Origin of the sequence: Synechocystis salina LEGE 00031, from assembly GCF_015207985.1 — a bacterium.
Lineage (GTDB): Bacteria > Cyanobacteriota > Cyanobacteriia > Cyanobacteriales > Microcystaceae > Synechocystis > Synechocystis salina.
This window is the reverse complement of the sequence record NZ_JADEVV010000028.1, coordinates 1-53,187: the sequence shown is the minus strand read 5'-3', so window position 1 is coordinate 53,187 and position 53,187 is coordinate 1. Positions and strand designations below refer to the sequence as shown.

At 49.1% G+C, this 53,187-nt stretch carries 52 protein-coding genes and 2 tRNA genes; 19 read left to right on the top strand and 35 right to left on the bottom strand.

The features are described from left to right. The coding region (locus IQ217_RS11060; protein WP_420826683.1) for an alanine dehydrogenase at window positions 1–493 on the bottom strand (493 nt) is incomplete at its 3' end. A 154-nt stretch (window positions 494–647) separates the two neighbouring features. On the opposite strand from IQ217_RS11060, the gene IQ217_RS11055 reads away from it, so the two are divergent. Continuing rightward, entirely contained in the window at window positions 648–1,373 is a 726-nt protein-coding gene (locus tag IQ217_RS11055; protein WP_194019984.1) for a pyridoxine 5'-phosphate synthase, read from the top strand. A gap of 92 nt (window positions 1,374–1,465) precedes the next feature. Continuing rightward, window positions 1,466–1,786, top strand: coding sequence for an MgPME-cyclase complex family protein (locus IQ217_RS11050; RefSeq protein ID WP_194016245.1), 321 nt, complete (start codon window positions 1,466–1,468; stop codon window positions 1,784–1,786). 20 nt (window positions 1,787–1,806) lie between these two features. On the opposite strand, the gene IQ217_RS11045 is transcribed toward IQ217_RS11050, so the two are convergent. From IQ217_RS11045 to IQ217_RS11035, 3 genes are all read right to left on the bottom strand, one after another. Then, complete coding sequence (locus IQ217_RS11045) at window positions 1,807–3,201, bottom strand: transglutaminase domain-containing protein (RefSeq protein ID WP_228024003.1); 1,395 nt, start codon at window positions 3,199–3,201, stop codon at window positions 1,807–1,809. 98 nt (window positions 3,202–3,299) lie between these two features. After that, the gene (gene msrB, locus IQ217_RS11040; protein WP_194019983.1) at window positions 3,300–3,812 is read right to left on the bottom strand and encodes a peptide-methionine (R)-S-oxide reductase MsrB; all 513 of its coding nucleotides are present in this window, start codon (window positions 3,810–3,812) and stop codon (window positions 3,300–3,302) included. 32 nt (window positions 3,813–3,844) lie between these two features. Continuing rightward, a complete protein-coding gene (locus tag IQ217_RS11035; protein ID WP_194019982.1) occupies window positions 3,845–5,029 on the bottom strand; it encodes an HhoA/HhoB/HtrA family serine endopeptidase in 1,185 nt (394 codons plus the stop codon). Window positions 5,030–5,381: 352 nt separating this feature from the next. Here IQ217_RS11035 and rre1 point away from each other — a divergent pair, with 352 nt between their 5' ends. Together rre1 and IQ217_RS11025 are read left to right on the top strand one after the other, a co-directional pair. Continuing rightward, a complete protein-coding gene (gene rre1 / locus IQ217_RS11030; RefSeq protein ID WP_014407067.1) occupies window positions 5,382–6,077 on the top strand; it encodes a two-component system response regulator Rre1 in 696 nt (231 codons plus the stop codon). 62 nt (window positions 6,078–6,139) lie between these two features. Next, on the top strand, window positions 6,140–7,126 hold the full coding sequence (locus IQ217_RS11025) for a Gfo/Idh/MocA family protein (protein ID WP_194019981.1): 987 nt from the start codon (window positions 6,140–6,142) through the stop codon (window positions 7,124–7,126). 26 nt (window positions 7,127–7,152) lie between these two features. Here IQ217_RS11025 and IQ217_RS11020 read toward each other — a convergent pair whose 3' ends face one another. From IQ217_RS11020 to IQ217_RS11005, 4 genes are all read right to left on the bottom strand, one after another. Next, window positions 7,153–7,701 carry a spore maturation protein gene (locus IQ217_RS11020; protein WP_194019980.1) on the bottom strand — a complete coding sequence of 183 codons (549 nt, stop codon included), beginning with the start codon at window positions 7,699–7,701 and terminating at the stop codon, window positions 7,153–7,155. A gap of 24 nt (window positions 7,702–7,725) precedes the next feature. Next, the gene (locus tag IQ217_RS11015; RefSeq protein WP_194019979.1) at window positions 7,726–8,337 is read right to left on the bottom strand and encodes a nucleoside recognition domain-containing protein; all 612 of its coding nucleotides are present in this window, start codon (window positions 8,335–8,337) and stop codon (window positions 7,726–7,728) included. Window positions 8,338–8,456: 119 nt separating this feature from the next. After that, window positions 8,457–9,974 carry a 4-alpha-glucanotransferase gene (gene malQ / locus IQ217_RS11010; protein WP_194019978.1) on the bottom strand — a complete coding sequence of 506 codons (1,518 nt, stop codon included), beginning with the start codon at window positions 9,972–9,974 and terminating at the stop codon, window positions 8,457–8,459. A 97-nt stretch (window positions 9,975–10,071) separates the two neighbouring features. Beyond that, the gene (locus IQ217_RS11005; RefSeq protein ID WP_194019977.1) at window positions 10,072–10,524 is read right to left on the bottom strand and encodes a VOC family protein; all 453 of its coding nucleotides are present in this window, start codon (window positions 10,522–10,524) and stop codon (window positions 10,072–10,074) included. A gap of 100 nt (window positions 10,525–10,624) precedes the next feature. Between IQ217_RS11005 and thiL the strand changes: the two genes are divergently transcribed. Then, window positions 10,625–11,674 carry a thiamine-phosphate kinase gene (thiL, locus tag IQ217_RS11000; RefSeq protein WP_228024004.1) on the top strand — a complete coding sequence of 350 codons (1,050 nt, stop codon included), beginning with the start codon at window positions 10,625–10,627 and terminating at the stop codon, window positions 11,672–11,674. Window positions 11,675–11,718: 44 nt separating this feature from the next. Here the strand turns inward: thiL and rre2 are convergent, their stop codons facing one another. The 3 genes from rre2 to IQ217_RS10985 form a co-directional block, all read right to left on the bottom strand. Continuing rightward, window positions 11,719–13,080, bottom strand: a complete 1,362-nt coding sequence (gene rre2 / locus IQ217_RS10995; RefSeq protein WP_190597600.1) for a high salinity-induced biofilm formation responseregulaton Rre2 — start codon at window positions 13,078–13,080, stop codon at window positions 11,719–11,721. A gap of 8 nt (window positions 13,081–13,088) precedes the next feature. Further along, entirely contained in the window at window positions 13,089–15,593 is a 2,505-nt protein-coding gene (hik12, locus tag IQ217_RS10990) for a high salinity-induced biofilm formation sensor histidine kinase Hik12 (protein ID WP_194019976.1), read from the bottom strand. A gap of 192 nt (window positions 15,594–15,785) precedes the next feature. Continuing rightward, window positions 15,786–16,268 (bottom strand): GNAT family N-acetyltransferase, encoded by a 483-nt coding sequence (locus tag IQ217_RS10985; RefSeq protein ID WP_194019975.1) that lies wholly within the window; start codon window positions 16,266–16,268, stop codon window positions 15,786–15,788. A gap of 334 nt (window positions 16,269–16,602) precedes the next feature. Between IQ217_RS10985 and hemJ the strand changes: the two genes are divergently transcribed. Together hemJ and cysH are read left to right on the top strand one after the other, a co-directional pair. After that, window positions 16,603–17,235 (top strand): protoporphyrinogen oxidase HemJ, encoded by a 633-nt coding sequence (hemJ, locus tag IQ217_RS10980; RefSeq protein ID WP_194019974.1) that lies wholly within the window; start codon window positions 16,603–16,605, stop codon window positions 17,233–17,235. A 145-nt stretch (window positions 17,236–17,380) separates the two neighbouring features. Beyond that, the gene (gene cysH / locus IQ217_RS10975; protein ID WP_194019973.1) at window positions 17,381–18,130 is read left to right on the top strand and encodes a phosphoadenosine phosphosulfate reductase; all 750 of its coding nucleotides are present in this window, start codon (window positions 17,381–17,383) and stop codon (window positions 18,128–18,130) included. 51 nt (window positions 18,131–18,181) lie between these two features. Here the strand turns inward: cysH and hrcA are convergent, their stop codons facing one another. The 3 genes from hrcA to IQ217_RS10960 all read right to left on the bottom strand — a co-directional run bounded on the left by hrcA (window position 18,182) and on the right by IQ217_RS10960 (window position 20,220). Then, window positions 18,182–19,318 carry a heat-inducible transcriptional repressor HrcA gene (gene hrcA / locus IQ217_RS10970; RefSeq protein WP_194019972.1) on the bottom strand — a complete coding sequence of 379 codons (1,137 nt, stop codon included), beginning with the start codon at window positions 19,316–19,318 and terminating at the stop codon, window positions 18,182–18,184. 190 nt (window positions 19,319–19,508) lie between these two features. Further along, window positions 19,509–19,593 (bottom strand) — tRNA-Ser (locus tag IQ217_RS10965). Window positions 19,594–19,650: 57 nt separating this feature from the next. Next, complete coding sequence (locus IQ217_RS10960; protein ID WP_194019971.1) at window positions 19,651–20,220, bottom strand: shikimate kinase; 570 nt, start codon at window positions 20,218–20,220, stop codon at window positions 19,651–19,653. Window positions 20,221–20,489: 269 nt separating this feature from the next. On the opposite strand from IQ217_RS10960, the gene IQ217_RS10955 reads away from it, so the two are divergent. The 5 genes from IQ217_RS10955 to IQ217_RS10935 all read left to right on the top strand — a co-directional run bounded on the left by IQ217_RS10955 (window position 20,490) and on the right by IQ217_RS10935 (window position 24,426). After that, window positions 20,490–21,665 carry a transaldolase gene (locus IQ217_RS10955; RefSeq protein ID WP_190597607.1) on the top strand — a complete coding sequence of 392 codons (1,176 nt, stop codon included), beginning with the start codon at window positions 20,490–20,492 and terminating at the stop codon, window positions 21,663–21,665. 245 nt (window positions 21,666–21,910) lie between these two features. Continuing rightward, the gene (petP, locus tag IQ217_RS10950; RefSeq protein WP_010871443.1) at window positions 21,911–22,108 is read left to right on the top strand and encodes a cytochrome b6f subunit PetP; all 198 of its coding nucleotides are present in this window, start codon (window positions 21,911–21,913) and stop codon (window positions 22,106–22,108) included. A gap of 118 nt (window positions 22,109–22,226) precedes the next feature. Beyond that, window positions 22,227–23,315: a Get3/ArsA fold putative tail anchor-mediating ATPase NosAFP gene (locus IQ217_RS19400; protein ID WP_194019970.1), complete on the top strand. Its 1,089-nt coding sequence runs from the start codon at window positions 22,227–22,229 to the stop codon at window positions 23,313–23,315. 55 nt (window positions 23,316–23,370) lie between these two features. Then, complete coding sequence (msrA, locus tag IQ217_RS10940) at window positions 23,371–24,015, top strand: peptide-methionine (S)-S-oxide reductase MsrA (protein ID WP_194019988.1); 645 nt, start codon at window positions 23,371–23,373, stop codon at window positions 24,013–24,015. 60 nt (window positions 24,016–24,075) lie between these two features. Then, window positions 24,076–24,426, top strand: coding sequence for a DUF2288 domain-containing protein (locus IQ217_RS10935; RefSeq protein WP_228024006.1), 351 nt, complete (start codon window positions 24,076–24,078; stop codon window positions 24,424–24,426). 38 nt (window positions 24,427–24,464) lie between these two features. On the opposite strand, the gene IQ217_RS10930 is transcribed toward IQ217_RS10935, so the two are convergent. Both IQ217_RS10930 and IQ217_RS10925 read right to left on the bottom strand, forming a co-directional pair. Continuing rightward, window positions 24,465–25,244, bottom strand: coding sequence for a tetratricopeptide repeat protein (locus tag IQ217_RS10930; protein ID WP_194019969.1), 780 nt, complete (start codon window positions 25,242–25,244; stop codon window positions 24,465–24,467). 121 nt (window positions 25,245–25,365) lie between these two features. Then, on the bottom strand, window positions 25,366–25,896 hold the full coding sequence (locus tag IQ217_RS10925; protein ID WP_194019968.1) for a DnaJ domain-containing protein: 531 nt from the start codon (window positions 25,894–25,896) through the stop codon (window positions 25,366–25,368). Window positions 25,897–25,952: 56 nt separating this feature from the next. On the opposite strand from IQ217_RS10925, the gene IQ217_RS10920 reads away from it, so the two are divergent. Continuing rightward, the gene (locus IQ217_RS10920; RefSeq protein ID WP_190597612.1) at window positions 25,953–26,558 is read left to right on the top strand and encodes a thylakoid membrane photosystem I accumulation factor; all 606 of its coding nucleotides are present in this window, start codon (window positions 25,953–25,955) and stop codon (window positions 26,556–26,558) included. Between the two features lie 89 nt (window positions 26,559–26,647). On the opposite strand, the gene IQ217_RS10915 is transcribed toward IQ217_RS10920, so the two are convergent. The 4 genes from IQ217_RS10915 to pheA all read right to left on the bottom strand — a co-directional run bounded on the left by IQ217_RS10915 (window position 26,648) and on the right by pheA (window position 31,302). Then, window positions 26,648–28,411: a hypothetical protein gene (locus IQ217_RS10915; RefSeq protein WP_194019967.1), complete on the bottom strand. Its 1,764-nt coding sequence runs from the start codon at window positions 28,409–28,411 to the stop codon at window positions 26,648–26,650. A 312-nt stretch (window positions 28,412–28,723) separates the two neighbouring features. Then, complete coding sequence (locus IQ217_RS10910) at window positions 28,724–29,662, bottom strand: glycosyltransferase family 2 protein (protein ID WP_194019966.1); 939 nt, start codon at window positions 29,660–29,662, stop codon at window positions 28,724–28,726. Between the two features lie 45 nt (window positions 29,663–29,707). Continuing rightward, window positions 29,708–30,370 (bottom strand): phycobilisome degradation protein NblB, encoded by a 663-nt coding sequence (gene nblB / locus IQ217_RS10905; protein ID WP_194019965.1) that lies wholly within the window; start codon window positions 30,368–30,370, stop codon window positions 29,708–29,710. A 38-nt stretch (window positions 30,371–30,408) separates the two neighbouring features. Beyond that, a complete protein-coding gene (gene pheA, locus IQ217_RS10900; protein WP_194019964.1) occupies window positions 30,409–31,302 on the bottom strand; it encodes a prephenate dehydratase in 894 nt (297 codons plus the stop codon). A 61-nt stretch (window positions 31,303–31,363) separates the two neighbouring features. Here pheA and IQ217_RS10895 point away from each other — a divergent pair. Then, window positions 31,364–31,435 (top strand) — tRNA-Thr (locus tag IQ217_RS10895). Between the two features lie 97 nt (window positions 31,436–31,532). Then, window positions 31,533–33,290, top strand: coding sequence for a sensor domain-containing diguanylate cyclase (locus IQ217_RS10890; protein WP_228024007.1), 1,758 nt, complete (start codon window positions 31,533–31,535; stop codon window positions 33,288–33,290). 58 nt (window positions 33,291–33,348) lie between these two features. Here IQ217_RS10890 and IQ217_RS10885 read toward each other — a convergent pair whose 3' ends face one another. From IQ217_RS10885 to IQ217_RS10870, 4 genes are all read right to left on the bottom strand, one after another. Beyond that, window positions 33,349–33,663, bottom strand: a complete 315-nt coding sequence (locus tag IQ217_RS10885; protein ID WP_194019963.1) for an STAS domain-containing protein — start codon at window positions 33,661–33,663, stop codon at window positions 33,349–33,351. 60 nt (window positions 33,664–33,723) lie between these two features. Beyond that, complete coding sequence (locus IQ217_RS10880) at window positions 33,724–34,329, bottom strand: glycosyltransferase (protein WP_194019962.1); 606 nt, start codon at window positions 34,327–34,329, stop codon at window positions 33,724–33,726. A gap of 81 nt (window positions 34,330–34,410) precedes the next feature. Next, on the bottom strand, window positions 34,411–34,863 hold the full coding sequence (gene pssD, locus IQ217_RS10875; RefSeq protein ID WP_194019961.1) for a PssD/Cps14F family polysaccharide biosynthesis glycosyltransferase: 453 nt from the start codon (window positions 34,861–34,863) through the stop codon (window positions 34,411–34,413). Between the two features lie 130 nt (window positions 34,864–34,993). Next, window positions 34,994–36,034, bottom strand: coding sequence for a glycosyltransferase family 2 protein (locus IQ217_RS10870; RefSeq protein ID WP_194019960.1), 1,041 nt, complete (start codon window positions 36,032–36,034; stop codon window positions 34,994–34,996). Window positions 36,035–36,206: 172 nt separating this feature from the next. Between IQ217_RS10870 and IQ217_RS10865 the strand changes: the two genes are divergently transcribed. The 3 genes from IQ217_RS10865 (at window position 36,207) to IQ217_RS10855 (ending at window position 39,812) form a co-directional block, all read left to right on the top strand. After that, entirely contained in the window at window positions 36,207–36,365 is a 159-nt protein-coding gene (locus IQ217_RS10865) for a hypothetical protein (RefSeq protein ID WP_194019959.1), read from the top strand. A gap of 51 nt (window positions 36,366–36,416) precedes the next feature. Beyond that, window positions 36,417–37,349, top strand: coding sequence for a response regulator (locus tag IQ217_RS10860; RefSeq protein WP_194019958.1), 933 nt, complete (start codon window positions 36,417–36,419; stop codon window positions 37,347–37,349). 96 nt (window positions 37,350–37,445) lie between these two features. Beyond that, the gene (locus tag IQ217_RS10855; protein WP_194019957.1) at window positions 37,446–39,812 is read left to right on the top strand and encodes an NACHT domain-containing protein; all 2,367 of its coding nucleotides are present in this window, start codon (window positions 37,446–37,448) and stop codon (window positions 39,810–39,812) included. A 15-nt stretch (window positions 39,813–39,827) separates the two neighbouring features. On the opposite strand, the gene IQ217_RS10850 is transcribed toward IQ217_RS10855, so the two are convergent. From IQ217_RS10850 to IQ217_RS10800, 11 genes are all read right to left on the bottom strand, one after another. Further along, complete coding sequence (locus IQ217_RS10850) at window positions 39,828–41,099, bottom strand: O-antigen ligase domain-containing protein (protein WP_194019956.1); 1,272 nt, start codon at window positions 41,097–41,099, stop codon at window positions 39,828–39,830. After that, the gene (locus IQ217_RS10845; RefSeq protein ID WP_228024008.1) at window positions 41,096–42,622 is read right to left on the bottom strand and encodes a GumC family protein; all 1,527 of its coding nucleotides are present in this window, start codon (window positions 42,620–42,622) and stop codon (window positions 41,096–41,098) included. Before IQ217_RS10845 ends, IQ217_RS10850 begins: the two co-directional genes overlap by 4 nt. A gap of 31 nt (window positions 42,623–42,653) precedes the next feature. Next, window positions 42,654–43,718 (bottom strand): polysaccharide biosynthesis/export family protein, encoded by a 1,065-nt coding sequence (locus IQ217_RS10840; RefSeq protein ID WP_228024009.1) that lies wholly within the window; start codon window positions 43,716–43,718, stop codon window positions 42,654–42,656. Between the two features lie 3 nt (window positions 43,719–43,721). Further along, window positions 43,722–45,080: a lipopolysaccharide biosynthesis protein gene (locus tag IQ217_RS10835; RefSeq protein ID WP_228025749.1), complete on the bottom strand. Its 1,359-nt coding sequence runs from the start codon at window positions 45,078–45,080 to the stop codon at window positions 43,722–43,724. 38 nt (window positions 45,081–45,118) lie between these two features. Then, window positions 45,119–46,099, bottom strand: a complete 981-nt coding sequence (locus IQ217_RS10830) for a glycosyltransferase family 4 protein (RefSeq protein WP_194019955.1) — start codon at window positions 46,097–46,099, stop codon at window positions 45,119–45,121. Beyond that, the gene (locus tag IQ217_RS10825) at window positions 46,096–47,028 is read right to left on the bottom strand and encodes a sulfotransferase family protein (protein ID WP_194019954.1); all 933 of its coding nucleotides are present in this window, start codon (window positions 47,026–47,028) and stop codon (window positions 46,096–46,098) included. Before IQ217_RS10825 ends, IQ217_RS10830 begins: the two co-directional genes overlap by 4 nt. A 48-nt stretch (window positions 47,029–47,076) precedes the next feature. Continuing rightward, window positions 47,077–48,036 carry a sugar transferase gene (locus IQ217_RS10820; RefSeq protein ID WP_194019953.1) on the bottom strand — a complete coding sequence of 320 codons (960 nt, stop codon included), beginning with the start codon at window positions 48,034–48,036 and terminating at the stop codon, window positions 47,077–47,079. Between the two features lie 279 nt (window positions 48,037–48,315). After that, a complete protein-coding gene (locus tag IQ217_RS10815) occupies window positions 48,316–48,696 on the bottom strand; it encodes a cupin domain-containing protein (protein WP_194019952.1) in 381 nt (126 codons plus the stop codon). A 33-nt stretch (window positions 48,697–48,729) separates the two neighbouring features. Beyond that, entirely contained in the window at window positions 48,730–49,314 is a 585-nt protein-coding gene (locus IQ217_RS10810) for an HD domain-containing protein (protein WP_194019951.1), read from the bottom strand. A 136-nt stretch (window positions 49,315–49,450) separates the two neighbouring features. Then, window positions 49,451–50,608 carry a 7,8-didemethyl-8-hydroxy-5-deazariboflavin synthase subunit CofH gene (gene cofH, locus IQ217_RS10805; protein ID WP_194019950.1) on the bottom strand — a complete coding sequence of 386 codons (1,158 nt, stop codon included), beginning with the start codon at window positions 50,606–50,608 and terminating at the stop codon, window positions 49,451–49,453. Window positions 50,609–50,734: 126 nt separating this feature from the next. Continuing rightward, window positions 50,735–51,106, bottom strand: coding sequence for a VOC family protein (locus tag IQ217_RS10800; protein WP_190598196.1), 372 nt, complete (start codon window positions 51,104–51,106; stop codon window positions 50,735–50,737). A gap of 249 nt (window positions 51,107–51,355) precedes the next feature. On the opposite strand from IQ217_RS10800, the gene IQ217_RS10795 reads away from it, so the two are divergent. Then, window positions 51,356–53,187 (top strand): tetratricopeptide repeat protein (locus IQ217_RS10795; protein ID WP_194019949.1); only part of this gene is annotated, 1,832 nt, incomplete at its 3' end.

Here is a 53,187-nt window from a genome sequence, read left to right as displayed (position 1 = left end):
CCCCCGGCACGCCCCCCAGTAAAACTCCCCGGCCACCCTGTTGCTTTTCCAGGTAATGGGCCCCCATTTGCACCGCCAACCGACCGGCAATGCGACTCATGGGAGCCAACAACGGCAATTGACCATTGGCCAGTTCCACCGTTTCGTAGGCGATCGCCGTAATGCCTGATTTAATTAAAGCTTCCGTTAGGGAACGTTCCGCTGCTAAATGGAGATAGGTGAACAACAACTTCGGCAGGGTTAAATATTCATATTCCCTGGGGAGAGGTTCTTTCACCTTCACCACCAGTTCCTTCTGCCAAGCTTCTTTGGCTGTCGAAACCAACTGGGCTCCCACCTTGGCATAGGCCCCATCGGGGAAACCAGAACCTACCCCGGCCCCTTGTTCCACAAAGACCTCATGGCCCTGGGCCACCAATGCCCGCACACTACTGGGGGTCAGCCCCACCCGAAATTCCTGGTCTTTAATTTCCTTGGGAACACCAATTTCCATACCGATCTCTGCAAGGGGGATACTATGCCGACAACCCCATTAAATCAGACATTTCCACCGATGCCATGGACTAGGGCTATAACTAGGGATTGGCCATAAATTCCCCTAAAATAGTAGGTCTGCTTAGATCAACAAAATCATTGAGAGGTTTGCCTTGCTAACATTGGGGGTCAACATCGACCATGTAGCCACTATTCGCCAAGCCCGTCAAACGGTGGAGCCAGACCCGATCGCCGCCGCTGTGTTGGCCGAACTAGCCGGAGCCGATGGCATCACAGCCCACTTACGGGAAGATCGTCGCCACATCCAAGAACGGGACGTGGAAATATTGCGCCAAACGGTGCGTACCCATTTAAACCTAGAGATGGCCGCCACCAAGGAAATGGTAGGCATTGCCCTCAACTTAAAGCCCGACTACGTCACCCTAGTACCGGAACGGCGGGAAGAAGTGACCACGGAAGGGGGTTTAGACGTGGCTGGTAACCTGGACTATCTGCTTGGGGTGGTTGAGCAGTTGCAATCCCAACAGATCCCCGTTAGCCTGTTCATCGACCCCGATGTGCCCCAACTGAAAGCCGCCGCCCAAAGCGGAGCTAAATTTATCGAATTACACACGGGGAAGTACGCTAACGCCTCCACCGCCGACGACCAAGCCAGGGAATTGGGCTCCCTAGCCATTGCCTGTGACATTGCCCTGGAACTGGGACTACGCATCAACGCCGGCCATGGACTGACCTATTGGAATGTGCGTCCCGTGGCGGAATTACCGGGCATGGAAGAATTGAATATTGGCCACAGCATCATGAGCCGAGCCATTCTGGTGGGCATGGAAAGGGCAGTGCGGGAAATGAAATTAGCCATGTTGGGCCTGCCATTTTAGCGCCAAGCCCATGGTAGGGTGGAAAGTTGGGCATTGACGACCCTACCCAGCGGTATAGTCAATCAGTATTTATCAGTTATAAAACAAACTATATGGCTACCTATTATTACGCCTTGGCAAGTCAAAAATTTCTCCTGGAAGAGGAACCCTTTGAAGAGGTACTGAAGGAACGGCGACGGGATTATGCTGAAAAAAATAAGGAAATTGACTTTTGGCAAGTCATTCAACCAGCCTTTATTAATGCACCGGAACTGGCCGAAGCCAAGGCGAAAGCTCCTGAAAAAAATGTAGCGATTATTTCCACCAATAAGTCTTTTATTGTCTGGGTCAAACTGCGGTTGGAATATGTTCTCACCGGGGAATTTGAAGCTCCGTCTGATACCATTCCCGACCCCCTTGCCTCCCTGGGTTAGGGAAGCTTTTCAAACACTCTCTATTCGTATTCCAGTAAGCTCCAAAACTGGTTACTGCCGGGAAATTGGGCCGCTACGGTTACGTTATCAAAGCGAATGATCTCCGAGCCGGTAAAAATATCCCCTGTGCGGTTGAGGGGAATTAGCTCCCGTCGATCTTGGTTCACCAATACCACTGTTTCTGCCCCCGGCACCTGAATTTGGAAATAGCTGGCCTGGTTTTGGGGTAAAGTCCGCCCTAAGGGAGAAATTAGCCTTACTTGCTTTTCGCTAAACGTGCCGTAAGTACTGGGAAATGGTTGCCCCGCTCCTTGCGCTGTCACATCGTAGGCGATCGCCTGGTAATAGGTTTCTTCCTGGGAGTTTTTGCTCAGGATCAATAACTGATATTGCCCCGGTTGGGGAAAGGCGGCATTGACCGTTACTTGCCCCTGCTGACTTTGGCTGAGGGTATATTGCTTATCCAGAGGTTGACCGTTGTTATCCATCAGTTGGGCCACCACTTGCACATCGTTCCCTGTGCGGAGGGTTACTTCCAAATCCCCACCGGCTACGATGTCATTTTGGGGATGACTAACTAATGCTATTTGATCCCGGAAAAATCTAGGGGTGAGGGCTGGTAACTGATCAAACGCTTGGCGATCGTAGGGTTGGGGCAGTAATTGCCATTGGGTCTCCCGGGGAAAGTGGCTCACAATTAACTGTTCCGGCGGCGTCGCAAAATAGTTGGGGTTAAATTTAGCCTCAAACTTACCATTGCTAACAATGCCCGCTCCCCAGGTGGTATCAAGTAAATACCATTGGCCGTCAATGCTGACCCCATTCCAAGCATGGTTAACGTCGGGGTCATCCCCCACAATCACATCTCCCCCTTTGGCAAAGCCTTCAATAATCACCACGTCTAGCCCCAATTCCTTAGCCAAAGCCTGATACAGATTGGAGTAACCAGAACAAATGGTTTCTCCCCGAGCAAGGACTGTCTCCGGCCGGAGGTCGTCAATGTTGCGGGTTTCGGCCATGGGCACGTCGTAGGCGATATTTTGGGTAATCCAGCTATAGGCTAGGCGGGCTTTTTCCCAGTCATTGTTGGCTAAAGGACGGATTAAATTAGCCAATTCCTTGACGGAAGTACCCTGGTAAGTAATAGTACGAGCTAATTGGTCTAATCCTTCCCCTCTATCCCCAGAAAAACTGTTAGTGTTACCGGCAATGGGATTGTCCACCCGTTGGGTTACTACGAGGGTCTTAGGATTAATCCCCTGGGGCAACTTATCGGCGATCGCCCCTAGATTAACGGGGGGCAAACTTTTGGAACCACCATTGGGACTGAAATACCAAATCCCTGCCCCGATCAAACCCACCAGCACCAGGGCGGGGAAAAGGCCGCTGTTAGCTTTCGGTGACTTTTTAGTCATTCTCCGTCGAGTTGACCGAGGTTGGGGACGGTAAGAACTCACAGTAATAAGCGATGATTAACGCTGAAAAATCGAAGTTGACAAAACCAAGACAAAACCTAAGCGCCGACAAACTTGAGGGAAACACCATTCATGCAATAGCGTTTGCCGGTGGGTTGGGGGCCGTCGTCAAAAACGTGGCCTAGATGGCCGCCACACTGACTGCAATGGACTTCAGTGCGGGTCATAAAAAAGGAGCGGTCGGTGGTGTAGCCCACTGCCCCTTCAATAGGTTGGTAAAAGCTGGGCCAACCCGTACCAGAGTCGAATTTGGTTTCCGAGGTAAACATGGGGGTGCCGCAACCCGCACACTCATAAATACCGGCTTTGTAGTTTTTGTCCAAGGGACTACTACCGGCCCGTTCAGTGCCATGTTTACGCAACACTTTGTAAGCTTCCGGGCTCAACTGGGCTTGCCACTCGGCATCGGTTTTGGTGATGGGGAAGGTGTCTTGGGTCTTAGTCATGGGTAGAGGTTGCTGTTGTTTCGGCTGGGCAGATCCTAAATACTGAGAGAGCCAGATGCCCCCTAGGGAGGCGGTGCCCACTTCTAAAAGGTAACGTCTTTTCATGGTTAAAGTCGGATGGGTGAGGTACGGGAAACTTAACTGGTGGGATTACGGAGTTGGGCGGTTTGTACGGTTAGGCTTAAACGGCGATCGCCCCGGAGCAGTTCAAGTTTAAGAGCTTTGTTTAAACCGGCTTGTTCTACTATGCGCTGTAGGCGGGCACCATCGCTAATGGGAGTACCGTCCACCGCCACAATTACATCTCCCCGCCGGATACCGGCCCTTTCAGCGGGGGTTCCAGGCAGTACCCGCATTACCAAAATGCCATCCACTTCCGGAACAATGAAAGGGGAGTTGGGATTGCGATTATTTTGCCGGGCTTGATCCACCGTGATATTCATCATTTGCACCCCAATGTAGGGATGGGGCACCGTACCGCCAGCGGCAAGGGTATTTTGGATCGCTTTAGCTTGATCAATGGGAATGGCAAACCCAATACCAGTGGCATCGGCTCGGATGGCGGTATTAATACCAATCACTTCTCCCCGGGCATTGAGCAAGGGGCCACCGGAATTACCAGGATTAATGGCGGCATCGGTTTGGATAAATTCCACTCGCTTATCGGGGATTCCCGCCTGGGCGGCCGATCGCCCGAGAGTGCTAATAATTCCCAGGGTAACTGTGTTATCCAGTCCCACCGGATTGCCCACGGCGATCGCCCAATCCCCCACCTGCAGATTACTGGAGGTCCCCAAAGGCGCTACTGGTAGGGCGGCCCCCTGGGGCTCAATTTTCACCACCGCCAAATCCGTCACTTCATCGGTGCCCCGCACTTGACCGTCAAAGGTACGACCATCCCGGAGGGTTACTACCACCTTGCTCGCTCCATCCACCACATGGGCGTTGGTGAGGATAATACCGCTGTTATCAATAATGAAGCCACTACCCTGCCCAGCAATGCGCCTTTCTCGGGGGGGCACGGGGAAGGATCTACCAAAAAATTCCTGGAAAAACGGATCATCCAAAATGGGGTCAGTGCGACGGGTTACCACCGTTTCCGTGTCGATACGCACTACCGCCGGCCCTGTGCGGGACACCGCCGCCGCCACAAAACTTTCTGTTGTTAGGGGCACCGATGCCTGGGCTGTGACCATGGAAGCTGGGGCTAAGTTGTCCGCCGCCGCCACCCCATGGGGCAGATTAGCGATACCAAAAGCAGTGCCCACTGCAAAAGCCAATAAGTAACCGCCGATGCGGCGTAACCAGGTGGGATATTTCATCGTCTCCAAATACGCATTAGCAAGGATTTACAGAAATTTTCACTTTTGCCATTTTAACAGGGGCGATTTTACCTAAGAATCCGTGCAAAAAGCTTTTCCACACCGCCGGTTTTTAGATGATAGACCAGCCCAAGCAAGCTTTAAGGGCAGGAATGGAAGTTTCTCAGCGGTTTCTTAAGAATGGATTGCCCAAACCTGGGTCGGCTTGGGTTTACGGCCCCACAGGCTAGTTTTTCCTGAGTTTATCCCCCGTGATAGGCTGATGGGGGGAGGAATCAGCCAGTCTGGCAACCTGCTACGATCGCCTCCTACTAAACGGCCCTGTTTCCCTTTGCATGACTGCATTACCGCCATGGCAGAACCCATTTCCCTGTTGTTAGTTGATGATGAACCCGGTGTACGGGAATCCGTGCAGGCATTCCTAGAAGATAGTGGTGATTTTAAGGTGGACTTAGCGGCCAATGCCACGGAAGCTTGGGACTACCTCCAGCACCATTTGCCTGCTTTGGTAATTTCCGACATTATGATGCCCCAGGTGGATGGTTATCAGTTTTTGCAAAAGCTCCGGGAAGATGCCCGCTTCCAGTCCCTGCCGGTGGTGTTCCTCACGGCCCGGGGGATGACTGGCGATCGCATTCAGGGCTATCAAACTGGCTGTGACGCTTTTCTATCCAAGCCCTTTGACCCCGATGAGTTGGAGGCGATCGTCCGCAACTTGTTAGCTCGCCAACAGGCTAGTAGCGATGCGGGCAGTGAATCGGCTAAGTTGCAGGAAATTTACCAAGAAATCCGGGCCCTGAAGGAGCAAATTGGCCAACCCAGCGGCATCCACACCACTCCGTCGCCAATTAAGCTGGATTTTACCCCCAGGGAACAGAGCGTTTTAGATTTGGTTTCCCAGGGCCTAATGAATAAGGAAATTGCGGCCCAGTTAAAGACTAGTGTCCGTAACGTCGAAAAGTATGTAAGTCGTTTATTCACCAAAACCGGCACCAATAGCCGCACTGAGTTGGTTCGTTTTGCACTGCAACACGGCTTAACGGAATAGCGCTGGCAAATTCACGGCGATTATTGGTTCAACCGGTCTTTTTTGATTTTTCCCAAGGTACTATGTCTGAAAATTTTACTGTTGCTACGCCGGTGCGGGTAGGAATTGTCGGTACTGGCTATGCGGCCCAACGCCGGGCGGAAGTTTTCCAAGGCGATCGCCGCAGTCAGTTGGTGAGCTTTTGGGGGAATAGTGAGGCCAATACGGCTAAATTTGCGGATACTTTTGGGGTTAGCCCCCGGCAATCTTGGCAAGAATTAGTTAATGACTCAGAGATAGATCTAGTGCTCATTGCCACCATTAACCAGCTCCACGGGGCGATCGCCGAGGCGGCCTTACAAGCAGGGAAACATGTGGTGTTGGAATATCCCCTGGCTCTGACCTATGCCATGGGTAAAAAACTACAACAGTTAGCCCAAGAAAAGGGCAAATTACTGCATGTGGAACATATTGAACTATTGGGGGGAGTACACCAAGCCATTCGCCAGAACCTAGACAAAATTGGTGAGGTTTTCTACGCCCGCTACAGCACCATCATGGGACAAAATCCCGCTCCCCAACGCTGGACCTATCACCATGGACAATTTGGTTTTCCCCTGGTGGCGGCCCTGTCCCGCATCAGTCGGTTTACAGATTTATTCGGTGCGGTGGACCAAGTAAATGCCCAATGTCGTTTTTGGCCCCAGGCTAATCCGGAGTATTTTCGCGCTTGCTTAGCCACAGCTTATCTCCAGTTTAAGGGTGGCCTCAAAGCCGAGGTTATCTACGGCAAAGGGGACATATTTCACCAGAGCGAACGAACTTTTACTCTCCACGGCGACCAAGGCACCTTAATTTTTGTGGGGGAAACGGGGAAGTTAATTCAAGCACAAACGGCAACCGAAATTACCGTTGGTAGTCGTCGGGGACTATTTAAACAGGATACGGAAGCGGTGTTGGATTATTTAACCACTGGCAAGTCCCTTTATGTGGATTTAGATGCGAGTTTATACGCCTTGCAAGTGGCGGATCTCTGTGCCCAAGCTTGCCAAAATACCGTAGAAAATTAACTGTGTTTAGTCTAACTAAATAATAATTAACCAAACAAAAATTGGCAGATATAAACCGCCGAAAAAATTCCCACCACGTCGGCCATTAACCCCGCCAAAAGAGCATAGCGAATTTTTTTAATGCCCACTGAGCCAAAGTAAACTGCCAGTACGTAAAAGGTGGTTTCTGTTGAGCCAAACATAGTGGCCGCAGTTTTAGCAGTAAGAGAGTCCGGGCCATGTTGCTCCACCAAATCTGCAAATAAGCCAAAGGAACCACTACCGGAAAGGGGGCGCATCAGGGCTAAAAGCAAGTTATCGGGCGGAAAGTTGATCAAGCTTAATACTGGACTAAGCACCATCAGTAATAAATCCAGCATGCCCGAAGCCCGAAACATGGCGATCGCCACTAGCATGGCCACCAGGAAAGGAATAATGCGCACTGCAATGGTGAACCCTTCCTGGGCCCCATCCACAAAAACTTCGTAAACTTTAACTTTTTTGACTACTAGGCCATAAAAGGGAATGCCACAGAGCAAAAAGGGAATAACATATTTTGCTCCGGTGTTAAAAATATCGGCGACGGATTCCAGCATTGTTTTTTAATTGACCCAACAAAACTAATTAAATTCTTCTTCTGGTTCTACGTTAGTAGGAAAAGCAAAAATTTTGAGCCGAGCTAAAAGTTTAGCCGCAATAATAGCGGTAACAGTGGAACAGGTGGTAGCTAAAATGGTGGAGAAAAAAATGTCATTGGCCGCGGTGCCCATTAAGCCCACCACCGTAGCGGGCAAAATTAATTGCACACTGGAAGTATTAATGGCCAAAAACATACACATGGCATCGGTGGCCGTATCTTTACGGGGGTTAACTTCTTCCAACTCCTGCATCGCTTTCAAGCCCAAAGGAGTGGCCGCATTGCCCAGCCCCAAAATGTTGGCGGACATATTGAGCACAATGGAGCCGATCGCCGGATGATCGGGGGGCACATCGGGAAATAGCTTGAGGGTAATGGGTCTGACCAACTTGGCAATTAGTTCCACCAAACCGGCCGCTTCGGCAATTTTCATCATGCCCAACCACAGGGCCATAATGCCAATCAGGCCAAGGGAAAGTTCCACCGCTGTCCCGGCACTGTCAATGGCAGCCTCGGTCACTGCGTCAATTTTGCCCGTTACTGTCCCGGCCACCACCGACAGCAAAATAATTGCGAACCAAATGTAGTTGAGCATAACCCCTGGGGTAAACTTCCCCCATCCCAGACGGGGAAAGCAGGAACCTTGTTTCAATGGGGGTGAGCCAGGAGATGGGCCAAAACACTCCCAACCTCCCTCAATTGATCGATTTGATCCTAGTCCGTATGGTAAATGCGCCTTCCATAAAGTTCTGTGATGAAACTCAAATGCCCCGATAGCCAATCGTTGAGTTGGTCAGGATGGTAACGCCAACCCCAGTTACCCGCCGCCGTGCCCGGTAAGTTCATGCGGCAGTCATTGCCTAAACCCAAAATATCCTGGAGAGGGAAAATTGCCAGGGTGGCCACGGAACTAGACGCCAATCGGATCATGCTCCAATGGATGCCTTCATCGCACACACAGCCGAGGTAATTAATCACCTTTTGTTGATCTTCCTCCGAGCGGGCCTCGAACCAGCCCACCGTGGTGTCGTTGTCGTGGGTGCCGGTGTAGACCACCGCATTGCAATTGCTGTAATTGAAGGGCAAGAAGGGATTACCCCGGTCGGAATCAAAGGCAAAATGGAGCACTTTCATGCCGGGGAAATTGAATTCATCCCGTAGCGCTTCCACTTCCGGAGTGATTACGCCCAAATCTTCGGCCACAATGGGCAAATCATTGCCGAGGGCTTTGCCCAAAGCTTGGAAAAATTCTTTGCCTGGCGCTGGATACCATTGCCCATTTTCAGCAGTGGTTTCCCCCTGGGGCACTCCCCAATAGGACTCGAAGCCCCGGAAATGGTCAATACGGACAATATCCAAATATTGCAAGTTGGCTTTGAAACGCTTAATCCACCAAGCAAACCCTGTAGTCTTGAGGGTCTCCCAGTCGTACACCGGATTGCCCCAGAGTTGCCCTGTGGCACTGAAATAGTCCGGTGGCACCCCGGCCATCATGGCCGCTTCTCCGGTTTCGGGGTCGAGGCAAAAGTTTTCCGGATTGGCCCAAACGTCAGCGCTGTCGTGGGCAACGTAGATGGGTAGATCCCCAAAAATGGCTATGTGTCGTTGGTTGGCGTAGGCTTTGACCTCTTGCCATTGGCGAAAACCAAGAAATTGCAAAAATCGATGGTATAAAATTTCTGTCTTCAGGCGATCGCCCCAGACTTTCAGAGCTTCCGGTTCCCGCCAGGCGATATCTTTATCCCATTGGTGCCAACCGGCTCCATTGTGGGCTTCTTTGATGGCCATGAACAGGGAGTAGGCTTCTAGCCAATGGCTTTGGGCTTGGCAGAATTCTTCAAATTCCTGCTCAACGGCTGGGCCTATGTTGGTGCGGAATTGGGCAAAGGCCTGTTTTAAAACCTGGGATTTATAGGCGATCGCCTGGTCATAATCCACTCTGGGATTGGTAAAGGGAGGGGCTTGGTCTAGTAAACCCGGTGGCAAAAATCCTTCTTCGGCTAGGCGATCAAGGCTAATCAACCAAGGATTAATGGCCAGGGCAGAATAGCAAAGGTAAGGAGAATTACCAAAGCCGGTGGGCCCCAGGGGCAATATTTGCCATACACTCTGGTCTGCGTCCGCCAAAAAATCGATGAACTGAAAAGCACCGTCCCCCAAGTCCCCAATGCCGAAACGACTGGGCAAGGAGGTGGGATGGAGCAAAATACCGCTACAGCGTTTATCTAACATGCAAGCCTAGGAAGGAAAATCTCTCTCCAGATTTAACATATCGAACGGGCCAAGAAATGGCTTTACTAGTTTTGGGGGCGCTACTGTCAAGATCTGTTTATAAAGCCATGGGATCACAGCGAATTTCTACCTGAAAGCCATCTGGGTCGTAAAAATAAATTCCCCTACCCGTCGGTCTGGTTACCGGCCCTGACGCAATGGCCACCCCGTGGGCTTCTAACACGGCGATCGCCTGGTCGAATTGGGCCGGGGCAATGTCAAAGGCCAAGTGATCGGTGCGGGTGAAGGATTGGCGGGGATCCACCGCTGGGGGAGATAAATCCGGTGCCGCAAACAGGTCAATTACAGTGCCGTCGGGGGTGATGAAATTGCTTACTTTTCCTTCTTCCACCATGGTTTTAAGGGTAACGGGCACCTCTTCCCCCACCAAAGGTTTTAGTCCCAAAATATGGCCGTAGAAATGGCAGGATTTTTCCATATCTTTAACGTTCAAAGCGATGTGGTGCACACGCCGTAAACTGCCCAGAGGTAAACCGGAGGAAAGAGTCATGGTAGGAGAAGACGCTCAAAAATCAACACTGTCCCTGTTTTAATGGTTGATGGGCGCTTCTGCCAAATTTTCATCGAAAACCTAAACTTCGTCTCTGTCTTTGTCCCAACCATTTCCACCCGACCGATCCATCCCGCCCCAGCCGGAGCAAACCATAGGGGAGTTGGGAGAACAGGCCCTATTGACCCAATTACAAAAATTTTCCCCTGCAGAATTAACCGGGGACGATGCCGCCATTGTGGATTTACCTCGCAAAGATGCCCTGGTGGTGAGCACGGATATGTTGGTGGAGAATGTCCATTTCAGTGAGCAGACCACCTCGGCCTTTGATGTTGGTTGGCGGGGAGCGGCGGCCAATTTATCCGATTTAGCGGCTATGGGGGCTACCCCAATTGGTATCACCGTGGCCCTGGCATTACCTCCCTCCACTACTTTGGGCTGGGTTTTAGCAGTTTATGAAGGTTTAACCGCTGCTTTGCAGCCTTGGCAGACCCCTATCCTGGGGGGAGATGTTTCCCGATCGCCAGTAAAAACCATTAGCATTACGGTTTTGGGTCAAGTCCCCCAGGGTAAAGCCCTGTATCGTCACCAAGCCAAGGTAGGCGATTGGCTCATTGCCACGGGCGACCACGGAGCTTCCCGAGCCGGTTTAGCCTGCCTACTCCATACCCACCGTGAGGAGTTGGTAACTACGGAGCAGAGGAATTTATGGCAAAGGGCCCACCAACGTCCCCAACCCCGCTTAGACCTAGTGCCTTCTCTTCTAAGTTTGGAAACTACCATTGGCGCCATGGACAGTAGTGACGGTCTTGCTGACGCTGTCTTACAAATCTGTCGAGCCAGCCAAGTGGGGGCAGAACTATGGGCAGAAAAACTCCCCATTCCTCAGGGATTAACCGATTGGGTCGGCCTGAAAACAGCCAGGGAATGGGCTCTCTATGGCGGTGAAGATTTTGAATTGATCCTGGCCCTACCTCCTGTGGCAGCACAACAATGGCTAACGGCGATCGCCTCTTTGGATTTACCCCCTGACCGTTGTCCTCGAGTCATCGGCCAAATCGCTGCAGGAACGGAGGTATTTTTAACCTCTGGCAATGGGGTAAAGGAAAAGCTATCTTTGCAACAAGGATTTCAACATTTTCATGCTTGATCAGTGGTTGAAATGTCTGAAGAAAGAGTTTTACGGACATAAAATCACCCCAAGCAAGCCCGGTTCCGTCCTTGGGATTTAGCACTGTATAAAGCCTGATCTGCTTCGCTAATGATCCTTTCAACGGTGTCTTTTGCAGTGGGAATTATGCTACTAATGCCAGTGCTAATGGTCACATATTGACTGACTGAAGAACCTTCGTGGGGAATGGCCAAAGCGGCGATCGCCTCGATCATATTTTCTGCCATAGCCAAAGCATCTTGCTGATTCGTATTAGGTAAAACCACTACAAATTCCTCGCCGCCGTAGCGGGCCACCAAATCAGTAATGCGTTTGGCAATATCCACCAAAGTATGGGCTACTTTTTGCAAACAATCATCCCCCTGTTGATGACCATATAAATCGTTGTAAGCTTTGAAATAATCAATATCTACCAGAATTAAAGCCAATGGTTTTTGTTCACGACAATGTCTTTGCCATTCCTGGGCTAAATACTCATCAAAACGACGGCGGTTAGCAATGTGGGTCAAACCATCAATATTCGCTAATAATTGCAACTGTTGGTTAGCTGCTTGTAATTCCAATTCCATTCTTTTTCGATCAGTGATATCTCGCACCGTTACGGCAAAACCATCCCCTAACTTCACCGCCACAAAATGATACCAATCAGAATCAGCAATGGGAAAATAAATATCTTGGGTTAAGAAAGTACCTGTCTCGACCAAATTAACAAATTGATCAAAAAGTTGAGGATCTAAACGCTGTAAAAAACGCTTCAGCAGTACCCGACCAATTAAATCTTCCCGGCTGCGGTTAAAAGCTTTGGAAAGAATGGGATTAATCACCAAACAGCGAAAATCTTCAATATCCCCCGTTTGGGGGTTACGCACCGCTTGCATGGCTGCAATACCATCTAAAGCAGAATTTAAGACACTGGAAAGTAAGGCCCTCGATTGGTAGAGGACTTCCTCTGCTTCCCGGCGTTTTCTCACCTCTCTTTTGAGGGCGACCCGTTGCCTTTGAATGGTAAGCTGACCCTCAATCCGAGCCACCACTTCTTCAATTTGAAAAGGTTTGGTGATATAGTCTACGCCACCACATTCAAAAGCTTTAACTTTATCAAAGGTATCCCCCAGGGCGCTGATAAAAATAATGGGAATATCCTGTAATTCCTCTTCTTTTTTAATCATTGCACAGACTTCATAGCCGTCCATGTCTGGCATTTTAATATCCAGTAAAATCAAATCTGGACGTTTAACCTGCAAAGTTCTCAGGGCCATTTTACCACTGGTAACGCTCCGCACTGTGTAGCCCAAATTAATCAGTAAATCACTCAACAATTGCAAGTTGTTGGGTAAGTCATCTACCAAGAGAATATTTCCCTTGTTTTCATCTGCTTTTTCCATGACAATTACTACGATAACGGCTCAATTAGATCGAGAATTTTTTCGAATTCAAACTTACGCACCAATTTAGTTAGATTTTGCTCTAATTCTGACTCTGAGGCTGGAATTTCCGCTATCAATTTCATTACTTGCTCAGTGTCAGCTTCCAAAAGATAATGAGATAACTGAGTCAACCAATCCTGGGACATAATTAGCAAACTCTCTGGTTTCAATGCTGTGTCTCCTTGGCCATCGTTCTTGTCTGGGGCTGACTCATAAACATATGTTACCCCTAAATGTTTGGTCAAGGCGTCAAAAATGGTATTTTCCCGGAACGGCTTACGGAGAAAATCATCGCATCCGGCCGAAAGCACAATTGCCTTTTCTTCCTCTAGCACACTGGCCGTTAGGGCCACCACCGCCGTTGCATTGCCTTTGACCTGACCCTTGATGTGTTTGGTCGCTTCATAGCCGTCCATCACCGGCATTCTCATGTCCATAAAGATTAAATGGGGCTCCCAGCTTTCCCAGAGGGCGATCGCCTCCCGGCCGTTACTAGCTTCTTCGACCTCAAAACCAAAGGGAGCGAGGAGTTTAATTAATAATTGACGATTCACACTCTTATCATCCACCACCAGAATTTTATAGACAGGTTGCCCCGGGGTGAGGGCGAGAACTTTTTTCGCAGAATTCGGTTCCCGACTTAAAGTTATTTCCCCCAAATCAACTAAAATCGAAAAGCTAAAGGTGGTTCCCTGGTCAACCACACTACTAACGGTAATCTCCCCTCCCATTAAATTAATAAACTGACGGGTAATTGCTAAGCCTAATCCCGTGCCTTCTTGGGCATTGCGCCCCGATTCTGTTTGGGAAAAAGCTTCAAATAAATGACTTAATTCCACCTCGCTAATGCCTTTGCCCGTATCTTTAATGGTGAAGTCTAACCAATATTTACTTTTGGGTTCCGTTTCCGTCTCTTCATCGATCAATTCCCCTTGCTCCACATTCCTAAAGTTACTAGTTAGCACTACTTCCCCTTCTACTGTAAATTTAATTGCGTTGCTGAGGAGGTTTAGCAAAATTTGTCTTAGCTTAATTTCGTCACCATAAACGTATCGGGGTAGATCTTGATCGCGAATAAAAATTAGTTCTATGCCTTCATTAGCTGCTTTGAGATGGAGCATATCCTCCAGGTCATCCAGTAGGAGATAAAGATCAAAATGATAGCGGTTTAAATGGGTTTTACCCGCTTCAATTTTAGAAAAATCAAGGATATTATTGATTAAATTTAATAAATACTCTCCGCTACGTTGAATAATACCTGCATTTTCATATTGCTCCATTGGTAAGTTTTGGGTACGCAACATTAACTGGGAGAAGCCAATAATGGCATTGAGGGGAGAACGCAGTTCATGGCTCATATTGGCCACAAAAGTGCTTTTGGCCTTAGCTTCACTTTCAGCTATTTCTTTTGCTTTGACTAGGTCAACTTGCTTTTGGAGCGATTCATTATATTCTATGAGAATTTTTTCCCTTTGGGCTCTTTCTAATTCCCTTTGTTGATAGAGTTCTTGGAGTTTTTGATTTTGCTCTATTAATATTTGATTGGTAGTAAACAGTTGATTTTTTGATCTTTCATTTTCACTGAGAACCGCATTTAAAATCAGGGTGGTCATACTAATGCAGGCCAAAATCGACTGCAACAATAAAAGTTGATTTTTGATAGCGATTTTTTCTTGGTCTAGGGCAAGGATTAATACTAATAGGGCAGAAACAACAATTGTTAATAAAGAAGAACCAACTTCGGTGAAGCGAAAGGCTGACCAAAGCAGGAAGGGAATGAGTAGATATTCAATGGGATAACCATTGGCAATAATTTTAACAATTAATAAAACGCAAAAAACAATGCTGATTGCTTCTAGCCATTGTTCTTGTAGCAAGTTAATAAACGATTTAAAGTTATGATTACAAGCAATAATAAAAGGAGTGATAATCAACAGCGCAAAGGCATCGCTCAATAACCAGGTGTAGGCAACTTCAGAATATAAATTGAAAGGAATTTTGTCAAATGAATATAATAAAAGTGAGCAAATAATGGCGGCGGGTAAACGACTGCCAAAGCAAACAAAAATAATAAATCTAATAATATTTTTGATTTTAGAAAATAGGTAATTGTCCGCTGTGAGGCGATCACTAAGGTAGACTGAAAAAAGATTGGCTAAACCGACTACCCCGGTAACTGCCACGGTTAACATCAAATTGGCGGTGCTTTCCAACGCATGCAGGGCCATGGCTTCCCCCAATAGCAATCCCCCCAACATGCCCGGCCAGACTGGATAGCCCCAAATGGATAAAAAGCCGACAGCAACACCGGTAGGAATCCAAATTGGCGATGAAGCAGTGCCCGCATAGGTAATAAATAATTGGGAAATGTAGGTGGCTCCATAGATGGCGATCGCCGTTATGACTTGCTTTTGCCAGAACATTAATCGAAAAGCAACCAAGCTGTTGAAAAAAGTATTATTAATTCGCATTTTATCTTCTATTGTTTGGTGGAAAAATACTTAAATCATGATCTAAAATGTGATAAATTTTCCTAATTTTTCCCAAAGATACTGACAAGCTTAGATAGACCTAAATGTTCTTTTGATCACAGTCTGACAAGACAGGGGAACTGGTTACCTATCTTTTTGCTTAGGGACGAGTTCTAGCATTAGTCCCACAATCTATTGAGTTGGTTTGATGATTTTATCCATGGCAAATCGCCGTAAATTTTCTCCCCTTATGGTAACGGTTTCTTCCGCTATCACCACAAATCCTCTGGACTCGAAAAATGGCCGAGCCACCATACTTGCTTTGGTCTGAAGTTGACTTACCCCGTTAGTAAAGGCCAACCGCTCCACTGCTTGTATCAGCATAGTGGCAATGCCCCGGCGGGTAAAGGCTGGATGGACAAAAAGCAGGTCAACTAGTCCAGCGCCATCGTAGCCAATAAAGCCGACAATGGTTGCCCCCTGCTCAGCCACCACCACCACCATGGATTCCAGGCGATCGTGCCACCGTTGCCGGTCTGGTTTGGAGGGGGCCCAAGCACTCAGTTGGGCTGGGGAATAATGTTTAATTCCTAACTGATGGACAGCCTCGGTGAAGATGTGAATAATATTGTTTAAATCTGAAGGGTGATATGGGCGTAGATGAATGTTGTTCACTTGCGTTACTTGGTGGCAAAAAGTTGTCAATATTTTGCAGTAATTGCACTAAAAGTGAGCTAATTTTGCTAATTTATTGGGAATTCAATGGCCAGCGGTTCAGACTTCATGTTGGCTTTAAATGGTTAAGGCACTTTCAATGCAACCGGTTTTGATGCGCTCCCTTGGCTTCCACCATTACCAATGCAGAGATTTGATGGCTGAACCAAGTCTCCTCGGGGTCGGGAACAAGACTTTGCCTTTGAATAGGGCAATGCAAAATGATTTGGGACTGGGCAAGGCGATATAATGGCCCCCTTGGGTATGGGCTGATTACTTACCCTGTCCCTGGAGAATGCCCAAGTGCGAGTATTTCTCCCTTCTTTGTCCACCGTCAACTTTTACCATGGCCTACTACTGGTTTAAAGCCTTCCACCTGATTGGCATTGTTGTTTGGTTTGCTGGATTATTTTATTTAGTAAGGCTTTTTGTCTATCACGCTGAAGCAGACCAGGAGCCGGAACCAGCCAAAACTATCCTCAAAAAACAGTATGAGTTGATGGAAAAGCGGCTTTACAACATCATCACTACCCCTGGCATGGTGGTTACCGTAGCCATGGCGATCGGTCTCATTTCCACAGAACCAGAAATTCTCAAATCCGGTTGGCTCCACATCAAACTCACCTTTGTGGCTCTACTTTTGCTCTACCATTTCTACTGTGGTCGGGTGATGAAAAAGCTGGCCCAGGGAGAATCCCAATGGAGTGGGCAACAGTTCCGGGCGTTAAATGAGGCCCCGACTATTTTGCTCGTGGTAATTGTCCTACTGGCGGTGTTTAAGGGTAATTTACCCCTGGATGCCACCACCTGGTTAATTGTGGCTTTGGTCATTGCCATGGCTGCTTCAATTCAACTCTATGCCAAAAAACGTCGCCGGGACCAGGAACTACTAACTGAACAGCAAAAGGCGGCTTCGGCTCAGAATTAGTGGCTGACGTGGCTGAAATAGTGGCCGTAACTACTCAATAAGTAAGGGAGTTGAGTTTAATCTAAGCTCCATGCTCACCCCCTAACTCCGCCAGCGCTTTGTCCGTTACCTATACTTTTACCCAAATATTTTCCATCACTCACTGATGTCCCATACTCTGACTAAGCTCGATCTACCTACCCTACAAACGGATCTGGAAAATGCCACCGCCCAACAGATCATTACCTGGGCTGCCCAGACCTTTGGCCCCGGCTTGGTGATGAGCACTAGTTTCGGCATTCAGGCGGCGGTGATGCTCCATTTGGTGACCAGTATTGCGCCCAATATTCCTGTTATCTGGATCGACACGGGCTATTTGCCGTTGGAAACCTATCAGTTTGCCGATCAATTGACCAAACGATTGCAGTTGAATTTAAAGGTTTACCAATCTCCCCTCAGTCCGGCCCGCATGGAAGCGCTCTACGGTAAACTCTGGCAACAGAAGGATGTGGAATCCCTCAATCGCTATGACCAGATTCGCAAAGTAGAACCGATGCAGAGGGCTTTAAAAGAGTTAGAGGCGATCGCCTGGTTGACGGGGTTAAGGAGGGACCAAACCCGCCACCGTCAGAACTTAAAACCAGTGGATCTCCAGGGCAATCAATACAAGGTATTACCCATTTTGGACTGGACTTCTAAGATGATTTATGAATACCTGACAGCCCACGATCTACCCTACCATCCCTTTTTTGACCAAGGCTATGTATCCGTGGGGGATTGGCATTCTAGCCGGCCCCTGACGGCCCACGATGAAGATGAAAGGGACACCCGTTTCCACGGTCTCAAACAGGAATGTGGTTTACATTTGCCCTTATCGCCGGAAGCTGGCCAAAGTTTGGATTCCAGTTCCTTGTAGAACGGTTAATGGCACTCGAAAAAGTTACTAACCTGTTGCCTGGGGCTCTGCCTAATTTTTGCTCAATGCTTCCGATAAACATTCAGCGGCCTGTTCTACCAGGGGAATGGTTTGTTGATACACCATACGGGTAGGCCCCAGAATGCTCACACTTCCCACTGGTACCTTTTTTTGACGATAAATCGCCGACACCAAGGTGCAGGGATGCATGGATTCCAAGGGATTTTCTGCCCCAATACGGAGGGTTACCACGGGACGGGACCGGGGGGCCATTTCCCCCATCAGTAGACTGGTTTCCTGGCCCAAATTGCCCAGACTATCCCAACAGTCATCAGGGTCAAATAGGAGGGAAAATAATTGCTCCTGTTCCTGTTCTAACAAAGACAACAGCATTTGCACCTGTTCCAACTGGGAAAACTCCGGTTGCTGAATTACCTTGGAAACTCCATGGACTACTAGGGGCCCAGCCATGCGTCGTTGCAGGAGGGGCTTGATTTGTTGTTGCAAACCCTGGAGAAAATCGGCATAGATGCTAAATTTTTGGTCTAGTTCTTGCCAATTTAAATGGCTCAACTCAGAAAGGTTTTTACCCCGCAATTGGGCGTTGAGCAAGTTGGAAAAAATTGCTAATTCCTGTTCCAATTCCCCTTCCTCCTTGGCTTCCATGGTGGCGGGCAGATCCAGGGTAAGGGAATGGGTATGATAGCTGTCGGTGACCAGAATAATTAATATTTGATGGGACGGTAACAGCATCAATTGTAGATGGCGCAAATGTACTGTTTCCGTTTGGGGAAAGGTAATTAGGGTGATGTAGCCGCTTAAACTAGCCAAAATTTGCCCCATTCTCTGGATTAGGGCTTCAAAGTGCCAATTATCACCGCTAATTTCATTTTCTAACTTTTGCTTAACAGTGCGGCTCTGGCGATCGCTCCAGGTCAGGAGATTATCTACGTAGATGCGGTAGCCGGAATCGGAGGGAACTCGGCCGGCGGACACATGGGGCTGATAAAGTAAACCCGCTTTTTCCAGTTGTCCGAGGGCATTGCGAATGGTGGCGGAACTGACGGCAAATTGATACTCCTGGGCCAGGGTTTGAGACCCCACGGGCTCGGCGGTGGCAATGTAGTGCTGAACGGTGGCTCGGAGAATTTGCTGATGGCGATCGTTTAAGCGGAGGGGCTTCACCATTGTTTCCTAAATTGCGGGCTAAAGACTAGATGTTAAAACGGTTGGTGTCAGGATGGATAAAGATGCTTTAAGGCTGAAACTCCGTAAAAAGTTCTTAAAAAAACTAGATTATAAAATAATTACCCAGGATTTGCTTGTGCCGTTGCCAGAGCGCCCTGGATTAGATTCCGATTCATTCAAGTCAAGCAAGCGGAGAGGGTGGGATTCGAACCCACGTTGAGTTTCCCCAAACCCGATTTCAAGTCGGGCGCATTCGACCACTCTGCCACCTCTCCGAGAGGTCAAAGGTCAGTAAATCATCTTACCATGGCCGCCAGGGCGACATTATTTGATCAATTCTGTTCCGCACTGCATTGGGGTTTAAGTAACCCTGGAATAATGGCCAACAGTTCGGCGGCGATCGCCGGAGGGTCTTGATCTGGTTGCAGGGGAAACCGTAGGTCAGCCTGGGCGTAGAGGGGTTGCCGTTGGGTAATTAAATCTCCTAACCGTTCTTCTAGATTTTCCACCTGGAGCAAAGGTCTGCCTTCATCTCCCTGGAGTCGAGCCAATAGTAATTCCAGTGAACCATCGAGCCAGATGACCAGGCCGTGGTGCAAATAACTCCAATTTTGTCGTCTGAGCACTACTCCCCCGCCGGTGGCAATCACACTTCTGGTCTGGGCGGCCAGATGCCCCAACACCTCCGTTTCCAAATCCCGAAAAGTATCTTCCCCATCCTCGGCAAAAATGTCGGCGATCGCCTTACCGGCCACCCGCTCAATCAAGACATCCGCATCGAAAAAACGATACCCCAACTGTTCCGCTAATAGGGGGCCAACGGTGGATTTCCCACTGCCCATCATGCCGATCAGAAACAGGTTAACCCCTTGTAATTGTTCTTTGATTAAGTTTTGGCCCATGGCAAAGGTTGCGGTAGCAATACAAAAAATGTTTACGCCTAGATTTGGATAATTTTGGCAGAATTTATCATCATTCCCCAGGGTGGGTCTTTCAACTGACCATTGTTGCTGAAATTACCCAGCCCTAGGGCGACTGGAGCGGGGCTGGCCGACAATGACAGCATGGAAAAATCAGTCAAACATTTTTCATCAGCCTAAATCAAGGCCTCGCTTTCGGGAATCACCATTACCATTGGAGGGAAAGACGTTGAACTTTTTTAATTGCCATTATGGGTAAGAATCTCCTCGAACAACTGCGACAATTTACGGTGGTGGTGGCCGACACCGGCGACATCCAAGCCATTGAAACCTTTACCCCTAGGGATTCCACCACTAATCCTTCCTTGATTACGGCGGCGGCCCAGATGCCCCGATACCAGGAAATTGTGGACAGCACCCTGCTCAAAGCTAAGGACGAAGCGGGGGAAAATGCCTCTATCAAAGACATTGTCCGCCTAGCCTTTGACCGTTTGGCCGTGGCTTTTGGGGTCAAAATTCTACAAATTATCCCCGGTCGGGTTTCCACGGAAGTCGATGCCCGTCTTTCCTACGACACGGAAGCCACCATTGCCAAAGCCCGCTACCTGATTGGGGAATATGCCAAAGCTGGCATTGATAAAAAACGCATTCTGATCAAAATTGCTTCCACCTGGGAAGGTATTAAGGCGGCGGAAGTGTTGGAACAAGAAGGCATCCACTGCAACCTCACCTTACTGTTTGGACTCCACCAGGCGATCGCCTGTGCCGAAGCTAAAGTCACCCTCATTTCCCCCTTTGTGGGGCGCATTTTAGACTGGTATAAAAAATCGACCGGCAAAGAATATGCCAGCCATGAAGATCCTGGGGTGCAGTCCGTCACCGTCATTTATAACTACTACAAACGCTTTGGTTACAAAACTGAAGTCATGGGGGCCAGTTTCCGCAACATCGGCGAAATTACCGAATTGGCCGGCTGTGACCTGTTGACCATTTCCCCCCAGCTATTAGACCAACTGCGCAACACTGAAGAGGATCTGCCCCGCAAACTTGATCCAGCCACCGTGCCCCAGGACATTGAAAAAATTGCCATGGACAAGGCCACCTTCGACAAAATGCATGCCGAAGATCCCATGGCGTCGGAAAAACTGGCCGAAGGCATTGCCGGATTTACCAAAGCTTTAGAAGTTTTGGAGCACTTATTGGAAGAACGGTTAAAGGTTCTGGACGGCCAAGAGCACATCAAACATGGGGCAGAAGAAATCTTCCATGCCTACGATTTAGATGGGGATGGTTTTATTACCAGGGAAGAATGGGCCGGCACCGATGTGGTTTTTGATGCTTTAGACCGGGACCATGATGGCAAGATTACCGCGGCTGAAATGTCTGCTGGTTTGGGGGCCGCTTTCCGTTTGGCTTCTGTGGGTTAATAGGTTAGCTTCATAATTGGCAAGCAAAATCATTGCCAGAGATGGGCCATCGTCAATGATCGGGGGGAAATCTATGGCCCTATTGCTTTCCCCTGATTTCCTGCCACCGTCATAATTTTCCTTGGCTAAATGGTGGCGCAATTTTTTTGCTGATTTGACGCCAGTCTAGGGGCAAGGGAGGGCGCAGATTCCGCTAAACTGGGGGGGATTGCAATGTTTCTTTACTTAGCCACTATTTAAGCAATATGACGATTGAAATAGGTCAAAAAGTTAAGGTTTACCGTCTGCGGGACCGGGTTTCCCCCGATGTGGTGGGTAAACTGGGTAAAGTCGGTGTCGTTAAGGATTTTAAAATGACGGATGGCAGTGGCATCGGGGCCGTGGTTTCCTTTGATGACCGCACCGCCACCTGGTTTTTTGAGGACGAACTCAAAGCCATTTAATAATTGGTTTCGCTCTCCCCCATTGGTTTTGACTACACCCTCCCGATCGCCGTTGAGGTATTTTTTGCGGTCTGATTCGGGAATATTGGTTATGGTCGCTAGATTTTAGGAAATTGCTGTGGCATTAGTTCTAACTTTTTTAGGAAAAGGTGGCGTTGGCCGGACGACGGTGGCGATCGCCGCGGCTAAAAAGCTGGCCCAGGCGGGTCAGAGGGTGCTGGTGCTGGGGCAAGATCCTAGTTTGGCGTGGCAATGGGGAGCAACCCTGTCGGAAACGGCCCAGGGGGTGGAGGCAAACATTGATGGTTTACTGCTCAGTTCCACCCATCTGCTGGAAAGGGGCTGGGAAAAGCTTAAGGAAGTGGAAGCCCAGTATCTCCGATCGCCGGCTTTGAAAAATATCTATGGGGAAGAATTGGGGGTGCTGCCGGGCATGGACGAGGTGTTGGTGCTCAATGCCCTGCGGGAATACGAACTCAGCGGTCGCTATGACGTGCTGATTTACGACGGCCCCGGCAACCTCTCTACCCTGAGGATGTTGGGCATTCCGGAAATTGCCAGTTGGTATTGGCGGCGCTTCCAGAAAGTATTGGCAGATTCAGAAGTGGTGCAGACCCTTTCCCCCTTTGTGCAACCAGTGGCCAGTGCGGTGCTGAGTGTGAACTGGAGTCCAGACCAAATGCTTAACCACCCCGATGGCCCCCAGAATTTGCTCCAGCAGGGTAAAACGGCGATCGCCGACCCGAGTCGGTTTGCGGCCTACTTGGTTACTAGCACTGACACCCTGGCCCAAAAAACAGCTCAGAGCTATTGGGGCGGAGCCCAGCAAGTGGGGATAACGGTCAAGGGGGTGATTCAAACTCCCCTGGGCAACGGCAGTGTGGATGCCAGTCTGTTTAATCCGTTGACCGTTGCAGCTTTACCTACCTATAGCCAAGGTAATTGGCAACCTCTCATGGATGCGTTACCCAATCCCCAAGCCATGGGGTCTGCCCCCCGACCGTTGGAAATTGACGTTAATGCTCGGCAAGTAAAGATATTTTTGCCCGGCTTTGATAAGCGCCAGGTGAAGTTAACCCAGTCGGGACCAGAATTGACCATTGAAGCGGGGGATCAACGGCGCAACATTGACCTACCCGGTAACTTACGGGGCAAAGCAGTGGCCGGGGCCAAATTCCAAGGAGGTTATCTAATTGTTAGTTTTTAGTGTCAATCTGGCTCAATCCCTACGTCGGCGTAGTTTCTGGTTCACCCTGGCCCTGGTGGGGGTGGCGATCGCCGTAGGTAGTTACTTAATCAATCCTTTTTCTAAAGTCATCCCCGATCCGGTGGTGGATACGGCTCTGGTATCTAGTCCCAACAATGGAACCGAAAGGGCTATTTTTGCCGGGGGCTGTTTTTGGGGTCTGGAAGCCATGTTCGAGGAAGTACGGGGGGTTACGGATGTACGAACGGGCTACAGCGGCGGTACTGAGGCGACGGCCAACTATGCCAGGGTGAGCGGCGGTGGCACTGACCATGCGGAATCCATTGAAATCGTTTACGACCCCGCCCAGGTAAGTTACGGCGAACTGTTGAAAATTTTCTTTTCCGTTGGCCACGACCCCACCCAGGTCAATCGTCAGGGGGTAGACCAGGGCCGTCAATATCGTTCGGCCATCTTTGCCACCACTCCCGAACAAAAGCAGGTGGCCCAAGCCTACATTGACCAGCTAGAAGAAAGTCAGGCCTTTGACCAGGCGATCGCCACGGAGGTGAATGATTTTGACGCTTTTTATCCGGCGGAGGACTACCACCAAGATTTTGTCCAACGCAACCCAGCCCATCCCTATGTGTTAGTCCACGATTTGCCCAAACTGCGTAAATTTCGCCAGCAGTACAGCGATAAGTTAAAAACCCAAAGTTAGGGGTTAGTAAACTTGAGACTAATGCTTGCTTTTGCTTAGAGAGAGCCTAGGACGATAGCCTTGCCCAATTTAACAAATGCCAACAACTGGCAAAATACCGACAGCATTATTGATCCAAAATCAATGACCGATATTCAAAAACAGTTACAAGAAGAATTGGCCCCCATGGATTGGGGCACCATCATTCCCCATGCCAAAAGGGATGCGGTGATTGTGGTGGATGGTAGTTTAGATTTGCTCTCCGTCGGCCTGGCGATCGCCAAGGATGAAGTTAACCAAGTCAATCATTGGATTAGTGAATTACTGATCCATAAACCCACCGAGCAGGAATTAACCGATTGGAATGATCAACCAGAACGGGAATTTCAAACCCTAATTGTTCAACCCTATGTGTTAGTGCAAGCCTGTTGAGTTGACGAGTTTGGGTCACAGATTTTCAAGAGTACAAGCTAAGCCTCAATGGCTCGGATTTGGGTGAGGATAGCCTCCGCTTTTTGGGCCATGTCACCTTTCCCCTGGGCACTGAACAACGAGGCCGCCTTGGTCAGATCCGCGATCGCCTTCGATTCATCCCCCAAACGGTATTGGGTTAGGCCCCGGTTGAAATAGGCTTCAGCCGCATTGGGATCCAACTGGATAGTTTGGTTATAGTCCGCCAGGGCCTGTTGGTCTTGCTTGAGACGGTTATGGGTCAGGGCCCGATTGTAATAGGCGTTGGCATGTTGGGCATTAATACGGATGGCGTCGTTATAGTCGGCGATCGCCGTGGTTTCATTGCCTAATTGGGACTGGGAATTACCCCGATAAACGTAGAAATCTGCATAATTGGCGTTAATTTCGATGGCATTACTGCAATCTTCAATAGCTTTGTCGTACTGACTCAATAAAAAATAGGCGTAACAGCGGTTACCTAGGGCATAGGCAAATTGGGGATTTAAACTAATAGCCTGGTTGTAGTCCGTAATGGCCGCTTGGTACTGTCCCAAAACGTGTTTGGCATAGCCCCGGTTGTAATAAGCATCGGCATCCTGGTCATTGAGTTTGAGGGATTCAGTAAAATCGGCGATCGCCCCGGAGAAATTTTGGGCCGCCAATTTATCCACCCCATCGTTGTACCATTGCACCGCCGACTTGGTTTGGGCCAACACCGGCAAGCTCAGACCCCAGGCAACGGTTACAGCCATGACAGTCAAGCGTTGGGGCCAGGAAAAAAGATGGGAGGACGCCATAGGATTTTTTAGAATTAACGTTAGGTCAATGGGAGATGGGGGCTTTGTTTGGCGTGGATTAGGATAATCTACCCGCCAGGGGGAATGGGATGGGATCTGTTTGGGTTGTAATTAAACTCCCTTACCCCAGGTTGATAAACCATGGTAACAAGCTGGGAATTATCAAAGGATCTCCCCTCAGCCAGGCAATCAACAGGGCCAAGGCTAAACATCCCCCCAAGGTGAGCCCCAACAGAGCCAAAGCAAAAAACTCCCCCGCCGACAAAGGGCGATCGCTGGCATCCAGATAGGCTGAATTTTTCCCTAGGGTTGTCGATGTTGCTGGATTTTGCCCCCGGGGTTGATCCGGCGGTACTTGAATTACATTCCACCGGGAATAGCCGATTTGCAAATCATACACAGAACGGCGATCGGGATTGCTTAAAACGGCGTAAGCCTCATTCAAGCGCTGGAATTTGACCGTGGCAATGTCCGGGGCCAACAGAGTAGTGTCTGGATGGTAACGCTTGCTCAACTCCCGATAGGCTCGACGGATGGCCACCGGGGAAGCGGCGGGGTGCAGTTCTAACACACCGTAATAGCTATCCGCAAAAGGGGAAGGAAATCCTCCCGGCCTGGGTCGAGATTGGCTGGAATAGGAATTAGAAGACACGGGAAAGTTTACATTGGAAAAGGCTTTGCCCTATTTTAGACTGAGTTTTTTCCACGATGATTATGTCTGTGTGTTTGCCTTGGCTGGCCCGTTGTCGCCGCTTTCTCGTAGTTACCTTTACTTTTACTGTTCTACTGTTGGGCCTTTGGGGCACTCTGCCCTTATCCCTGGCCGATCACGGTACGGCGATCGCCGCTTTGGAAGATGACCGTTACGATGGCAACATTTTTGTTGTTTATGCTGGCAATGGTTCCCTGGTGCCGCCCCGCTTAAATTTGAAAGAATCCTTTGAGCGTGAGTTACCAGTCATTTTGGTTTACTACCTCGATGACAGTAAAGATTGCAAACAATATGCCTTCATTGTTTCCCGCATGCAGGAATTTTACGGCCGGGTCGCTAGCATTATCCCCGTATCCGTTGATGGTATTCCCGATCAAAAACGTTTCCGTCGAGATGAACCTGGTTACTATTACAGCGGTGGGGTTCCCCAAACGGTGATCCTAGATAAAAACGGCAAAAAAATATTTGATGCCCAAGGGGTGCTGAAATTTGAAGTGGTGGATGATGTGCTGCGGGATCTGTTTGATCTGTTGCCCCGGTCGGAGTCCGTTGAGCTCAAACAGCGCACCTACAACGAATTTAATAGCGAATTAGTTGATTAACCAATTATCCCGGCCAAAAAAAACGGATAGGCCCACTGGGTTTATCCGCTTTATGGTCAATTTTTTACGAGTAAAGTTAGGGAAAAATTTTAGGGATCGTGATCGCTAGAGCCGAAGTCAAAATCGTCCAGGGAAACTGAAGTTCCAGCATCGCCGCCGGAAGAACTAGTATCACCCAACAGGGCATCCAGATCATCCAATTCGCCGCTGCCACTGGAGGGGTCTTCGCCGAGCATATCCGCTAAACCGGGAAAAAGATCGTCATCGTCGCCCTGGTGTAACTTAGCTTGGTCTGCACTGCTTTCATCGATTTGCAGTAGGGCTAGTAGATCGTTGTCAGAGGAATTAGGGTCTTCATCCAAAACATTAACGAAAGGATCTCCCCCATGGGTTTCCGGGTTGGCCTCCAACAGGTCTGGAAAATCGCCACTCCCTTCAGCTAATATTTCCATGCTGGCAAAACCGGCGCTGATGGGCTCCTCGTTGGAAAATTCCGGTAGGAACTCATCTTCATTCTGCCCAGGGAAAAGCTCTGCATCCTCTGTTTGTAATTCCAAGAGAAAGTCAAGGTCATCGACCTCAGCACCTCCTTCCCCCGGCAGAATTTCTTCAGTGTTTAGCTCAGGGGTCGGGCTGCCTGTATCCAGACTGGCCAGTAAATCTTCAGACAAATTCAAGTCATCACCGGAGTCGGGTGTAAAGGAAAGATCTTCACCGAAGTCTTCCAATTCCCCCAAGGTTTCCGCCGGCGTCTCGGTGAATAAAGGGAGTTCTGGCGTTGATTCTTCGCCACTCAATTCGGCTAGAAATTGGTCATCACTTTGTTCCGTTGCCGCCGCTTCTAGCGTTTCCCCGCCAAATAGCTCTGCTGATTGCTGTTCGGGGTCGGTAATGCCCTCCTCGCTGATGTCTGGTAATTCGGTTTCTAAATCCATTGGCCCAAGATTTTGTTCCCCCTCGCCAAAATCCATATCCGGCAGGGAAGCTTCTACTTGGTCGCCATCAAAAGATTCAAAGGAGTCGGCTTCAGCGGGAGCATCAACCCAATTTTCTAAGTCGGCTTCCGCTTCTGTGTCGGTGGTTTCAGTGGGAGGGGCATCAAAAGGAGAAAAACCTTCCTCCTCCGCCATCGGTTCCTCTGGTTGCTCCTGCTGGTCTAGGGGTTCTACTTCTGGTTCCGCAGTGGCGTAGTCATCAACCCAGTTTCCTTCCTGATCCGGGGCTGTTTCTTCGGCAACGGTGGCCTCCATGAATTCTGCAACGGGTTCGGCCGCTGGCTCAAATTCTGCGTCTAGGGTTTCCGTAAATTCGGCGATCGCCGGGGGAGCAAAATCCTCCGTCAAAGGCTCGGGTACTGGGGGAGAAGACTGCTGGAGGGCCTCAATTTCAGCTTGGTATTGATTCTGGAGGGCCTGGACTGTGGCTTGGTGTTCCTGCTCCATGGCCAGTAACTGAGCTTGGAGAGCGACAACTTCATCGCTTTGGTCGGGGGGCCACTGCCCCTCTGCGGGCCCGCTTTCCCTGAGGGAATTAAGCTCATCTTCTAGGGCTGTTTTTTCCGCCGTCAACTGGGCTAGGGCTGCTGCTTGGGTTGCTTGGAGCTCATCTAGCTGGTTACGATGGTTGGACTCCAGGGATTCCAGTCTAGCTTGGAGGGCTTGGGTTTCTCCCTTTTGAGCCTCCAACTGAAATTGGAGCGTTTCGGTATCTTCGCTGGCACTTTTGGCACGGCCCAATTTGCTTTTAGTGCTATCCAACTTTTTCTGAAGTTTGGTAACCAGGGTGAAATAGGTACCGGCAAAACCAACGACTAGCCCGATGATTACCCCCAACACCAAAGATAAAGTTTCCATGTAATGTCTCCAAAGTGACAGTTAAGTTAGAAAATACCCATTCTGACCAAGGAGCTCAGCAGTAACGGGTTGTTAGTCCGGTTGACCAACGGGGAAAAGCAGCCTTTATTGAGCTAAAAGACTCAATTCACTGTAACAGTGTGTAACTAAATTGAATGAGCAGGATTAGCTTAAATGATAGGGAATTTTGGGAAAGCGGTGCCCCTAAGTCAAAATTTCTTAAGAATTAACCTTGTAAGTCGGGGAAAAATTGTTGATATTCTGCCCATAAACCCAACTAAACCCATCAGATTTGCAGGGCTTCAACCTGTTTTAATGGGAGCTTTGGCTTTCTGCAAAGGCGGCATATACCCCTTGGACGTTATACCAATTGAGGAAAATTCGGGCGATTTCTAGGGCTAGTTGGGGTCGACCATGGTCAATGAGCCATTGGAGGAGGGGAGCCATTGTTTTTTCATTCAAGCGTCCTCCCAAGGAAAGTAATCCCCACAGTAACCAATGGAGCCTAGTCATTTGGATCATCAGCCGCACTTCCCAGGTGGGATGTTTTTGGTAGAACAAAACCCCCATGCGTCCCCTTTGTACTTCCTGGTCAATCAATTTGGGGATTTGTTGCAGGCTAAAGGGAGGATGCCAATGGTAACCCACTGCCCGGGGGCATTTAACGAGTTTTAAGCCTAAATTTTTCAGTCTGACTCCCAATTCCAAATCTTCCCAGCCGTACAGTTGAAAGCCGGTGTCGAATAAACCTGCTTCTAGTAACCATTGCTTGGCGATCGCCACGTTGCCGGTGGCAAAGAAAGCGGCGGAATAATCGGTTAGTTTATAGGGCTCCGATTCGGGAGAGTCAAAGTTACAGGTATTGACCACAGCCCCATAGGTAAAAACCCGATCCGAGTTGTATTGTGCTTTGCCCCGTTGTAAACCTTCAGCGTGGGCTTGGAGAAAGACCTCCGTCACCACCAAATCACTGTCAATAAAAATGATGGTGTCCCCCTGGGCCTGCTTCACTCCCAGGTTACGGGCGGCGGCGGGACCCTGGTGATCCTGCTCCCATGGCCGTACGTGGGGCAATTCCTGGCGATGTTCTGCCAGCCAAGCTAGGGTGCCATCGGTGGAGCCGTCATCCACCACCACGATTTCATAGCCTGCGATTAAGTCTTGATTAAAGGTCTGTTTTTCCAGGGCCCGCAGGCATTTTTCCAGGATCGGCAAACGGTTATAGGTGGGAATGACAACACTGAAAAACATAAATAAACCCAGGCATGTTCAAGGGACTTTCCAGCTTAACCCAGCCTAGGCGGCCAATAATTCCCGGGCTGTGCTGGCCACTTGTTCTGCCTTATCCTGGGCTAGCTGTTGCAGTAAACTTTGGCGATCGGGATGCTCCAGATGACCCACCGCCAGGGCCAACCGATAGCGCACTTGCCAGTCTTCGTCCTGGGCTAGGGGCACCAACAGGGGAAAGGCATCGGGGTTACCCAGTTCCCCCAAGGCGCTAATGGCCGCAGTGCGAATTAAGCTATTTTCCGAGCTGAGGGCAATTTTGAGCAGGTCGAAGCCCCGGCTATCCCCCATTTCCCCCAGGGTGGCCACAATACTCATTTGTAGGAGCCATTCCGGGGTTTCTTCATAGGCTTTTTTCAGGTCGGGATAGGCTGCGGTTAATTTCAGCCCTCCGATCACATCCGCCGCCACCGATTGCACGTCAATTTCTGGATCGTTAAACAGGCGATCGCGCAGCAGTTGCAATGATTGTTCCAAATCAGCATTACCCACCGGATCCAGTTGGCTAACAGCGGCATAGCGGATGCGAGGATTGGCATCGTTGACCAAAGGTTTCAGCAGGGGAAATGCTTGGGCTGGCTCCAGGGCCCGCAGTTGATTCAAACCCCGGACTTTATCACTGAAACTTTCTGAATCAAGTAGTGCTTTGATGGAGGCGACGGGATCACTCATAAACAACAAGAATTGGAAAAATCAACAAAGGGCTATGGTTACAAGGGACTAGGCCAACCCGGTGGGTGGAAATGCTGGAGGTCGGCCAATTGTAGGACTTTTGTGGGGTAGCTGCCAAAAATTTTTAGCACTTCCGTGTATTGTTTTAGTCTTTCTAAAGCTTCTTGGAGTCTGGGTTCCGTTTGGCTAGCTTCCAAGTCCATAAAGAAGACATATTCCCCCAAGGATCGCTTCGTGGGGCGGGACTCGATGCGGCTGAGGTTAATTTTTCTCTGGGCTAGGAGTTGCAAAGGGGTAACCAAGGCCCCTGGCACATTGCGGGGCACACTAAACGCCAGGGTGGTATGGCTCCCTGTTAAATGGCCCTCCGCCCCGATCGCCCAAAAGCGGGTGCAATTGTCGGGGTAATCTTGAATGTCTGTGTGTAGTACAGGGAGATCAAAGAGGGTGGCGGCCCTGGGAGAGGCGATCGCCGCTGCTGTGGGATCATCGCCAATAATCTGAATCGCTTCGGTGGTGGAGTTGGCCGGCACTAAACTCACCTGGGGAAGATGGGCGCTCAACCATTTCTGGCATTGCCCCAAGGCCTGGGGATGGGACACAACCCTAGTTAAATCTACTAAAAGTTTCCCTCGGCTGAGCAAAACATGGGTGATGGGCAGCACCAATTCCTGTTGTATCTTCAAATTTTCCGCCGCCCAAAGGCCATCCAAGGTAATGGCAATGCCCCCTTCCGTCGAATTTTCCACCGGCACGATCGCCACATCTACTAAGCCTTGGGCCGCCGCCTCCAGGGTTTTACCAATGCTAGGACAGGGCAAAAATTTCACCTCCTGCCCAGTGCGCCCCTGATATTGTTCCCCATAAACCAGGGCGACGGTTTCCGTGTTGGTTCCCCTTGGCCCCAAATGTGCAACGACCAATGGCGGCATAAATTCTCCCCAGGAAAGCTGGTACAGAAAATGTTATCATTTTGCAGAGGAATTAGGTCGTGCCGAAGTAGCTCAGTGGTAGAGTAGCTGATTCGTAATCAGTTGGTCGTGGGTTCAAATCCCATCTTCGGCTTCATCTTTATATTTTGCCAGCACAACTTTTCCCAGTTCGCCCCGGTCCTTTTTAGCACAAATAAAAAGTCTAGGCAATTAAGCCTATACTTACTCCAATGTCGGACGCTATACTGCAAAGCTATCGACAGATTGGCACACTGAAGCATCGGGAAATTTTAAGCTGTGGGGGCAGTGCAATTATGGATAAACAGGGTTACTGGTTTCCCATCCACCATCGTGAACTAGTCCGCTGGATTAAGGGCAGTGGCAGTGCGAGTTTTTTGCAGAGTCCCCTGCTTCATAATATTCTCTTAAATCTTCTGGTAGCTCTGTTTTATGTTGTAGGCATTAAGCTAAGTGATCAGCTAGTTAGCACCCTATTACCGGGAAGAATTACCCCCGTTTGGTTTCCCTCTGCCCTTACCTTTGGAGTGTTTTTTCACTTCGGCCATTGGGTCACCCCAGGTATTATTCTTGGCTCAGTGTTAGGTTTAGTTTCAGTATTTTCTACCTTTGATCCCCCCCCCAGCATTGCTCAATTTCTGATGCTAGAAACAGCCTTTGCTTTTGCCAATATTCTTCAACCCTTTGTGGGGGATCTATGGCTAAAAAGAAAACTGAGGTCCTTAGCCCAAAGGGAATCGTTCCCTATTATCAAGGACAGTGAGAGTATACGAGAACCATTGGCCGTCCTCAATCCATTCCAAAGGGTTTCCACCACCATTGCTTTTGTCCAGGGGGCTGTCATTGGTCCGTTTTTGTCAGCGGTTATTGGTGTTACCACGCTGCTGTGTTTGGGCATTGTTGCCAAGGAAAACATTCTCTACTCTTGGATAACTTGGTGGTCTAATAGCGTGCTGGCAATTATTGTCTTCACGCCGGTGTTAATTAATATTCGCTTTTATCGTTTTCGTCGTCATCATATATTCAATAATAAATTAATTATTTCCATTGCTTTAACCGTTTTAGTCTGGTTTTTATCGTTTTATAAATCCTACCCACTCGCCTACATGTTTTTGCCACTAATTCTATTTGTGGTTTTTCATTTTGGCGACTTCTTTGCTAGTGTTTTTGTGGCATTTTTCGCTTTTTTTGCTATTTTTGCCACTGCCCAAGGTCAAGGTGTGTTCAACTATGACTCCGGCAATAATTCGGTAATATTCCTACAGATGTTTACGGCGGTGATTTCCATGACAGCATTATTTTTCTCCGCCATTATTCAAGAAAAGAGAATTGCCCAACAATCCCTCTACCAAGCAGTAAAAAGTTTAGAAAATGAAGTGCAGAAAAGAACTGACAAATTGACCGCCGTTAACAAATCCTTGGAATTGGCCAATGTTGAACTCAATAAACTAGCCCACATTGATGGCCTGACCCATATCCCTAACCGTCGTTACTTTGAACAACAATTTGCCGCCGAATGGCAAATTTTCCTCCAGAGGGGCCAGCGCTTAACAGTGATGATGGTGGATGTGGACCATTTCAAACTCTATAACGACCACTATGGCCACTGCCAGGGAGATATTTGTCTCACGGAGATTGCCCAAATATTGCAAAGTTGCATCCGTCAACCAGGGTCTGATTTTGTCGCCCGTTACGGCGGCGAGGAATTTGTCCTAGTATTGCCGGAAGTAGACCAACTCGGGGCGATCGCCATTGCCCAAAGAATTAAAACTGCCCTGCAAACCCCAGGTATTCCCCACCAAGCAGTGGATTCGGTCGCCAATGTCACCTGTAGTATTGGCATTGCTGTGGCCCATTCTGAATTTGAAGGTGACAAGGAAACACTGCTTAAACAAGCAGACCAAGCTTTATATTGCGCCAAACAGGCAGGCAGGAATCAATATTTTCTCTTCAACTATGCCGAGGAGTGAATCAACGCCATATTACCGCCCCAGTTGAGAATTGGTTGAATGTGAATAATAACTGGCCTTACAACGACGACAAGATTGGAAATAGACCATCCAGTTTGGAAATCTCCAGGACAATTTTCCATTCTGGGGAAACGGAAGTCAGGGCAATGGTTTTGCTGATTTTTCTTGCCTGATGCTGGGCTTTGGCTAGGACCATCAGTAAATTGCTATGGATAGTTTTTACCTGTCCCAAATCAACAATCAATGTGGAGAAAGGGGCATGGTGAATCCAGTCGAACATTTCGTGGGGGGCAATGTGCTCCGACGGGCAATAGATTGGTTGATTAACAATTTCTAGTTGGTCAGGGACCGGGGCTAAGGAGGAAGTATTCATAGTGGAGTGTTGGTAAGGTGAACAATATGGTTAGGGAGGGGATGACGAGTTATCGGCAGATTACCTTGGAGAAAAACATTGGTCTTCCTGGGCCAACCCTGGCAGACGACGGGCCAGGCCCTTAGCAAATTCGACTACAGCATTGATCCAGCCTGGGTAAACAGAACTTCTGCGAGGTGAGTGAGTGGTCTGGGCTGTCTGGGTTAACCACTGACTAGCCTGGGCGTAGTAATGACTGGGGGCCGGGACGATAACATGGACAGGATTGGCCAGAAACCGCACCAAATCACCGGGGGTATAGGCAATGGGCACTCCCTTTTCGGCTAAGGCTTGGGCCAGTTCCACTTGATGGTTGTCCACATGTTCATCGAACCCATGGCTACGGGGAACCAAAATAAAGGGTTTGTTTAGTTTGGCGAGAATATCGAAACTGCCTTCTCCACAGTGGGAAATAATTAGCCGGGCCTGGTCTAGCATGGTTTTAAAATCTGCTTCTGCCAAAACTTGATATTTTTCTCCCCCTTGGGGCAGAAATGTACAACTGCCGTATTGAATTAGTACTTTTTCTTGTTGGGGATCAATAAACTGCTGTTGAATTAGATAATCAATCCATTGCAGGAGGCGGTTGAAGGGAAATTTTTCTGTACCGACGGTAATTAAAATCATGGTTTTATTGGAGTTTGAGAAGGGTGTTAGGTTTAGTAAATTTAAATAGAAAAGATGCAAAAATAATCAGATTATTGCTATTTACTGGGCTAAAACTTCGATTAACTTAGCTTGGGGATAACGCTGTTGTAACTGTTTCCACTGCACATAAAGCACATCAATACAGGGCAGAATTAATTTGGCAGAGAGGCTGAGGTCATTAACCCTGGTGAAAGATTCAATAAAAATAGTTTTAATGCCCAACAGTTTGGCGAATAAAAGGAAGGGCACCGCTACCCCGGCCCCAGTGGTGATCACCATGTCCGGCCGTTCCTGATAGATAATGCGGACAGCTAAACCCAGATTGCGGCAGAGGTTGGGCAAATTTCGGTTGGTGGGGCCAAAGGCCCAATGGACTTCTTCCTGGGCGAGGTAGTTGCGGGTGGTGGCGGTGGGGAAGGTGACCCATTGGCGATCGTGGTTTTGCCAGAAGGAAGTCAGTTGACATAGGGCATTGAAGTGGCCGCCGCTGGAGCTAATCAGTAAAAGTTTCATTGTCTGCATCCCATTGATGGTGGGGGCATACCCCGTTTTCCTTAATTTTCAGTATGAGGGGGGCATGTTTACAGTCGTGTTTACGTAATTGTCTAACCTAATGCTTTTGATGAAATTCCTAGTAAATTCCCTAGGCCAGTTGGGACGAAGCGTTGGCTTCCCGTTCAATTTTTCTGGCCTGCAGAGCTCCGGTAACTTTAATGGCGATCGCCTCGATGGATTGATAAAAAGTAGGGGGACAGATTTTGAGCAAACAGGCAGCGGCAATGGTCAGGCCGGTGCGACGGGGTTCCACCAGAATAATTTGCCAATGGGTGCTGAGGGCCTGGCCTAATAAATTCAGAGCATGGTCTGTGTCTTGGAAACGCACTGCCCGCCGAGCCAGGTAACGCAGTTGATAAGCCTTGGCCGGTTTGCCCCATCGGGCCACCAATGCTGGTGCATACTGGGCAGTTTTTTCCATTACCTGGAGCCAGGACTGGAATTGTAACTCCACATCCGCCGACAGTCCTTGATTATTGACACGGTAGAGAGTCAACGCAGCGGGAATGCCTTCTATTACCCAGTCGGTCACGATAGCAATGCGAATCCAACACTCAATGTCTTCTGACCGCAACCGGAACGCTTCGTCAAAGTAACAGAACTCGGGAAAACCATGGCGATCGTCCAAAAAACTAATATCATTCAATACCTGGCGACGGATCACTGGAGCGGAACCGTTGCCCACGGGATTACGGCAGAGGAGATGGCCGGCATCAATGTTTTTTAACTTGGGCATTTGATGGATTCCCAAGGGTTGACCTTGACCATCAATGAAGGAAGAACGGCTAAAACTTACCCCAATGTGGGGATTTTGGTCTAAATGTTCAACGTGGCTGGCCAATTTTTCTGGCAACCAGAGGTCATCCGCATCTAAAAAAGCGAGATATTCCCCTTGGGCATGGCGAATTCCCGTGTTGCGCGACCCCGCTAGTCCCCGATTTTTCTGATGAATTAGTTTAATTCGTTGGTCCTTGAACTGACGCACGATCGCCGCACTCTGATCGCTGGATTCATCATCCACAACTATGAGTTCAAAATTGGTATAGGTTTGGGCCAGCACAGAACGAATTGTATCGGCAATGTAGGCTTCGGTGTTGTGGAGGGGAATAATCACAGAGACCAGTTTCATCGTAGGCATCCTCGGGGCGAAACGTTTTCCATAACTCCCATGATGGAGGACGAGGATCTACGTTTCTGTTGACGCCAATGTTTAACTTCAGGGTAAATTTGTCTAACTTCTGATTAATCGGTTCCAAACGTCTAACCCAATGGGGTGAAATGCCCTGCCCAAAATAGTTAGAATGAAGTTTGTACGTCAAGCCTATCTCACCGTTTACCGGGCCGAACCCGTGCAGGAAACGAAGACAAAACCACTCCTCCTCAGCACGGAAACTATTTTTGGTGGTCTGTGGGGCTTTATTTTCCCGAAAAATCAGGCAATAGTGGGATTTTTTCTTTAGGCAAGCAGTGGTCCCAATCATCTCTCGTTAATTTAGGGTTTATTCACAATAATGTTGTCTGATGATCTGGCTGGTGGGCAACGCACTTTTAAGGTTCTTGTGGTTGAAGACGATAGAGTCACCCGATCGCTACTGTTGATGGCCCTTAAAGAAGATAATTATGGGCTGGCGGAAGCCACTAACGGTCAGGAGTGCCTCGATAAATTTATCCAGTTACAGCCGGACATTGTACTGTTGGATGCGATTATGCCCGGTATGGACGGTTTCACCTGTTGCGAGCAAATCCGTCTTCTGCCTGGAGGGGATAAAGTACCCATTTTAATGATCACTTTTTTGGATGATCAAGAATCCATTGATAAAGCCTTTACGGCCGGAGCAACGGACTACATCAATAAGCCGATCCATTGGTCTTCTTTCCGTCGTCGCATTCATCAACTAATTAATGTCAAATCCTTGTTCAACGAAGTAGAAGCAACCCAAAAGGAGTTGGTTTCCCGTAGGAGCTGGGATAGTTTCTGGCAAGAAAATTGGCGGTCTTTGGCCCAGACTAGTCCTAACCAAAATTACCTCAACACCATGCTCACAGGGGCATTAAAACTTTTCAACGGATTGCGCATTGTGCTGGTGACATCGATCGCCGATGCCATTCCCTTCGTGGTTATCGATCCGGAAGTGGAGTCTATGGGGATTGATTTCACCGCCATTAATGATGACTTTGCCGCCTTAGTTTCCCTGCAAATAGATGGAGGCATTGTGTTTAAAGCCGGTGTGACTCCCCCGGCAAAGAACCATTGGTCAACCAAGTTGCCTTCCATGGCCCTATTTCCCACGGCGGTCCAGCCCGTTGCTTGGCGGGGTCAGCCCCTAGGACGAGTGATTATCCAATGGCGATCGGATCTTGATCTTGCAGAAGTAGAAATTCCCCAACAAATAGAAAATCTTTCCCATCTTCTGGGATTCCTACTCCAGGAAATCGATGGATAATAAAGGATAGCCGACCGCCCCCTCCCCCCTGCAGCCGAGTTGATAGTGGTGGGGTAATGGCGTTTTTGTTTGCTAACTGTTGTTGTGGAAAAATTCATGAGCAAACGCTCCCTCAAGTCTTCGTCTAGCGGTCAGGCCAGGGCAAAGCAGGCCATGACCAGGCGGGGCTGGACCCAAGCCTATTTGGCCACTGAAGCCGGACTTTCCACCCGTAATTCGGTCTGGAAGTTTCTCAGCGGGCGGCCAGTGGAGCGTTACATTTTTATGGAACTATGCTTCCAGTTGGGCTTGGATTGGGAAGAAATTGCGGACCTTCCCCAGGGGGACGACGACCCTGACATTGGGAATGATGGCGTTGTCACCGAGGAAGGCGATCGCCCGGTTATGGAAGCCACCGAGTCCCAGCCCCCACCAAGCTTGGAGGAAACTTATTTAGCAGTCAAAGCTAAGTTGAGGCACCAGTTCTGTAAACAGTACAGCAGGGTGCAATCTTCTTTTAATTTGACTCAGCAGTTTGCCTTAGACGACATTTACACCGATCTGAGTTTGTTGCCCCACCTTAGCCACCAACAATGGTTGGAGGTGGACGATTTACAAGGGTCTTTACTCCAAGGTGTGACCCAGCCCCAGCCCATCGGTTTATCCATTCAGGAGGCCATCGACCACCATGGACATTTGGTCATTTTGGGCCGGCCCGGCTCCGGCAAAACTACCTTGTTGAAGTACCTAGCTCTACAGTGTTACAACAGCCAAATTCAGCCCGATCATATCCCCGTTTTCATCCCCCTGCGGGACATTGAACGCTACCAACAGCATGAACCAGATTGGAGTGTGGCAGATTACCTCCAAACCCTATTGGCGATCGAAGAGATTACTCCGGAGCTACAAACTGAGTTACTGCAACAGGGCAAATTCTGGTTACTGTTGGACGCATTGGATGAAATTCCCCGCAAAACCAGTGAAAAATTTCTGCAAAAAATCCAGGAGTTTGTGCAATCTTTTCCGAACAATAATATCTTAATTACTTCCCGCATTGCTGCTCAAAATTATTTTTTTACTGGTTTTACATACCTGGAAGTTGCCAATGCCAATGAGCAACAAATTAGATCCTATATTGACAATTGGTTTAACCAGTCCGGTGTCCCTGAAGACAATGGTAAAATTAGCAAAAGCGACCAGTTATTAGCCCATCTTCGACGACCAGAAAATCGCTTTGTCCTCGAACTAGCCAAAACGCCCCTCTTACTAGAGTTAATTTGCTGTGCTTTCCAAGAAAGGACTCAACTGCCCAGTAAACCCGCCAAACTGTATAAAGAAGGGCTAAACGTTCTGCTTAACCGGGGTTCCCGCTCCCAGGCATTTCAAACAGACTATGGCTATAACGAGTTAACTCTGCTCCAAAAGTTAAAACTATTATCAGAAATAGCTGCCCGCATGTTTGCGCAGGGTTATTTTTATTTTGAAAAAGATCAAGTTTTATTAATTATTCAACAATATTTAGCTAGCATTGCCAGCGCCCCCATTAGTGGAGATTTGCTGTGGCTCAAAAGCGAAAATGTCCTACGAGCTATTCAAGTGCAACATGGGCTTTTGGTGGAGCAAGCCAAGGCAGTGTATTGCTTTTCCCATGTCATTTTTCAGGAATACCTAACGGCTCAACAGTGGGTTTTTCGCAAAAAATTAGCCATTGCAGATTCCGTCGTTAATGACCCAGAAATTATTGCCCAACGGCTCACCGATCCCCATTGGCAGGAAGTTATTGCTCTGGCGATTTCCCTTGTTCCCCTAGCGGATGATTTTTTACTGCAACTGAAATTCGAGATCGATCGCCTAGTAGCCAGTGATGATGGTTTAATTGCTGTAATAAAATATTTAGATACCAAAAGTAAATTGCTCCAAACTAACCATAAACCAGTGGCCATTAGGGCTTTTTATTTGGGCATTCTCTACGATTTTGGACTTAATTTAGCTACCCGTCTAGACCGGAGTTTGAGCGAAAATCCCCACGAAGAAATTTCCCTAGATTTACAATTGATCCGCATTCTCTCCTTAGCCCAGTCCCTCGCCCAAAATCCTACTTTTGAACAGTATTTAAACCTTGGTTTTGCCCTTGATATTGAAAGAAAATTTTCCCTCACTCCTGCCTTGACGAAAGCGTTACAAATTTGCAAAGAGCAACTACCTTCCCCCATGGAAGAGAAATCTTCCTTGTTGCAATGGTGGCGAATGCAGGGGCCAGATTGGTACCGGGGGATGAAAACCATCGTGTGTCAACATCATCAGCTTGGTTGTGTAGCTGAACTAAGCCCCAGCCAAAGTAATCTTTTGCGGCAATACTACCATGGGCTAGTTTTTTTCCATAAATGTCTCCACAGTGGTTGTTACGTTAGCCCCACTGTGCAGGCAGAACTGGAAAATAATCTCTTGACCTATGCACCATCAATTTCTGGCAACTTACCTTAGCTAGTTGACATTGACTTATTGATAATCTGGGCGATCGCCAGAAGCATAAAAACCCAGTCCCATGATAATTAGACCAGGCCAATAAAGATAGGCGAGGATTTCTAAATTTTCCCCAAAGGTGTAGAGAAAAAGAATAAATAATACTGCCAATCCCGCCTCCGCTACTGCATAGCGTTGAGCCTTAATTAGCAACAAAAAAAGACTAAGAACCATGGGAATGGCCAAAGCATAGAAACCAACAATGCCCTTGACAAATAACAAACCATACCAAGTATGGTGGGAGCCAATGGGCATATATTCCACCACGTGGGGTCCCGATTCCACAATGCCATGGCCCCAAATGGGAGCTTCCGTTTCCCAGCGATAACCGGCAATTTGCTTCAAGGTGGTGCGGACTCGGCTAGATTCCGACCGGGCCTCGGTGAATTTTCGCATTACGGTATCTAATAAGTTGAATAACCAGGGCGCCATGATGCCGGTAATGGTACTCCCTATGCCCAACACCATGAGGGTAAAGGGACGACTGAGACGGGCCAGGCAAAAGGTGAAAATAGGGGTCAAAATCAGGGAAACGATCGCCAAGCGGGACTTACAAATTTGGGCCAGGTAGAGGGAACCGATAATGCCAAACCAACGCCATTTTTTATTTTTCTCCTTGAGAGCGAGCACAAAATAGATATTAGCCACAAAGCCCAACGCCGGCCCCCAGGGGGTAAACAATCGTTGGCGAATGGAACCGTCAAAATCCACTTCGTAAAAAGAAACATCAAAAAAAGTTGTGCCTGGGCCTCCCACCGCTTTGAGGGGAGAAACATAGAGAATTTCGGGGAAATGGAGTAGGGGCGCAATGATTAGTAGGGGAGAAATGAGCAGGGTTTGCAAACAGATCACACAAACGGCTCGGTAAATCAGTCGGGGCCGAATGGGTAAACAGCCCGCCAGGGGATACAAGGCTAGGGCCGCCCATCCCTTGAGCCAGCCAATGGAGGACTTAATAATGGTGCTTGTGGGCAGGTCAAAATCCAAATGCCCAATTATCAGGGCCATCTGCATCATGGCCATGCCAATGATCCAAACCCAGATTAGCCAATGGATTTTAATTTTTTCCGCTTCCGGGGTGGCTTCCGTTTGCAACCACCATTTCAGCCCTACGTATAGTCCCAGAATTACCCCCAACACCGACCCGACAATGTAGATGGCCCCCAGGAGGTAAAAGCCATAGATATAGACCATGCTGTACCAAACCAGCCGTTCGGGAAAATTTTCGGGCTTGATGGGATCGTTCACGCGAGGATTTGGCGAGAAATTTTGGTCAGTACTACTAAAATTGTGTTGCGCCACCACAGTAATGTCAGGCCGAAGGTAACCAGAACAGAGCCGATCGCCGCCCCGGCCAGAACCAGCTTAGTTTTGGGAGCGGAGGGGGTATCGGGCAAGGTGGGAGGTTCCACCAATTGCATGAGGGGAAAGGAACCAAAAGGGTCACTTTTGCCCAAATCGGCCTTGGCCAGGGTGGAAGTAAAAATGGCCTCTGCTATTTGCACTTTACGGAGATAGTTTTCCAGCACTGATTCCTTTTGCACCATAATTTTCAGCCGAGCTTCTAGCTCGCTCACCTGTTGGGTTAACGCATCCACCTCCGCCCTAATGCCCTCATACTCAGCCTGGAGGGTAATTAGTTGTTGAAAGAGTTCCCCCCGCTTCACACCGGACTCGTTACTATTGTCCAAATTTAACCGTTCAATCTCCTCCAGGGTAATGGCCTTACCCAACAGAGCTTTGCCCCGTTCTAGTACTGTGGCCAGGGCTGCCCCTTGCTTTTGTTTGAGTTGCACTACATCGGGATAGTTGGGCCCCCGCTCTTCCAACAGAGCATTTAACTCTGTGCTGGTGGTGGTATATTCCTGCAAGCTTTTCTGAAAATATTGGTCTGTTTGCAGGGCCAACACCGTGGGAGCCTGTTCCGGCGCTAACTGCACCGCTAAGGTCAAACTTTGTAGGCGATCGCCAATTTGTTGACTTTGGGCCACCTTTTCCGCCCGTTGTTTGCGGAGAGTCTCGATGGTGCTGATCAAATTAGTCACCTGTTGGGAAGAACTCAAGCCAGACTGGGCTTTATAGTTTGATAACTGGGCTTGGGCCTGGGTAAGTTTGTTTTGGGAATCCTCCAGGGCAGAAGTAATAGCCCCATCCCGTTTTTCTTGTTCAATTTGCCTGAGGGTATTAAGCCGTCTTTCTAGGGTTTGGTACAGACTAAGGGCTTTGCGTTGGGCAATTTTGGGACTTGGGCCCGATTGGGAAATGCGGATGGTGGTGGTGTTGGGAATGAGGATAATTTTCGGCTCACCAAATTCTTCAACTTCTATGCTCACACTGGCCGCCGCTTCTTGAATCACCGTATCCCCCAGGGCTAGTAATTTGTAATTTTCCCTTGGGTCGGAAGAACTGCCAAAGGCGGAGGTGGTGGAAGTGGCCGCCTGGCCCACGTCGGGGAGGTTGAGGTTTACCCCCAGGGCATTACCAGCGACATGCACCACTAATTCACTGGTGTAGGTGGGAGCGGTGTGCTTCAGGTAACTTAACGTTCCCGCCCACAGTAATGTATTGGCCCCCACTGCCAAAGTTAAATATTTAGCAATGCGCCCCAAAGGCAAGTTTAATCTTGGTTTAATTGTTGCGATGTCCTCTTCTCCATCCATTTCCCCTACTTCAACATTGTCCATGGCACCATCTTCGGGGGAGTTAAGGGCTTCAGATTCATTACCGTTGGGAAACCGGTCCTTAGTTGGGGAGGAGGAAGTGGTGGCCATAGCGATTAACCTAACGGTGTAGTTAAAACCCCTAACGGAAGAAAAGATTACGGAAAATCAAAAAGGGGTCTAGGGGACTGAGGAAATCAGTGATGGAGCGGAAAATATCCCTAGTGTTGGTCATACCGGAATCGTAACAAGCAATGGCGTCCCTTGGCATGAGCAGGGGATTGTCTGTGTTGCTGTGGGAATTACGCACCAATTCTTCCACCGGTTTTTCGGTGACCAGGGTTGCTCCACTGGCCGTATCCACCCGCACCAAAATAGCCCGGCGATCAGCGTTGACATTGACAGTACCCCCCACACAGTTGGCCGCCACCACTGCTTGACTAAAGCGGGCCCCATAGGGAAAGGTGATGCCTTCTTGTTGGTTCCCCACTGCCGAGGTGGCATTACTATTGGCGGGTACGGTGAGGTTGGAAATAAATACCTTAATACCAGGGGGAGTGATTTGAGAGGGACGGGCCAAGGCCGGTTGCACCTGGCCAGCGCTGGGCACCACTAGGCGATCGCCAGCCATGAGGGGAATATCGGCCACCGCATCCCCAGTAAATACTCCCGACAGATCTAGGGGAATTTCTTCCTCTCCCCGTTGCACCACAATATTGGCCACATCCGCTGTGGGTAAAACGCCCCCCACGGCCCGGAGTGCGTTAATGCCGTAGCGCCAAAAGGGATAATCCCCCGTCACCGACTGACTTTCTGGGGGCACTGTAATTTCGTTGCTGGGTTCTCCAGGATTTTCAATTAGTACCCGCCCTGGCTGGAATACGTCCCCTGCCACCGTTACCTGTACCGGCGCCCATTGCAGGACCTGCACTGATAGCTGGAGTTTATCCGGGGGAAAATAACCCTGATTGGTTAGCAATTGATGGAGTTTTTTCTCCACCGCGGCACTTTCTAGACCCCCCACGGCCACAGGACCCAAAAAAGGCACTTCGATCGCCCCGGCCTGGTTGACCACATAAACGCCGGCAAAATATTTTTCGTTGGGAATGGAAACTTCTAGGCGATCGCCTGGGGAAAAGGGCAGGGCCCAGACCCCTTGTTGCCAACCCAGTGCAAGTAATCCCAAAGTAAGCAACCAACGCCCCATCATTTATACTTCCCCGGCCAAAGCCAAACGTCGAAATACTGTGCGGGAGGCCCAAAGCGAAAATAGAGGTAAACAGAGCCAATGACTGGCCAAAACGGCGATCGCCACCCCCACATTGCCCCCTTGCACTCCCCACATTAAACAACCAGCAAAAAGGGTAGTAAAAATTAAATTCCACCAAAGGTCCCATTGGGGCTTATCCACCGCTAGCAATAATTGGGAAGCAGCATCGGCAAAGGGTCGGGGAATGGCCGATAGACAAATTAACATCAAAATAGGAATGGCTCCAGCCCACCGATCGCCAAAAACGAGGGGCACATAAAAAGGAGCCAAACTGGCTTGCAGAAGCACAAAGGGAATAATCACCATGGCAATGGTTTTTTGACTCTGCCAATAGCGGGCCCGGAACTGGGCCAAGTTATCCCGCACGTCGCACAGGTGGGGGAGTAGAGCCGCTTTAATGGAAGTGATAATGCCCAAACTAATACCTAGACCAGCATTAAACGCAAAATAGTAAACCCCCAAAGCCTCCACGCTCAAAAAGCGGCCAATGATTAGGTAATCCAAATTACTACGCAGAGTATTCAACAGTTCCACCCCCAACACCGATTTGCCAAAGCCAATTAAATCCCCCCAGTGATGACGGTGAAATCCTTTGGAGGGTCGCCAAGGATGGTAGCGGCGCATAAAGTAAACCCAAATGGGGGCTACTAAAATTTTAGGCAAAATAATCGCCCAGAGACCAAACCCCAACAGGGCAAAGATGGCGGAGAGGATATTGTCGCTGGAAATTTGGCTTAACTCCGCCAGGGCAATAATTTTAAACCGTCCTTCCCGCTGAATTAGGGCCGCTTGGATAATGCCCAGGGGAATGGTGAGCAGGTTCACTGCCATGGCACAGATGGGCAAAATTAGGCGTTGATTGTCGTAAAAAGCAGCAATGGGGAACGCCACTAAACATTGCACCATAAATAACCCAATAAACATCAGCCAATTGAGCCAGTAGGCCGATTCGGCCAACTCTTCCAGCCGCTCTGCTTCAGTTTGGATCAGGCGAATGACCACCCCGTTACGGGTAAAAACTCGCACAAACTCATTGGTGGTTAACACCAACGCCGCCAGGCCGTAATCTTCCTTGGTCAAAAACCGGGCTAGGATAACCGTTGCAATCAACCGGGAAACCCGAATAATCGCCCCCGATCCCCCCAGCCAACCGAGGTTCCGCACAAAAGTACCGTCTTTGTGGCTAAATTTGGCTTTAAGCTTGGCGATTAATTCCTTCACCCGGGTTTCTTCTCCCCTAACCGTCCCTGGACACCGGATTGATTTGACTGTAAAGGCTTCATTGTAAGAGATTGCCAACGACATTCCGCTAGTTAGCTAGCTCCCATTGCCCTAATCTATGGCTCTATGGCCGCCGTCAGATAGTCATGCCATTCCTGTACACATTTTTCCCAAGCATTGGTCACGGCTATCCTTCCTTCCTGGCCCCATTGTTGTAACTGTTTTGGACTTACCTTGGCGATCGCCTTGGTCAACATTTCCAGATCTTCTGGGGGACAAAGCAGACCAAACCCCTCTACCTGTTCCGACAGTCCATCCACGGCGGTGGCGATGATACCTTTTCCGGCCGCTTTGGCTTCCAATGCCACCAAGCCCCAAGGTTCCCAACGGGAGGGAATAATTACCCCGTCACAATCGGCCAAAAAAGTTGGTACATCTTCCACTGGCCCCACCAATTGCACTGCAGGCAGGGCAGCAGTTAATTGCCTAATCAAGGCTTCATCCTCACCGTAGCCCCCCAATTTGATTCTGATTGGGAGATCCGGGGGCACATTGGCGATCGCCTTTAACAAGAGATCGAAGCCTTTTTGGGGCGCAAACCGTCCATATACCCCCAGGGTTAAGGTCGAGCTGGGGGGTTTCAGGGGCAAAGCCAAAAAGTTGGCCAGGGGAGATGCCGGGCGAATAACCTTTACCTTGGCTGGATGCACTAATTTATGGCCGATTAGCCATTGTTTTTGGGCTCGGGAAACACTGATCACCCCATCAGCCAATCCGTAGGCAGTTTTAAGTAAAAGCCGGAAGCGCTGGAGAGATTTAACTTGATGCTGTTCAAAGCCAGCACAGTAGTGATGCTCACAAATATGTACCGGTGCCATGGTCTGCAGTCGCCACAGGGCAGGTAAATATTTCCAAGCACTGGCGTAATGGAAAATGATAGCGTCTGGTAACTCCCCCTTGACTCGCTTTAGCCCTTGCTCCAGGGTCAGGGTTTGGCTAGCAAAACTCTCTCCCAGGGAAGAATTCAACAGATTGCGGACCAGGTGGTTTGAGCCTCCCGGCCGGCGATCGCCAATTAAATGCCAGATAGTTTTCATGGTAGCCAGGAGGTTAGGTCACGCTTGATCAGCGCTTGACAGGCCAGAATATCTTCTCGGTACTGGGTTTGCAATTGTTGCTTCAGCACCGGATCGAGGGGGGGCGTAATCAAATTACTATGCTGGATGGACTGCCTTAGTTTTTGCGGTAATAGGGGCTTGACAAGGGTTTTGAGGACATTGGGTTTGGTCAACAGGCCATGGAGCCAGGGATTTTTTGGCATTCCTGATTTATTGGGCCGTTCACTGAAATCCGGCAGGAATTGGGCATCAACTCCTAGGAAAGTAAAAATATCTTTCATTAACCCTTGGGCGTCGCGCCGCAAGTCTTCGTAGAGGTAAACTCGAATTTGGTTGGCAGGGAAAAGGTCATAGTATCGCCGCACCTGCTCGGCGTAGTAGCCGGCCTGTTGATAGTGCCAAAACCATTCCCAGTTCGCTTCCGTCCGCTCCGGTTCCTGGGCTAGGGCCTGGGCAAAATCCAAGGTTGTTTCCCGGCCATCTCTCACTAAATGGAGATAGTTGGCATAGGCCCGGGCCACTGGCTCCCGCAGAATAATAATAATTTTTGCGGTGGGGCAATGGTGCTGGATTCTCTGGGCTACCTGGCGATCGTAAAGGTATAAAGGACAGGCTTCCCCGATCGCCGTTTCGGTAGTTACTCCTTGAAATTGGGCTTGGTAATCAGCCAGATTAGTGATGGAAAAATCTGCCACCGCCTCATCCCCTGGGCCCCGAAAATTTAACTGCTGTCCTTCGTAGGCAAAAAAGTTAGTTTCTTTGCCTGGGGTCATATAGATGGCGGGATGTTGTTGGAGGTAATGGTGCAGGGCGGTGGTGCCAGCTTTGGCCGCGCCAACAATGAAGAAGTTGGGCAACCGGTTGGCTTGGGCAGTGGTGGAGAGATGGGGCGAAAGGGTAGTAGCCATGGGGAAGGGGAAACTTAGTGGGGGTAGGCAATGATGGAAAATGGCAACCTAGCAAGCACCGCTATGTTTAGAAAATACTACGGTGATGGTTTTCACCAGGAGCTTGAGGTCATGCCAAATGCTCCACTTTTGTTGGTACTGCAAATCCAGGGCTACCACTTCTTCAAAATTACTGATGGAGGAGCGACCATTGACCTGCCATTCCCCCGTTAAGCCAGGTTTGACTTCCAGCCGTTCACCGTGGTGGATTTCGTACTGGTCCACTTCATCCAATGTGGGGGGGCGGGTACCCACCAAACTCATTTCTCCCAATAGGATATTGAAAAATTGGGGAAATTCATCCAGGCTGGTTTTGCGTAGAAAGTGACCCAATTTGGTGATGCGGGGGTCATTTTCGTTTTTGAAAAATGCTCCTTCAATTTGGTTTTCTACTTTCTGTTTCAGGTCGTCGGCATTGACCACCATGGAACGGAATTTCCAAATCCGAAATTGTTTACCCCGATAGCCACAGCGCAGTTGGGAATAAAGCACTGGGCCAGGACTATCTAACTTAATGGCGATCGCCAGGGGAACAAATAACAGAGCGGTGATTCCCAAACCCATAACTGCCCCTACCATATCCATCAACCGTTTTGCCTTGGACTGGACTGAGGGGTGGACTTCCAGCGCTAATTTTTCTTCTGGGGCAATCACTTGGTTGGTGATCGCTGGCAGGGTTAAATACTCGTCAATGCCAGCTTGCTGGAAAAGGGTCTGTACTTTTGGCCCCACGCTCCAACCCATAATTTCAATGCCCCGGGCCTGGGCCCAACGCCCTAACCGTCGTAGATAAATGATGGCACTGCTATCCAACCCCTGGGTTTTAGCAAAATCAAAAATTACTCGTTGCAGTTGGGCTTCTACGTTAATTTCTTGATGGAGCCAATTTCTTAACTGATCATGGAGAGCAACTACTTCTGCTTGACCAAACAGAGCGGGCATTTCAATTAGTTGAACAGCGCTAGCCATAATGATTACCAGGGGGTGAAGGAGGCATCGGTCTGGGAGGGGGCTCCGTTGACCTATTCCTACTATCCCAGGGGCAGATCTACGTTCCTGTTTACGCCCATGTCTAACTTTGGCGATCGTTGTCTAACTTCTTTGCTTCGATGGCAATTCCACCCCAATACAGCGGTGGCGGTATCAGGGTGGCACGGTAAAAACTCTACAGAATGGGCGTTACAACTGTTTTATGTGCATCAGGTTAATTCGGAATTTGCCGTAAAATTGACCCAAATACACTTTTTGCTAAGTATTTGGTGGATTACTGATTTTATTTGGGAAGGACACTTCAAGAACCACACACCCTTCCTCCGTTTTAAAGGGCCCATGAATTTCGCCGGGGGGTCTGCTTGCGTAATGGCCAGTTTCCAACCACATTTCAAAAGCACAATCATATAGGCGACCGCTCACGATAAAGATCTCTTCAGGATATTCATGACTTTTACTTCCCAATGGCGTTGTGTCGGCCCGGGGAAAGAAGCGGGTTAAACGAGTATATTCCCCCGATTCGCAATCAATACTAAGGGTTAGTTCTTCGGCCATGCCTTCAAGACCTTCAATGGAATGCCACTCGTTTTGATTGTTTGAAGTTAATGGGTTCCAGTAAGTGATGGTTGATTTAGCCATTTTCGCAATCCTTATTACTTCTGCTAAAAATTATCACAACTTGCCATAGCGCCACCCATCGATGATATCAATCAACTCATTGGACCAGGCATTGGGGTTACGGTCTTGGTAAATGCTCCAGAGAGATTGATAGTACCAAAGAATACCGGATTTACCCCGATTGAACTTTTGCCAAATTTCATCCCCATGGCGACGTAAATCAATGGCGATGGTGCGGGCATTCTGGAGGGTATCTGCCAAAGAAATTTTCAGCACCGCGAGGGAAACCTGACGCATTTTTGCTAAATGTTCTTGTTTGCGTTGTTCCCAGGGAGGTTTGGGCACGCTCGTACTGTCGGAACAAGCCCTGATTAGGGTCGCCACCGTTTGGCCAAATTTATTTTCGATCATAGCTAAAGTTTCCATGCCTCCTTGGTCTTCCACCGCATCATGGAGTAAGGCGGCGATCGCCTCATCTTCATTGCCCCCCATTTCCAACACCAGGGCCGTCACCCCCAACAAATGACTGACGTAGGGCACCCGGGAACCCTTACGGTATTGTTCAGCATGTAATTGGTTAGCCAATACCAGAGCATCACCAAAGCGGGCAGTGAGGGCAGTAGGATTTGATAGATTCATAGAAATTACTAATGTCAATCTTGCTAATCCGAGTAAAGATCCGCTGTGGCTAACTCAAGCAAAGGAAAAATGAAATCAGAGCTTCAACTGATTACCTGCTTAAACGCTTAAAGAATTATTTTAGGTCAATTTTATTTTAATTCGTCTTGAGATGCTTGTAGAGGGTAGTGCGCTGTTGATGGGGACGGCCCATGGCTATGATGGCATTTTGCAGTTGGGTTGCGGTCAGGCAAGTGCCCCCTTTGGCCCCGGCCATGGTGGTGATGTGTTCTTCCATCAAAGTGCCCCCCAAATCGTTACAGCCCCATGCCAAGGCGGTGGTGGCCCCCGTTAGCCCTAGTTTGACCCAGCTTGGTTGGTGATTGACGATCCATTTTCCTAGATACAAACGGGCGATCGCCATAATTTGCAGGGCTTGATTTAAATCTGGCTGGTCTCTACCGACCCTTTTCCTCAGGCTAGGGGGCGCTTTTTCCCCCACAAAGGGCAGGAGGATAAATTCAGTAATACTGGCGGCATAACCTCGGGCCAAACTGGTTTGTTGTCTTTGTCGCAGGCGATTGAGGTGGGTAATAATCTCCTCTGGGGTTTCAATGTGGCCAGCCATGAGGGTACTGGTGGTGGGTAAACCGTGGCGATGGGCTAAGCCAATGATCTCCAACCAAGTTTGACTGTCGATTTTTTCGGGGCAAATAATACGCCGTACCCGGTCCACCAATACCTCTGCCGCCGTACCGGGTAAGGAATCCAGCCCAGCGGATTTGAGGGCCATCAGCACTTCTCCATAGGTCAAATCATCCTGGCGGGCAATAAATTGAATTTCCTGGGGAGAAAAACCGTGGAGATGGAGTTGGGGAAATTGTCCCTTGATGGTTTCCACCAAGTTGACGTAATAGGCCAAGCTGGAACCGTTAATTTTTGCCTGGGGATTTAACCCCCCCTGGAGGCAAATTTCCGTTGCTCCCTGGGCCACTGCGTCCTTAGTTTTGTTGAAAATTTCCGAGTCATTTAACCAGTAGGCCCCCGCTTGCCCGTCATCCCGACGAAAGGCGCAAAAATTACAATGTTGCTCGCAAATATTGGTGAAGTTAATGTTGCGATTGACCACATAGGTGACCGTTTCCCCCACTAATTTCTGCCGTAGGCGATCGCCATATTGTTTGATTAATTCCCAACTTTGGGGGTCGTTACATTGTAGGAGTTGCAAACCCTGTTGGGGAGTCAGGTCTTCCAGGGCCAGGGCTTGGGCGGCAAGTTCTTCAATCAGGGTAAGGTTAACGGTAGATAGAACCATTGGCCTGGGTCAGGGGAGGAAAATTGGGCAGTCCTCCACAGTGTAACCTCAGTTTTGCCCGATGCCTTTTTTCAAATTGGCGATCGCCCGGTTAGAGTCCATTGCGAGCTAACTGGCGAATAAGATCTAGCAACTTTCGTGAAGAATAATGCGATTTCCCGCTGGGTCATAGAGATAAATTTCCCGCCCATGGCTGGCATAGATAATAGTTTGTTCCTTGATGGGGGCATAGAACTGAGCAATCTTGGCGATCGCCGTTGCTAGATCTGCTATTTCCAAACAGAGGCTCAAGCCACTCCGTTCAGGGGCAGAAAATTCCCAGGCATGGTCTGGATGGGGAGAGAAAATAGCTAAAACCATGCCCGGTAACTGAAATTGGGCATAACGTCCCGGGGAGTAGGGAAGGGGCTCCTGCTCCAGGAGGGATTGGTAAAAGGCCACCACCTCAGCAAAGTGAACCGCGCCGATGGTAAGAAACGCTTTTTTGTAGAAAACCATGGCTCCGTCCCCCATCGGTAACTTTACGACTCTGGTTAATTTTGACCGGATTCCCGCCACAAAAATAAGTAAGAGAAAGCAGTCTGACCCTAGCCTAACGCCATCTCTCAGTTAAAATCCTTCCAGGTCAACTAATGTTAAGATTGGCCAGAAAAATATGGCTCCCATTAGTAACTTGGTTTTGTTTGAGCCTGGCCGGCGATCGCCTAGATAGCCGAGGCTGACTAGCTTTCTCCCCTGTAATTGCAGATGAATAAGACCTTTAATCTCCCCGTTGTCCGCTATTTTCGATCTGGTCTGCCACTGCAACGGTTACCCCTACAGTTTTGGGCGATTTTTCTGATTTTGATGTCGGGGGGCATCGGTCTAGTTTCCACCAATTGGTTGTTAGTTTTGCCGAAAAGCCCCCAATGTTCCAGGGTGTTTTGGCCGGTGGCTTCGGCCTCCATGCGGCTTTACTGTGCCCAGTTATCGGCGGAGGAAAAAACCGTTGATGGCCTGTTGCGGGCCATTAATCTTTTGGCCGCCTTGCCCAAGGATCATCCTTTGGCAGTGGAAGTTAACCGCAATATCGAAACCTGGGCCACGGATTTATTAGATCTAGCAGAGGATTATTTCCAAAAAGGATTGTTGGAAGAGGCGATCGCCGCTGCAGAAAAAATCCCAGACCATGTGCAGGCCTACGACTTAGTGGAGGAAAGAATTAACGCTTGGCGGGGGCTCTGGCAGGAAGGGGAAACTATCTATGCTGAAGTGGAAGCGGATTTGCGTAACTCCCGTTGGAATAGTGCTTTTCGTAATGCGGTGCGTTTGTTGAATCTGGACAATGTCTTTTGGGCTACCACTAAATATGACCAAGCCATCCGCAATATTCAAATTGCCCAGGAAGAGAGCAGTAAGTTAGACAACGCCTATCGCATTCTCCGCCGTGGGGGTGCTGATAATTGGCTCAAGGCGATCGAGGATGCGGCCAAAATTCCCAAGGATAGCTACGCCTACCAAGAGGCTCAGAAATTAATTGCCCAGGCGGTGGATAAACTGACCGGCTCCATTGAAACCATGATTGAGCGTCAAGATTGGCAAACTTTGAACAATACCCTGAGTCGTTTGCCGGAGTCCTACTTCCCCGCCCAGGATTTGAACGATTGGCAAATTCTTGCCACGGCGGGACTGGAAGCGCAAATGGGCACTGTGGAAGGTTTGGGTTTAGCCATCACCACCGCAGAAAAGTTAACAGACAGCAATAGCCCCTACTACAACCTTGCCCAAGAATTAGTTAAGGATTGGCGTCGGGAAGAAACTGCCCTGCAACAGTTGGCCCAAGCCCGCAACACCGCTGAAATTGGCACCATCAGCGCCCTCAACGAGGCGATCGCCCAGGCCAAATTAATTACCAAGGACAATCCCCGCCACCAGGAAGCTTCCAGGGACATTGCCAACTGGACAGAACGGATCCAAATAGATGAAGACCGCCCCATTCTGCGGCAAGCAAGACAATTGGCCGCTGCTGGCAATCTAGAACAGGCTATTCAACAAGCAGAACGGATCGTTGCCGGCCGAGCTTTACACTCCGAGGCTCGCCAAAGTATTAATCAATGGCAGGCCACCATCCAGCGCCGCACTGACCAACCCATCCTCGACCAGGCGATCGCCTTGGCCAATGCCAAAAATTATGAAGCAGCCATTAGCACCGCCCGTCAGATAGAGAGGAACCGGGCCCTGTCCGGGGAAGCCCGCCTACAAATTAGCCGGTGGCAAGGGGAAATTAACGCCCAAAATAACCTGAAGAGAGCCCAGGAAATGGCCTCTTCCCGCACCGTGGATTCCCTGGGCCAGGCGGTACAACTAATTCGCCAAGTGCCCCGCAGCACCGATGCCGGTGGTCAACGCCTACAGTTGGTCAACAATTGGAGTTACCAAATTTTGTCCCTAGCCCAGGAACAGGCCCGGGCCGGTAACTACCAGCAGGCCATCCGGGCCCTCCAGCAAATTCCTGCCGAAAGTGCCGCCTATGGTAGTGCCCAAAATTTTCTGCAGGAATGGCGTAGCTTTAGTCAACCGTCCCCGCTCCCCATTACCCC

Bases quoted from the DNA above. Each gene is read 5' to 3' on its own strand.
- malQ (WP_194019978.1), bottom strand. From the start codon at position 9,974: ATGTTAGATAAACGCTGTAGCGGTATTTTGCTCCATCCCACCTCCTTG.
- IQ217_RS10880 (WP_194019962.1), bottom strand. From the start codon at position 34,329: ATGATTTTAATTACCGTCGGTACAGAAAAATTTCCCTTCAACCGCCTC.
- IQ217_RS10870 (WP_194019960.1), bottom strand. From the start codon at position 36,034: ATGAAACTGGTCTCTGTGATTATTCCCCTCCACAACACCGAAGCCTAC.
- IQ217_RS10930 (WP_194019969.1), bottom strand. From the start codon at position 25,244: ATGGCGTCCTCCCATCTTTTTTCCTGGCCCCAACGCTTGACTGTCATG.
- IQ217_RS10920 (WP_190597612.1), top strand. From the start codon at position 25,953: ATGATTATGTCTGTGTGTTTGCCTTGGCTGGCCCGTTGTCGCCGCTTT.
- rre1 (WP_014407067.1), top strand. From the start codon at position 5,382: ATGGCAGAACCCATTTCCCTGTTGTTAGTTGATGATGAACCCGGTGTA.
- IQ217_RS10890 (WP_228024007.1), top strand. From the start codon at position 31,533: ATGTCGGACGCTATACTGCAAAGCTATCGACAGATTGGCACACTGAAG.
- IQ217_RS10815 (WP_194019952.1), bottom strand. From the start codon at position 48,696: ATGGCTAAATCAACCATCACTTACTGGAACCCATTAACTTCAAACAAT.
- IQ217_RS10915 (WP_194019967.1), bottom strand. From the start codon at position 28,411: ATGGAAACTTTATCTTTGGTGTTGGGGGTAATCATCGGGCTAGTCGTT.
- hrcA (WP_194019972.1), bottom strand. From the start codon at position 19,318: ATGGTGAAGCCCCTCCGCTTAAACGATCGCCATCAGCAAATTCTCCGA.
- hik12 (WP_194019976.1), bottom strand. From the start codon at position 15,593: ATGCGAATTAATAATACTTTTTTCAACAGCTTGGTTGCTTTTCGATTA.
- IQ217_RS11005 (WP_194019977.1), bottom strand. From the start codon at position 10,524: ATGACTCTTTCCTCCGGTTTACCTCTGGGCAGTTTACGGCGTGTGCAC.
- IQ217_RS10910 (WP_194019966.1), bottom strand. From the start codon at position 29,662: ATGTTTTTCAGTGTTGTCATTCCCACCTATAACCGTTTGCCGATCCTG.
- cysH (WP_194019973.1), top strand. From the start codon at position 17,381: ATGTCCCATACTCTGACTAAGCTCGATCTACCTACCCTACAAACGGAT.
- IQ217_RS10885 (WP_194019963.1), bottom strand. From the start codon at position 33,663: ATGAATACTTCCTCCTTAGCCCCGGTCCCTGACCAACTAGAAATTGTT.
- IQ217_RS11045 (WP_228024003.1), bottom strand. From the start codon at position 3,201: ATGACTAAAAAGTCACCGAAAGCTAACAGCGGCCTTTTCCCCGCCCTG.
- IQ217_RS10860 (WP_194019958.1), top strand. From the start codon at position 36,417: ATGTTGTCTGATGATCTGGCTGGTGGGCAACGCACTTTTAAGGTTCTT.
- IQ217_RS10955 (WP_190597607.1), top strand. From the start codon at position 20,490: ATGGGTAAGAATCTCCTCGAACAACTGCGACAATTTACGGTGGTGGTG.
- nblB (WP_194019965.1), bottom strand. From the start codon at position 30,370: ATGAGTGATCCCGTCGCCTCCATCAAAGCACTACTTGATTCAGAAAGT.
- IQ217_RS11035 (WP_194019982.1), bottom strand. From the start codon at position 5,029: ATGAAATATCCCACCTGGTTACGCCGCATCGGCGGTTACTTATTGGCT.
- IQ217_RS10820 (WP_194019953.1), bottom strand. From the start codon at position 48,036: ATGGCTAGCGCTGTTCAACTAATTGAAATGCCCGCTCTGTTTGGTCAA.
- IQ217_RS11050 (WP_194016245.1), top strand. From the start codon at position 1,466: ATGGCTACCTATTATTACGCCTTGGCAAGTCAAAAATTTCTCCTGGAA.
- hemJ (WP_194019974.1), top strand. From the start codon at position 16,603: ATGCCCAAGTGCGAGTATTTCTCCCTTCTTTGTCCACCGTCAACTTTT.
- IQ217_RS11020 (WP_194019980.1), bottom strand. From the start codon at position 7,701: ATGCTGGAATCCGTCGCCGATATTTTTAACACCGGAGCAAAATATGTT.
- IQ217_RS11025 (WP_194019981.1), top strand. From the start codon at position 6,140: ATGTCTGAAAATTTTACTGTTGCTACGCCGGTGCGGGTAGGAATTGTC.
- IQ217_RS10800 (WP_190598196.1), bottom strand. From the start codon at position 51,106: ATGGTTTTCTACAAAAAAGCGTTTCTTACCATCGGCGCGGTTCACTTT.
- IQ217_RS10960 (WP_194019971.1), bottom strand. From the start codon at position 20,220: ATGGGCCAAAACTTAATCAAAGAACAATTACAAGGGGTTAACCTGTTT.
- pheA (WP_194019964.1), bottom strand. From the start codon at position 31,302: ATGCCGCCATTGGTCGTTGCACATTTGGGGCCAAGGGGAACCAACACG.
- IQ217_RS10845 (WP_228024008.1), bottom strand. From the start codon at position 42,622: ATGGCCACCACTTCCTCCTCCCCAACTAAGGACCGGTTTCCCAACGGT.
- cofH (WP_194019950.1), bottom strand. From the start codon at position 50,608: ATGGTTCTATCTACCGTTAACCTTACCCTGATTGAAGAACTTGCCGCC.
- rre2 (WP_190597600.1), bottom strand. From the start codon at position 13,080: ATGGAAAAAGCAGATGAAAACAAGGGAAATATTCTCTTGGTAGATGAC.
- IQ217_RS10865 (WP_194019959.1), top strand. From the start codon at position 36,207: ATGAAGTTTGTACGTCAAGCCTATCTCACCGTTTACCGGGCCGAACCC.
- IQ217_RS10810 (WP_194019951.1), bottom strand. From the start codon at position 49,314: ATGAATCTATCAAATCCTACTGCCCTCACTGCCCGCTTTGGTGATGCT.
- IQ217_RS10825 (WP_194019954.1), bottom strand. From the start codon at position 47,028: ATGGCTACTACCCTTTCGCCCCATCTCTCCACCACTGCCCAAGCCAAC.
- IQ217_RS10830 (WP_194019955.1), bottom strand. From the start codon at position 46,099: ATGAAAACTATCTGGCATTTAATTGGCGATCGCCGGCCGGGAGGCTCA.
- petP (WP_010871443.1), top strand. From the start codon at position 21,911: ATGACGATTGAAATAGGTCAAAAAGTTAAGGTTTACCGTCTGCGGGAC.
- IQ217_RS11015 (WP_194019979.1), bottom strand. From the start codon at position 8,337: ATGCTCAACTACATTTGGTTCGCAATTATTTTGCTGTCGGTGGTGGCC.
- IQ217_RS10840 (WP_228024009.1), bottom strand. From the start codon at position 43,718: ATGGGGCGTTGGTTGCTTACTTTGGGATTACTTGCACTGGGTTGGCAA.
- IQ217_RS10855 (WP_194019957.1), top strand. From the start codon at position 37,446: ATGAGCAAACGCTCCCTCAAGTCTTCGTCTAGCGGTCAGGCCAGGGCA.
- pssD (WP_194019961.1), bottom strand. From the start codon at position 34,863: ATGAAACTTTTACTGATTAGCTCCAGCGGCGGCCACTTCAATGCCCTA.
- msrB (WP_194019983.1), bottom strand. From the start codon at position 3,812: ATGAAAAGACGTTACCTTTTAGAAGTGGGCACCGCCTCCCTAGGGGGC.